Source organism: Methylophaga sp. F7 (assembly GCF_056863975.1).
Genome location: NZ_CM166511.1, coordinates 2,832,961 through 2,875,000, shown reverse-complemented (window position 1 = coordinate 2,875,000; position 42,040 = coordinate 2,832,961). Strand labels below are relative to the sequence as shown.

The window sequence follows — 42,040 nt, the reverse complement described above, 5'->3', positions numbered from 1 at the left end:
GGTCATCCCGACTTACCAACCCCATGCAAACTCCGAATACCGAGAAGTGCAATCATGGGAGACACACGGCGGGTGATAACGTCCGTCGTGGAAAGGGAAACAACCCAGACCATCAGCTAAGGTCCCAAAATTATGGCTCAGTGGAAAACGAGGTGGGAAGGCACAGACAGCTAGGAGGTTGGCTTAGAAGCAGCCACCCTTTAAAGAAAGCGTAATAGCTCACTAGTCGAGTCGGCCTGCGCGGAAGATGTACCGGGGCTTAAGCCATATACCGAAGCTATGGATGTCGTACTTTGTACGGCATGGTAGAGGAGCGTTGTGTAAGTCTGTGAAGGTGAGTTGAGAAGCTTGCTGGAGATATCACAAGTGCGAATGCTGACATGAGTAACGATAAAGGGGGTGAGAGGCCCCCTCGCCGAAAATCCAAGGTTTCCTGCTCAACGCTAATCGGAGCAGGGTGAGTCGGTCCCTAAGGCGAGGCAGAAATGCGTAGTCGATGGAAAACAGGTTAATATTCCTGTACCGGTTGTTACTGCGATGGGATGACGGAGAAGGTTAGGTTAGCCAACTGTTGGATATGTTGGTTTAAGTGTGTAGGCGTGCTTTATAGGAAAATCCGTAGAGCTAAGCTGAGGCATGATGACGAGTCTCAATGGAGACGAAGTAACTGATACCAGGCTTCCAGGAAAAGTCTCTAAGCTTCAGGTAACAAACGACCGTACCCCAAACCGACACAGGTGGATGGGATGAGAATTCTAAGGCGCTTGAGAGAACTCGGGTGAAGGAACTAGGCAAAATAGCACCGTAACTTCGGGAGAAGGTGTGCCCTTGTTAGGTGAAGCGACTTGCTCGTGGAGCTGAAGAGGGTTGCAGTGAACTGGTGGCTGCGACTGTTTATTAAAAACACAGCACTCTGCAAACACGAAAGTGGACGTATAGGGTGTGACGCCTGCCCGGTGCCGGAAGGTTAATTGATGGGGTTATTCTTCGGAAGAAGCTCTTGATCGAAGCCCCGGTAAACGGCGGCCGTAACTATAACGGTCCTAAGGTAGCGAAATTCCTTGTCGGGTAAGTTCCGACCTGCACGAATGGCGTAACGATGGCCACACTGTCTCCACCCGAGACTCAGTGAAATTGAAATTGCGGTTAAGATGCCGTATACCCGCGGCTAGACGGAAAGACCCCGTGAACCTTTACTACAGCTTTGCACTGAACTTTGAACCTACTTGTGTAGGATAGCTGGGAGACATTGAAGCGAGGACGCCAGTTCTTGTGGAGTCAACCTTGAAATACCAGCCTGGTATGTTTGGAGTTCTAACCTCGGTCCCTTATCGGGACTAGGGACAGTGTATGGTGGGTAGTTTGACTGGGGCGGTCTCCTCCCAAAGAGTAACGGAGGAGCACGAAGGTACACTAAGTATGGTCGGACATCATACGGTTAGTGCAATGGCAAAAGTGTGCTTGACTGCGAGACAGACACGTCGAGCAGGTACGAAAGTAGGTCATAGTGATCCGGTGGTTCTGAATGGAAGGGCCATCGCTCAACGGATAAAAGGTACTCCGGGGATAACAGGCTGATACCGCCCAAGAGTTCACATCGACGGCGGTGTTTGGCACCTCGATGTCGGCTCATCACATCCTGGGGCTGTAGCCGGTCCCAAGGGTATGGCTGTTCGCCATTTAAAGTGGTACGCGAGCTGGGTTTAGAACGTCGTGAGACAGTTCGGTCCCTATCTGCCGTGGGCGTTGGAAATTTGAGAGGAGCTGCTCCTAGTACGAGAGGACCGGAGTGGACGTACCCCTGGTGTTCGGGTTGTCATGCCAATGGCATTGCCCGGTAGCTATGTACGGACGGGATAACCGCTGAAAGCATCTAAGCGGGAAGCCCCCTCAAGATTAGATTTCCCCGAGCTTTAAGCTCCTGAAGGGCCGTAGAAGACCACTACGTTGATAGGTTGGGTGTGGAAGTGCAGTAATGTATGAAGCTAACCAATACTAATTGCCCGTGAGGCTTGACCATATAACCCCAAGTAAGTTGGGTGCGCATAAGCGACAAAACCTTTACTTCCCGAATTAGCTTGCTGATAAAGTAAGCACCAAGTTATGCCTGGCGGCCATAGCGAGTTGGCACCACCTGTTCCCATCCCGAACACAGAAGTGAAACAGCTCAGCGCCGATGATAGTGTGGGAGTTCCCATGTGAAAGTAGGTCACTGCCAGGCTTTAATACAAAAAAGAGCCCATCCAATCGGATGGGCTCTTTTTTTGGCTTGAAGGTTTGCATTATCCTGCCTGAGCATGTGACCCCCCATGTGACATTATCGCCGGGACAAGCCATGTTCCAGACATGGCTTTGCATACGATGTGCATGGATGTACAAGTGTCGCGGATGCAGGATGCACAGAAGCGACCACTCCATCCAGGGAGATAAGCGATAATGGACGCCGCCAGGCGCCCGAAGGGTGAGATGCAGGCATGCATCTCATCACAAAGTAGGTCAGCGATAACCACTTATGCGCTCTAGGTGTCATCGACAATGTAAAACTGCCCCACTAACGACAATCAAAAATTGACCCACCTGAGGCAAAATGGCCGTCATTTGTAACGACAGGATGGCGGTTGAAATGCGATGTTAAATCAGGAGTCATTAGTGGAAATACATGTATTACACCGGCAGGGTCACAGTATCCGCGCCATCAGTAGGCAACTCGGGATCGCCAGGAACACAGTCCGTAATTATCTGCGTGACCAAGCCCGTTCACCCAGTTATGGTCCACGCGAAGAAAGACCATCAAAACTGGACCCGTTTAAACCTTATTTACTTGAACGTATTGCGGCAGCAAAACCTTATTGGATCCCCGCCACGGTATTGTTCAGGGAAATCAAAGAGCAAGGCTTTACTGGTCAGGAAGGTATCGTCAAAAACTACATCCGGCAGTTCAAACCAACGTTACAAGAAGATGTGGTTCGGTTTGAAACCCTGCCGGGTCAACAGATGCAGGTCGACTTTACCACTATCCGACGGGGACGCAGCAAACTCAAAGCCTTTGTTGCCACACTCGGTTACAGTCGGGCGAGTTTTGTACGGTTCAGCAGTCATGAGCGTCAAGAGGACTGGCTCACGGGAATAGAAGCCGCCTTGCAGTACTTCGGCGGTGTGCCCAAAGAGATCCTGTTTGATAATGCCAAGTGCATCATGATTGAACGCGATGCATATGGTGATGGTCGCCACCGCTGGAACGACAAGTTGCTGCAGTTAGCAGCAGACTATAGTTTTCGCCTTCGTGCCTGTCGGCCCTACCGGGCGAAAACCAAGGGAAAGGTCGAGCGCTTTAACGGTTATCTGAAAAACAGCTTTATCACACCGCTGGCAGCTACTCTGAAACAAGCGGGACTGGTGCTGGATGTTGATACGGCTAATGGTCAAGTCGGTCCCTGGTTACGAGAGGTAGCACATCAGCGCTGCCATGGCACCACCGGACAGCAGCCGCAAACGCTGTTGATTAAAGAGCAGTTGGCATTGGCTGACTTACCGGCATGCGTGATTAAAGAAAAACACGTTGCTTTCCCATCTCGTCACGCTCTCCCGATTGAGAGTCTGCAGCATCCGCTAAGCACCTACGACCAGTTGCTGGAGATGAGCCGATGAACTTGCAGATGGCACGGATTGAGCGGGCCTGTGAAGAACTCAAACTCAATACGATGGCAGTGGAATGGTCAGCGGTGGCCGATACCGCAGCGGGTAAAGGCGCTACACTAGCCGACTTTTTGGAGCAGCTGCTTAACCTTGAAGTGGATGCCAGAACGCAGCGGACACGTGAGACCTTGCAGAAATTTGCCGGATTGCCAGCAATTAAATCGTTTGAGGACTACGACTTCAACTTTGCCACCGGTGCACCCAAAAAGCAATTGCAGGAACTCAATAGCCTGGCGTTTATCGAACGGGCCGAAAACATTGTTCTGCTCGGTCCGAGTGGTGTCGGCAAAAGCCATCTGGCCATTGCTTATGCTTGCAAAGCGATTCAAAAAGGTATCAAAGTACGCTTTATCACAGCAGCCGACCTGATGTTGCAACTGGCTACTGCGAAGAAGCAGGATCGACTGGAAGGTTATCTGAAACGCAGTGTGCTGGGGCCCAAACTGTTGGTCATTGACGAAATTGGTTATTTGCCCTTCGGGCATGAAGAGGCCACCTTGTTCTTCAATGTGATTGCTAAGCGCTATGAACAAGGCAGCGTGATAGTGACCAGTAATTTACCATTTTCACAATGGGCAACAGCTTTTGCCAATGATCAGGCACTCACAGCAGCATTACTCGACCGGCTTTTACACCACGCACATATTGTGCAGATCTCAGGAAACAGTTATCGATTGAAAGGAAAGAAAACTGCTGGGATAGCCCCAGTAACGTATAAACAAATTAACGAATAGTCGCCAAGGGTGGGTCAATTTTACTTTGTCGGAAAGTGGGTCAAAATTGGATTGTCGTTGACATCTAGGCACACATTACCTTCCTGTAAATAAACTGCCAGGCTTTAATACAACAGAAAAGGCCACCCCTATCGGAGTGGCCTTTTTTATTATTTAAGGTTTAACAAGTAACCTTCTTGAATGAAGTGATGAAGCAGCAAACTACTTGGTTAAATATCAACAAATTCTGTAGTGGAAACCACTACCTGATCCCGTCCATTATTTTTTGCTTCATAAAGAGCAATATCTGCTGCTTTAATAATGTCAGCTTTTTCGATAAGAGTGTTATGCAGATAAGCCACGCCAAATGATGCTGTGATAGGTGGAAGCGGTTTATTTTGATATAACAGTTCTAATGAGCTAATTTCATGGCATAGCAATTCAGCGCGCTTAATCAGATTGTCCTTGTCGATATCCGGCAGAATAATAATGAATTCTTCGCCACCATAGCGACAAATCACATCACTACTTCGAAAATGAGCTTTGAGAAGGTTGGCATATTCGACAAGTACAAGATCGCCAGCATCATGGCCGTATTCATCATTAAATTTCTTGAAATGATCAATATCAGACAGAATCAGACCGAGTCCATGCTGAGCTCTTGCACATCTATGAATCTCACGTTCAAGACTTTCTTCCATAAAACGACGGTTGAAAAGGTAGGTCAATGGATCACGGACCGATTGGGATTGTAGAGCTTCCTTAAGTTTTAAACTCACCAATGATAATGCAAGATTATCAGCAGTAATTTTTACCAGGCGTTTTCTGGATTCGACATAATAGGTTTTTTCTTCTCCGACTTTATGCTTTGCAGCATTAAATTCGATGTGCAGCATGCCCAACATTTCACCTTGCGCAATAATGGGTTCACAAATATAGGTGCTTATACCATCGCCGACATGTTTACATCGAAGACGGCCATCGTTATCCAGTGTTGTGTGTTCTTTACCTTGGCGAAGCGACCAACAGTCATCTGGCGCAATAACAGGAGCACTTTTAATTTCATCTGTGATTCCCCAGGTTGTCATCGATTCCACCAGGGTTTTCTTATCATTGAATAAATATAGAGCCCCAGTGCAATCGGGGAAAATCTGTTCAGCATAATAGGAAACAATAGGATATGTTTCATCAACTGAACGACAGACCTGAAGATAGGAATTCAGTTGATTGATCAGATTCATCTCATAGTTATATTGTGTTAACTCCTGATGAGATTTTTTAAGTTCGTCTTCGGATAGTTTTTGTTCTGTGATATCAGTTGAGGAGCCGACAAAACCAGAAAAGCGGCCGTGCCCATCAATATAGGGTTCGCCATGATCAATAAAATGTCTGTATTCACCATCTCGCCGGCGTAACCGATATTCCATAGTGAACGGCTTATATGTCTCAAATGCGTCTTTGAAAACCGTCAGGCAATAGTCACGATCATCTGGGTGTAAAGCATTGAACCATGCTTTACCTCCAAGTCTCTCTACCTTTTCCCGTCCAATAAAATTTTTATATTGGTTGTTGGTAAAAATTATATTGCCATGAATATCAGTTAGCCAGAGAGTAACCGGTGCATCTTCAGCCAGTGTTTGAAAGTTAATTTCTTCCAGCGTTATGGCTGGTATTTGGAGATTTTCTTCACTCATACCTGTATCCAACTCCATTGTTGAATTGTTTCCTTGTTTCATAATTCATATCCATTGAAGGTAATAATTAAAGCAAACAGACCCTATATATTCATATTTTGGTGAAAGTATTCACTAATTAATAATTAAGTCATACACCATGGCGAGCGAATTAAATTAAGTCAAGTCAGACTGATAATTCTCTTCTTCAAAACGAGGGGTACATAAGGCAAGAAAAATAAGATCTTTGGAGCAAATATTGGTAATTCGTTGACGGGTATTCGGCGGAATAATGACCACATCTCCGGGTTTTACTGTCTGAGGCACATGATCTCCAATTTCTACAGCGCCACTACCTTCCAGAATGACGTAGCGTTCGGTTGTTTCTCTTAACTGGTGCCACTGAGTGGTTACACCTGGTTCAACCCGGGCTTGAGCAATAGAGAGTTCTGGGTCTTCTGACTGGTTAGACAGCTCATTGATATAACATCCTTCAACAAAATAGTATTCATTGTTGGATTGAAAACGTTGGATATGTGGCTTCATAAGCGTATAGGTGTCCCTGTGAGTAACAAACTGATTTAGTTAATTAGAAACTTCATCACAATAATTGGCATCTTCTATGCAGAATTTTTCGTGTCACCCATTTTGGAGGTGTTCCATGAAAATGTTCATGTTGCTGTTTGTCATGTCATTTACCGTGCAGGCCAATGATATCTCATCCTGGAATCGTCTGATTCTGTCTGGTGGTTCACATATCATGATCGGCTTTGTTCCTCCTGATTTAAAGCAGGCCGAAGTGCTGAATATTTTTATTGAAGGGGATGGTGAACCTGGTGTCGCATTAAGACTAGCGCAGGAGACCGGAGGTAATAGTGTCTATATAGGGCGTCCCTGCCAATATCTCAAAGCTACCCGATTTAATTCCTGTAATCGTGAACTATGGACATCACACCGCTATTCTCAAGCCGTAGTGGATTCGATGGATAAGGCTATTTCTGCATTGAAACAGCAGTATCAATCAAGTCAAATTCGACTTGTAGGCTATTCTGGCGGTGGGGCTATCGCCTCAATTATTGCATCAAAAAGGAGCGATGTTGCACTATTATTGACCGTGGCAGGTAATCTGGATCATAAATGGTGGACTGAGTTTAATAATTCAGCACCACTGTCTGGCTCTTTAAACCCAATTGATTACAGCGCAGCATTAGAGGCTGTACCTCAAGTACATCTGATAGGTGATCATGATTTTGTGGTACCCGGCTCGGTATTAATGTCTTATCTGTCAAAATTTAAAACGCGTGACAAAGTAAAAAGCTATCTGGTGGGAGGAGCGGATCACACTTGCTGTTGGTCAATGGCTGTAGCTGCAGTACTGCCTGAATAAATTCAAATGGCTGATTAGCCTAAGCTGCTCAGCCATTCATCATCTGAACCTTCATTCATCCCTTCGAACAAATAAGTGGATAAGTAGCGTTCTCCAGTGTCAGGAAGCATAGCCAGAATCACCGAACCATCGGCTGCATTCTCAGCGACTTTCATTGCTGCTGCAACGGTGCCACCACAAGATAATCCGCAGAAAATGCCTTCTTCACTGGCTAATCGTAATGCCCAGCTTTTGGACTCTTCATCGGTGACGGGATATAGCTCATCGTAAACATCACGATTCAATACATCTGGAATAAAATCCGGAGTCCACCCCTGAATCTTGTGTGGATGCCAGTCATCCCCAGCCAGCATGGAAGCTGCAGCAGGTTCTGTTGCAACAATTTTGGTATCTGGTCTGGCAAGTTTAATCATTTCTCCTGCCCCGGTTAATGTACCGCCAGTGCCCCAACCCGAGACCCAATAATCGAGTTGTTTACCTGCGAAGTCACGTAGGATTTCAGGGCCGGTAGTATTTCGATGAAAAGCAGGATTGGCAGGATTTTCAAATTGTCGAGCTAGGAACCAGCCATGTTTCTCAGCGAGTTCCTCTGCTTTTTTAACCATGCCAGTGCCTTTTTCAGCTGCCGGAGTAAGGATTACCTTGGCTCCCATAGCTCGCATGATTTTACGACGTTCAACCGAGAAGGTTTCGACCATGGTGGCAACAAAAGGATATCCTTTCGCTGCACAGACCATTGCTAAAGCAATACCTGTATTACCCGAAGTAGCTTCAATAACTGTTTGACCGGGTTTTAATACTCCACGTTTTTCAGCATCATCGATAACTGCAAATGCCAGTCGATCTTTTACAGAAGCCATCGGATTGAAGGCTTCGACCTTAACGTACATTTCGACGTGATTGGGGGCTATGTTGTTTAGACGAACAATAGGGGTATTACCGATTGTGTCGAGTATGCTGTTATAAATCATAAAAACTCAGTCGATTTGATTGGAATAAACCAAGCTTACACTAAATTGCTTATGCAAAAAAATCCTGCAGCAAAATCAGTCGTGAATAGTTTAAAACTGTCGGATAGCGGTTGTTTAAAAGGAAAGTTATCTATCGGTCAGGAAACACTGTTACTGACATGAATATTTTGTTTTGTAGATTGCTTTGCTGGTTGCTTGCTATCAGGATTCGACGTCAGCTCAAGTGCTTTAAGAATATTCTGTCTGGTAATTGATCCGACTAAACGATTTTCTTTAATCACGGGCAAACACTTGTAGGCAGTTTTTAAAAACTTTTCAGCGACCTCAATGATTGATGCTTCAAAATCTATGGTCTCAACCTGATTATGCATATACTCTTCAACTTTTCCCGCTGATTCGCCCTGATAAGCAGCATTAAGCGCCACTTTCATACAGTCTTTTTCAGATAGAAAACCAATCAAATTACCATGTTGATCGATAACGGGAGCACCGGAGATTTTAAATTCAATCAGCTGATGAATTGCACGTAATACATCCATCTCAGGTGTAAATGTGATCTTGGTGCCATTCATATGATCTTTGACTTTGAGTGATGCAAGCATGGGCTACTCCCTGACGCTGTTTAGTTTTGTTGTTGTGCCCGCTTACGGGCTTCACACTCTTCTTTTTCCTGAATCGAGCAGGCCCCGCCACAACTTCCCGACAGCCCAACCTGATTCAATCCACCACAACTGCCTTTTATTGCTGAGCGACCAAATATTACCCCGATGGCCATGGCTGTAACAGCCAGTAGAATAATCACAAATGCGGCAAGAAAAGTATTCATCTTAGCCTCCAAAGTCATCAAGCATGATGTTTTCCGGTTCAACACCCAAATCTTCAAGCATTTTGATCACCGCTGCATTCATCATCGGTGGCCCACACATATAATATTCACAATCTTCCGGTGCAGGATGATCTTTCAGGTAATTTTCGTATATGACGTTGTGAATAAAGCCTGTGTAGCCCGTCCAGTTATCTTCTGGCAAAGCATCGGATAAAGCGACATGCCAGGTAAAGTTGTCATTTTCCGCGGCAAGTTCATCAAAATCTTCGGTATAAAACATTTCACGCAAACTGCGAGCACCATACCAGAAGGTCATTTTACGCTTGGATTTCAGGCGGCGTAACTGATCAAAAATATGCGAACGCATTGGTGCCATGCCGGCACCACCACCAATAAATACCATTTCTCTATCCGTATCTTTGGCAAAAAACTCACCAAATGGACCAGAAATAGTCACTTTGTCACCCGGTTTGAGATCAAAAATGTAGGAAGACATGATGCCCGGTGGAACATCATCGGCATTTGGCGGTGGTGAAGCTATCCGCACATTCAGCATTACAATGCCTTTTTCTTCCGGATAGTTAGCCATAGAGTAGGCTCTAACCACATTTTCTTTTACCACTGACTTGTAACGCCATAAATCAAATCGATCCCAATCCGGGCGGTATTCATCGGCAATGATGAAGTTTTTATATTCAACGGTATGCGGCGGACATTCAATCTGGATAAAGCCACCGGCTCGGAAATTAACGCTTTCACCCTCAGGTAATTCAAGAATCAGTTCTTTAATAAATGTGGCGACATTATCATTGGAACGAACGGTACATTCCCATTTCTTAACACCGAAAACTTCTTCCGGTACCTGAATCCGCATATTCTGCTTAACAGCAACCTGACAAGATAAGCGATCACCCTCTGCGGCTTCACGTTTAGTGATATGCGATTCTTCAGTGGGGAGAATTGAGCCACCACCTTCAAAAATCTTTACTTTGCACTGTGCACAGGTGCCACCGCCACCACAGGCAGAAGAAACAAAAAGATTCGCGTCAGCCAAAGCACCTAAAAGCTTACCGCCGGCCTTGGTTTTTATGGTTTTTTCATCATTAACGATAATTTCGATATCACCCGTTGCCACTAGCTTGGAGCGGGCGCTGAGGATTACGAATACCAGCACCATGATGATAAGTGTGAACAGAACAATGCCTAAGATGATTTCCATTAGAGTTGAATCCCCGAAAATGCCATGAACCCTAACGCCATCAATCCAGCTGTAATAAATGTAATGCCAAGACCTTGTAAACCATCGGGGACATCGGAATATTTAAGTTTTTCTCTGATGCCTGCAATTGCTGTAATCGCCAGAGCCCAACCAAAGCCACTACCTACACCATACACCGCACTTTCAGCCAGATTGTAATCACGTTCAACCATAAACAGCGTACCACCTAAAATGGCGCAGTTGACCGTAATTAATGGCAAGAAAATACCCAGTGCGTTGTAAAGGGCCGGCACGTATTTATCCATTGCCATTTCAATGATTTGCACCATCGCGGCAATAACACCGATATAGCTTATTAGACCCAAAAAGCTTAAATCCACATCCGGTAAGCCAGCCCAGGACAAGGCACCTTCTTTAAGCAGATATTGATAAATCAGATTGTTGGTCGGCACCGTGATGGCCTGAACCAGGACAACGGCGATACCCAGCCCCAAAGCAGTTTCGATTTTTTTAGAAACCGCGAGAAAGGTACACATGCCCAAAAAGAAAGCGAGCGCCAGATTTTCAACAAAAATTGAGCGAATAAACAGACTGAGGTAATGCTCCATTTACAAGACCTCCGTACGGTGTACTTGGTGAATCTGATAATCTGGTGCCTCAACTTGCTGTGGTTTCCAGCTTCGGATAGCCCAAATCATCAGACCGATAATAAAAAAAGCACTTGGCGGTAACAGCATCAACCCATTGGGGACATACCAGCCACCTTCATTCGCTACCGGAATAATGGTGTGGCCAAACAGTTTGCCAGCCCCAAATAATTCACGGAAGAACGCTACGACTAATAAGACCACGCTATAACCCAAGCCATTTCCGAGTCCATCCAGAAAGCTCATACCGGGAGAGTTTTTCATAGCATAAGCTTCGGCACGACCCAAAACGATACAGTTGGTGATAATCAGTCCGACGAACACAGATAACTGCTTGCTGGCTTCATACGCATAAGCTTTGAGAATCTGGTCAACAATAATTACCAATGAGGCAATGACCGTCATTTGAACAATGATACGGATACTTGAAGGGATGTGATGACGAATTGAACTGATGATGGCTCCGGAGAAAGCTGTAACCGACGTAAGCGCAATACACATGATCAGCGCTGCAGTCATATTGGTGGTTACTGCCAGAGCAGAGCAAATTCCTAAAACCTGTAACGTTATCGGATTATTATCAATAATTGGATCAATAACATTATTTTTTGCTTGGCTTGCCATCAGTTAATCCCCTGTTCGGAACGCATACTTTGCAAATAAGGGCCAAATCCATCTTCACCTAACCAGAATGAAATCATATTGGAAACGCCTTTACTGGTCAGTGTGGCACCAGATAATCCATCGACCTTGTATTCTGCCTGTGGTGAATTGTTATCCACATAACCACGGGCAACCCTGAATTCCACATTGCCGTTTTCGTCATATATTTTTTTGCCTTCCCATTTGGCTAACCAGCGCGGGTTTTCTATTTCACCACCTAAGCCGGGCGTTTCTGCATGTTCGTAAAAACGCAACCCTTGAATAGTATTGAAATCACTACCTAAAGAAAGAAATCCGTACATGGTTGACCATAATCCATAGCCATGAATAGGTATAACCAGTTGTTGGATTTTATCGCCATCCCGAAGAATATAAACTGGGGCATATTTAGCTCGTGAACCAATTCCGGCTACATCCTGCTGATTATCTAGACGTACTCCCAAATCTGGAGAACCAGATGCTTTACGCTGATCATAAGTGGCTGGATCAAGATCTGTTTCAGCGTATTGGCCAGTGGCCAAATCGACTAAACGAACCTCAAATTTTTCAAAAGCTGCTTCCATATCCATACCTGGCTCAAACTGATCGGTAACGGCCAGAATATTTTGTCTTATATCGTTTTTTTGATTCACAATCTGGCGGGACTTCAATGAAACCGCAGCTGTTGAAACCAGAACCGAACAAACCAGACAAAGCACAATGGCAATGAATATAGTCTTTTTAGGATCATCGTTTGGCAGCTGCATCAGCTGGCCTAAAAAACCTTTTTTCTGCGTAATTTCTGCCATGATTAGCTTCGCTGTAGTCTTCGTTTAATGTTGGACTGAACGACAAAATAGTCGATTAGTGGGGCAAATATATTGGCAAACAGAATGGCTAACATAATACCCTCTGGGAAGGCAGGATTGACGACACGTATTAGTACCGTCATAAAACCAATTAAAATACCGTAAATCCAGCGTCCTTTATTGGTCATGGCAGCAGACACCGGATCGGTCGCCATGAAAACCATACCAAATGCAAAGCCACCCAGAGACAAATGCCAGTACCAGGGAAGTCCAAACATTGGATTGGTATCGCTGCCAATCATATTGAAAAGCCAGCTAGTGGCCACCATGCCGAGGAATACCCCGAAAATGATACGGAAAGAGGCAATGCGCGTATAAAGCAGGAAAGCTGCACCCAGCAAAATAGCCAGGGTAGAGGTTTCACCTAATGAGCCGGGCATATGACCTATGAATGTCTGTGTCCAGGTGTAGCCTGCTTCGGTGACGGACTCCAAACCACCTAATGCTGCCAAAGCGAGGGGGTCGCTCCTGTATAGCCATCAATAGCTGTCCATACTGCATCCCCGGACATTTGTGCTGGATAGGCAAAATATAGAAATGCACGACCCGTTAATGCCGGATTCAGGAAGTTTTTACCAGTACCACCAAAAACTTCTTTTCCAATTACCACACCAAAAATAATACCCAGCGCAACCTGCCAGAGGGGGTAGAGGGCGGAAGCGTAAGGCTGTAGAGCATTGAAGTCACCAGGAAGCCTTCATTTACTTCATGGTTTCTCACTGCAGCAAAAATAACTTCAAATGTACCACCGGCGATTAGGGTGGTCAGATATATCGGTAAAAAGTAGAGCAGGCCATGGAACATGTTAGAGAACAGGCTATTAGGATCATAACCAATACCAAAGCTGGTCAGGATCCAGCCGCGCCAACCTTCAATTGTCGACATGCCCAGTTGCGCCATGGCACTGTTGGCCTGAAAACCGGTATTCCACAACATCAGCATTAAAACAGGAAAAGTCGCTAGTACGACATAACTCATAACCCGTTTAAGATCGATACCATCACGAACATGTGGCGAGCCCCGGGTAACATCGCCAGGGCTATAGATGAATGTATCGATCATTTCATATACGGCAAAGTACTTCTCGTAAGCTCCGCCTTTTTGGAATGACGGCTCTATCCGGTCTAGGAATCTTCTTAAACGCGCCATGGTTATCCTTCTTTTTCTATTTGTGTAAGGTTGGCTCTCAGCGCAGGACCATAGTCATATTTTCCAGAACAGACGTATGAACATAAGGCCAAGTCTTCTTCATCCAACTCAAGACACCCCAATGCCTGAGCAGAGTCAGTATCTCTGACCAATAAAGCTCTCAGCAGTTGCGTTGGTAAAATATCCATAGGAACAACGGTTTCAAAAACACCCACCGGAACCATGGCGCGTGGACTACCATTCTGTGAAGTGGTGAGCGGTAAATCTTTCTTGCCAAATATTTTGCTGAAAAAAACGTTCAGGGCAGAGTATTTATCGGTGCCACCTGGCCGGATCCATCCAAGTATCTCACGATGTGTCCCCTCTTCGAGAACAGATATCTGGGTATGAAAACGACCAAGAAATGCAGCCCAGTTATTGGCGGTATGACCATTGAATACTGATCCGGAAATCACACGGGAGCGAATATTCTGGACTTCTCCACGAACCAGTTCTTCAGTGTTGGCTCCAAGGCGGGTACGGATGAGCCGTGGCTTATTTACCATTGGTCCTGCCAGTGAAATAATCCGTTCTACCCAAAGGTGACCTGTGGTGAAAAGTTTGCCAATGGCGATGACATCCTGATAACCGATATGCCAAACTGTTTTTTTACTGCTGACAGGTTCAATAAAATGTATGTGAGTACCCACCAGTCCTGCAGGGTGTGGACCTGAGAATGTTGGAGTTTCAAGATTTTTCAGATCTGGAGTGGGTAGAGCTGCCTTCGGTGATTGACAGAGATAAAGTTTACCGCTGGTCAGATGACTCAATACTGTTAGACCGTTACGAAAATCGTCAGCATATTCGTTAATAATCAGGTTGGGATCAGCAGCAAGCGGATTAGTATCAATCGCATTTATAAAGATTGCCTTGGGCTCACTGTCCAGTTCAGGTGTTTTGCTGTAGGGACGAGTACGTAGAGCGGTCCATAATCCAGATTCAACCAGATTCTGTTGAACCTGCTCTCGGCTGAGCGTCGGTAATTCATCCAGTGAGTAGTATTTAAAAGTGACTTCCTCGTCACCTTCAAGCTCAATCACCACTGATTGCAAAGCCCGTTTGGCCCCACGATTAATCGCTTTGATTATGCCAGCGCCGGGAGCCGTATAGGTTACGCCGGGGGTTTTTTTATCGGTGAATATGGCTTCACCCAGTTTAACCCGCTGACCCTCTTCAACCAGCATCGTTGGTTTCATGCCGACGTATTCGAGCCCCAACACAGCAACTGAAGCGACCGGATTAGCCTGGCTAATTTTTTGTTCCGGCGCACCAGCAAGGGGCAATGTCAGCCCTTTCTTAATTGAGAAATGCATATCCCACCTAGTCAGAAGCAGTGCATGAGCACTGTTGGCTTTGAAATTATCAATGCAGGAGTATAGCGGCTTTGCGGTACTTAAGGGAAGCTTACCATGTCAATAATGTGGTTGTTTTTCCGCAGAGGATTTGCTGCTTTTAAGCCAGATAAAGCCGATTAAAAAAGCACCTATCGCAGTTACAGCTGCCAGCATAAAAGTCATTTCCGGTCCCGGAGTCAGCCATAGATAGCCACTCAATAAACTTCCTACTGCGCCACCAGCACCAAAACTCATACTGCTGTACAACGCCTGTCCGCGGCCTTGATTACGACCAGTGAAGTGCTGATGTACCCATGCAATAGAAGCAGCATGAAAAGCACCATAACTGGCAGCGTGTAATGATTGTGCGGCGATAAGCATAACAACCTGGTCAGCATAAAGCGCAATCAGCAACCAGCGAAAAGCTGCCAGTAGCAGACTACCGAGTAATACCTTGCGAATGCCAAAGCGGGGTAGCCAGCGATGCATTACCAGAAAAACCATTAATTCAGCGACTACCCCTAAGGCCCATAATTGACCAATCAAAGTACGGCTATAGCCATGCTGTTCCAGATAAATACTGTAAAACGTGTAGTAAGGCCCATGGCTGACCAGCATTAAAAAGCAGATAGCTAAAAAGGCGCGAACAGCAGGTTGTTTGAGCACCTGTCTGATAGGGATGTGATTGAGACTCAGGTGACGACTGGCAGATTCAGGAACCGTGAGGCTGATCAGCCAGATACCGCTGATGGACAATAACAACGCATAGGGAACGATGCCGGCATCATAACGATCCATTAGCCAACCCAGTAAGACCACAACACAGATAAAACCAATAGAACCCCAAACGCGGATTTTACTGTAATGATGACTATGTTCACCAAGGTGCTGCAGTGTAGTGACTTCAAATTGAGGAAGCGAAGCGTTCCAGAAAAAACTGAAGACCATTAATACAACGGCAATCCAGTAATAACTCTGTGAAATAAAAATGCCTGAGAACGCCACGATACTCAGTAAGCTGGCCAGCCGAACGATTCGCAGACGTTGTCCGCGGTGATCAGCAATCCAGCCCCAGACATTCGGAGCAATGATTCGGATTGCCAATAGAATGGCGGTTAATTCACCGATTTGTCGGGCGCTGAATCCTTCCCATTGCAGATAAAGCCCCCAATAGGGCACCAGAATGCCCAGAGTGGCAAAATAAAATAGATAAAACCCTGACAGCCGCCAGTAGGGTAGTCCGGAAAAAGGCACCAGCGATCAGGTTAGGCTTGTGCCGGGATAATCGGGGTGTCAGTGGTTACATCCATATTCTGGGCCCGATGACGTAACATATGATCCATCAATACCAGTGCCAGCATGGCTTCTGCAATTGGAGTGGCACGAATACCGACACAAGGATCATGACGTCCATGAGTGACGACTTCGATGGCTTCTCCACGTGTGTTGATACTTTTTCCGGGAATTCGCAGACTGGAAGTAGGTTTGAGCGCCATGCTTACCAGCAAATCCTGTCCACTGGAAATACCACCTAATGTTCCGCCAGCATTATTGGTCAGGAAACCTTCCGGTGTCAGTTCGTCCCGATGTTCAGTACCTTTCTGGGTAACCGATTCAAAACCGGCACCAATTTCCACGCCTTTTACCGCATTGATACTCATCATCGCATGGGCGATATCAGCATCCAGACGGTCAAAAATAGGCTCACCCAAACCCGGAGGTACATGGCGTGCAATGACATTAATGCGAGCACCAATGGAGTTGCCTTCCTTACGCAAGGCATCCATATAATCTTCCAGCTCGCTTTCAATATTGGGATCAGGATTGAAAAACAGACTATTTTCGATATGCGCCCAATCCAGCGTTTCAGCTTTAATCGGGCCAAGCTGGCTCAAATAACCCTGAATTTCGATACCATAACGTTGTTTAAGAAATTTTTTGGCAATACCACCAGCGGCAACGCGCATTGCGGTCTCACGTGCTGATGATCGGCCACCGCCACGGTAGTCACGGAAACCGTATTTGTGGTGATAGGCATAATCAGCATGGGCCGGGCGGAATTGCTCGGCAATATTGCCGTAATCCTTTGATCGCTGATCCACGTTTTCAATCAACAAACCAATCGGGGTTCCAGTAGTCTTGCCTTCAAAAATACCGGAAAGAATTTTGACCTGATCAGGTTCACGGCGCTGTGTTTCATGGCGACTTTTACCCGGTTTACGCCGATCCAGATCATTCTGAAGATCGGCTTCGGATAATTCCAGTCCTGGGGGGCAACCATCGACAATACACCCCAGGGCGGTGCCGTGGCTTTCACCAAACGTGGTGACTGTGAAAAGTTTTCCGAAACTGTTGCCTGACATAATCAAAAATCCGAGTTAAACGATAAATAGAGTAGCAAAACCGAGGAAAGCCATAAATCCGACTACATCGGTGACAGTGGTTAACAGAACGCTGCCGGACAATGCGGGATCAATGCCAATACGTTTTAATCCCAGGGGAATCATTACTCCGGCAACGGCAGCAGCCGTCATATTAACAATAATGGCTGCACCAATCATGATTCCCAGTAAAAAATTACCGAACCAGAGGTAGGTTACAAAAGCGATAGCAATTGCCCAAATCACCCCATTGGCCATGCCCACCAGAAATTCTTTGCGTAATAACCAGCGTTGATTTTTATCATTCAACTGGTCCAGAGCCATAGAACGGATGACCAGTGTTAATGTCTGGCTGCCGGCAATACCGCCCATGCTGGCAACTATTGGCATTAATACAGCCAAAGCCACCAGTTTTTCAATGGTGGTATCAAATAGCCCTATAACCCATGCCGCTAAAAATGCAGTCAACAGGTTGATACCAAGCCATACCGAGCGGCGATGAATACTTTTTTTGACCGGGGCAAACGTATCTTCGTCTTCACTTAAGCCGGCCATACTCAGTAAAGAGTGTTCTGCTTCATCCCGAATAACATCCACCACGTCATCGATGGTAATGCGGCCCAGCAGGTGATTATCTTTATCGACGACAGGTGCGGAGATCAGATCATGTTTTTCAAAACGGTGGGCGACATCATGGTCCGACATATTGGCGGGAATAGGATCGACCTGATGTGACATTGCTTCGCGTACAGTAAGTGAACGGCTGCGGCTGACAACCTGTGACAAGCGCAGCGTTCCAAGATATTTATCCTGATGATCAACGACATAAAGACTGTCAGTGTTTTCGGGTAACTCCCCATATTTACGTAAATAACGTAAGACCACTTCCAATGTGATATCCGAGCGCACGGTGACCACATCGGTGTTCATCAAACCACCGGCGGTATCTTCTTCATAAGCCAGAATGGCTTCAATCCGACGTCGACGTTGCGAGTTCATGGCGCGCAACACTTCCTGCATCACATGGCCAGGGAGATCCTGAAGAATATCGACAACATCATCGGTATCCAGATCTTCAGTAGCGCTCAACAGATCAGCAGTATCCATGCCGGTCATCAAACCGGTACGAACATCTTCCCCAATATAGGAAAGTACCTCACCTCGTAATTCGGGATTGATGATTGGCCAGCATACCAGCCGTTCATTGGGGGGAGGGATTCCAGTAAATGAGCGGTTTCAGCAGGGTGCAAGCTGGCTAATAAGCGACGCATTCTGACAAAGCGGCCGCTTTTCAGCGCCTCAGAAAAGGCATTCAGCGAGTGATTGAGACTGCGGTGTTGGTCCAGCTCAGACATATCCGGCTCCAGAGGGCGTCGGTACTTTTAGGGGGAGGTTACGCAGGCTATTTTAGCCTGCTTACCTGGTGCTGAATAGCTTTAAATGATTAGCCTTAGCGAAACAAATAGCAGCTAATGATGAATCGGTGCGTTGATTTGTTCCAATAACATATCGGCTTCAAGTGCATCTGACACTTGCATAATACTCAGCGTGTTATCCGGTAATAAACTCAAATCGGTTTCGTTAATGATTTGCTTTATTTCCAGCAACGCATTGGGATGCATACTGAAGTGTTCCAGTCCCATTGCCAGCAATAGCCGGGCATAGCGGGGATCACCAGCCATTTCACCACACATTGATACTGGAATATTAAATTTCCTACCCGCTTCCAGCGTCATATGAATCAGCCGTAAAACAGCAGGATGTAAAGGGTCGTAGAGATAGTTGACCGTGTCATCAATACGGTCGATAGCCAGAGTATATTGAATCAAATCGTTGGTGCCGATAGATAGAAAATCTACATGACGGGCAAACATTTCTGCGCAGACTGCACTGGCCGGGATTTCGATCATTGCGCCAATTTCTACCTGACGATCATATTCCAGACCTTCCCTATCCAGTTCGATCTTGCATTGTTCCAATAAATTACGTGCCTGTAACAATTCATGCATGGTGGATATCATTGGAAACATGATTTTGATTTTGCCATAGGCCGATGCTCTCAGGATGGCTCTTAACTGGGTGCGGAACATGGCGGGCTGAGTCAGGCAAAGTCGAATAGCACGCAACCCCAGTGCCGGATTAGTGACCACTGTCTGAGTCAGGTGCCGACCACCATCAACGGTCTTATCTGCCCCCAGATCGAAAGTCCGAATGGTGACTGGTTGATTATTCATACCTTCGACAACATCACGATAAGCGGCGAGCTGTTCTTCCTCTTCCGGTGGTGCCAACCGATTCATATAGAGAAATTCGGTCCGATACAGCCCGATGCCCTGCGCCCCGGCATTGGTGATAGTGGAAATATCTTCTGGCAATTCCGCATTGGCCAGCAGCGTAATGGTCTTGCCATCACGGGTACGCGTAGGCTGGGATTTATAGCGACTCAGAGATGAAATATGTTCATCAAACGCAATACGCCGTTGTTGATATTCCTTGAGCGTTCCTTCATCGGCACCGGCAATCATGATGCCAGCTTCACCATCGACGATCAGTGGTTCATTGTCCTGCACATAGCGACGAACAGATTCCACACCGACAATTGCCGGAATACCCAGGCTGCGTGCCAGGATTGTGGTATGCGAAGTGGCGCCACCATGTTCGGTAACAAATGCGGCAATACCCTGATGTTGCATTAAAACGGTATCTGCGGGCGTCAAATCCTCAGCAATGATGATATGACCTTTCAGGCGTCCATCAGCAATTTCGTGATCCGCTACTTCCTGATCGGCGAGAATCCGATGGATACGATTGACCACATGATCAACATCATCCCGTCGTGTCCGCAGATACGGATCATCCATTTCGTTGAATACGTTGATTAATGCATCACGTTGCAATTGCAACGCCCATTCAGCATTGCAGCGACGTTGACGGATCATATCGACCGGAACTTTGGTCAGTGATGAATCGTTGAGCATTAAGATATGCGTATCAATAAACGACGTCACATCAGCCGGCGCGTTGGCAGGGATATGGTTACGAATCGATTTAAGCTGTTGCTTGGCCTGTTCAATCGCATCAAGTAAACGTTCCACTTCCTGTTCAATGGAAAACGCCGGGATCAGATATTCACGAACATCCGGCTGGTTGTGAAACAGAATATGGGCACGACCGATCGCGATACCTCGAGAAACGCCAATGCCTTGTAGCTCAAGCGTCATTGGCCTTCTCCAAAGTAATTGGCAATCAATTCCCCGATAGCGTTTAACGCAGATTCGGCATCATCACCTTCTGCGGTGACCTGAATTTCAGTGCCTTTGGCAGCGGCTAACATCATCACTCCCATAATGCTTTTGCCATTAACCTGACGATTATCCTTTGATACTTGAATATCCGCATGGAACTCAGAAGCAGTGGTGACGAATTTTGCCGCAGCACGGGCATGTAAGCCCAGGCGGTTTATGATGGTAAATGTTTGTTCCTGTTTCATGGACGATACCCTGAGTGATGACAACGTACAATGCCTTCCTGGCCACCACTAACCGCTTTGTGTTCAAGTTCATCAAGGCTTAGGGTTGGATAGTTTAAAACACGGATTAGCATGGGGAGATTGAGCCCTGAAACAATTCGGATATCTTCACGATCGGAGACTGCGCAAGCAATATTGCTGGGAGTAGAGCCAAACATATCTGTCAAAATCAAAATTCCATTACCCTGATCCAGTCCAATCAATTCACCATCCAGCTGTTTGCGTATGGCGTCTGGATTATCTTTGACTTCGATAGAGATAACTTTAGTGGGCAACGGGCAGCAGGAAAGCATTTGTCTGGCCGTGTTTATCAACTCGGTGCCGATATGATTGTGCGATACGATTAAAATACCTACGGTCATCTTGGTTCTCTTGGTCACCAGCGAAAGTCAGACTGGAAGGGCAGTTTACCGCCAATGAATGTAATGTATATGAGCGTTTTAGGCAAATATTGCTGCTTAAAATGCCATTTTATCAAGCTGCCAAAGCTGCATTTTTTCATGGTTGCCTTTATGTGACGCCTGCATTGTCAGCCAGCTATCAATTCGGGTTTTAAATGAGGCTGGATTTTCAACAGATAATGTCAATACAACTAAAGCTTTACCAAGAATGTCTTTGTGTTGTGTCGGAGTGTTAACACTGGCTTTAGGGTGATGGACTCGTTTCAGTTCAATGCACAAATCTGCAATGGTGCTGGCATGCCAGCTAGCTTCACCACAGACTTTGCGGATATCCATCAGTCCTAATTCACGGGTATGCAGTAAACCGGAAAGCAGTTTGGGGCAATGTGCTATAAGATCTTCATTTTTCAGGGAAAAATCCACCACATCATCGGCAATTAGTATTGCGCCATGATGAATTAATTCGAGTGCCAGACTACTTTTTCCAGCACCAGCTTCACCAAAAATAAAGATGCCTTTATCCCGATAATGAATCATCACACCATGATGACTATCCATGGCTGCTGGCAAAGACATAACAGATTATTCTTCGTCGATGGAAAGCAATAATTCAAAAATGGCTTCAGCACTGGAAGCCTGTCGAATACGGCTACAGATTTCTTCATCTCTAAACAATGTCACCAGACGTGACAAATGTTGTAAATGATGTTCGGTATCATCCTCCGGCACCAATAAACCAAAGGCGATATCAATCGGTTTACCATCAGCCGCTTCAAATTCGACCGGCGTTTCCAGTGTCAGCATTGCGGCCACGGTGTGGGTAAGATCCGGGACACGGGCGTGGGGAATTGCCACGCCCTTGCCTAATCCGGTACTGCCCAAACGTTCACGTTCGAGTAGAACTTGAAAGATTTTTTCAGCAGTCGCTGCACTCGTATTGGCTGCCAGCATACGACTGAGATTTTCGATCACCCGTTTTTTGCTGGTAGCTTCATCGTGGAAACTGATGTTGTCCGCATTTACGAGCAGTGCAGCGATAAGCATGAAATTTCCCGCTCCTTAACTAGCGTTATGTTTTTGAATGACACCATCAGCTTGATGGTGGTTAGTAATTTTATCTTTGTGCTTGATGATTTGTCGATCCAGTTTTGCAACCAGATTTTCAATAGCGGAATACATATTTTCCTGCTCGTCAGAAGCAAATAAGTCGGCGCCACTGGCATGAACAGTTGCTTCAGCTTTTTGCCGAAGTTTCTCGACAGATAACACTACATGCACGTTAGTCATGTGATCAAAATGACGAGTCAGTTTCTCGAATTTTTTATTGACGTGGTCCCGAAGGCTGTCAGTGATATCTATATGTTGTCCGCTTAGATTTAATTGCATAATGCATCACTCCTGTTGGTGGACTAAAACTGGTATTACACCAGTCGCTTACGCTCATTTGAGGGCGCTATCGCTAATGTTTCGCGGTACTTTGCAATAGTACGACGAGCGACATTAATACCCTGTTCTCCCAGAATATCAGCAATTTTGCTGTCACTCAGGGGTTTTCTCGGATTTTCCGCGGCGACCAGTTTTTTGATGATCGCCCGAATGGCTGTTGCAGAACATTCTCCACCACTTTCAGTACCGACATGGCTGGAGAAAAAGAATTTAAGTTCAAAAATTCCCCGTGGCGTGTGCAGATATTTGCGAGTCGTTACGCGGGAGATGGTGGATTCATGCATTTCCACGGTTTCGGCGATATCTGCCAATACTAAAGGTTTCATGGCCTCTTCGCCGTGATCAAGAAAGTCACGTTGACGTTCCACAATTGCTTGGGTGACTTTAAGTAATGTCTCATTACGGCTTTGTAAACTTTTCAGAAACCAACGTGCTTCCTGCAAATTATTTTTCAGATAAGTGTTCTCTTCACTACTATCGGCCCGGTTAATTAACGAGGCGTAATGTTCGGCAATCTGCAGTTTAGGTGCGTTGTCAGGATTGAGCGACAATTGCCATTTGCCGTGAACTTTTATCGCATAAACATCCGGTACGATATATTCAGTTTTGTCAGTTTGGATACTACTGCCGGGGCGCGGGTTAAGCAACTGAATTGAGCGAACCAGATCGGTTAATTCATCATCGCTGACTTTCAAAGCACGTTTGATCAGGGCGTAATCACGTTTAGCCAATGTATCCAGATGTTTGTCTATCAGTTCTGTAAGCAACTCAACATGCTTTAAAGCGACAGTCGATTCGTATAATCGTAATTGGATCAGTAAACACTCACGCAAGTCCCGAGCACCAACACCGACGGGATCAAAATGATGAATCCGGTGCAATACCGTTTCAATTTCATCAAGTTCTACTTCAGCAAATTCTTCGCCAAGGCTTTGCTGAATTTCTTCCAATGTGGTTTTCAGGTAGCCATCGTCTTCAATGGAGTCAATGATAGTGGTGGCAATTGCCTGTTCAGTTTCACTAAATGGAGTGAGGCGCATTTGCCAGAGTAGATGCTGTTGCAGGCTGTCACTGCTTTCGTCCTGATTATCCCGCTCAAAATCACTGTCTCCGGATGGGCCGGAACTCGTCATGCTCTGGGAATTATCGTAGGTATCTTCCCATTTGCTATCGACTGGCAGATCTTCGGGAATATCAGTATTTTCCAGTTCGCTGATTTCGCGGCTACCGGTATCTTCATCACGACGGACAGAGCTTGGTTCGTCGTAGTCGTATTCTTCCTCAACCTCCAGAAGGGGATTGGTTTCCAGTGCTTCCTGAATTTCTGTCTGCAACTCCAAGGATGATAATTGCAACAAACGGATCGCTTGCTGCAACTGTGGAGTCATCGACAGGCTTTGACCAATGCGTAGCTGTAATGAGGGTTTCACTTAATGTTTTGATTTAATGTTGTGACCATGAGTTTATGTTACCGCAATCGTCGCGCCGTTGCCTATACGTCTTTCTAAAATAAAAATCACAACAGGGTAACTGCAGTGGCTTTAAAACTAATCCATAGTGAATCGCCCAGAGAAAGCCCTAGTGAAGATAAAGCCTGGTGACTGATAATCACTTCAAATTTGTCACCACAATCAACTGTCAGGCGCACCGCTTTGCCCGCTTCGCTGATGCTGGTAAGTCGTCCGGGTAACTGGTTACGGGCGCTGCTATCCGAATGAGCATGGGTACTAATCGTTATCGCCAGCGGATCGATTGCAATATGTCGGGCAGAAAGAGAGCCTTCCGCGGCAAAGATTTTCAGTGTTTTGGTATGAAAGATTTCGCCATCATAATGACCATGGAACAGGTTCAGCAGGGGAGCCGAAACCGGTTTGCCCTTAAGCAGTTGTATTGTATGAGGTGTGATAGCGGAAGCCTGCAGACGGTCATGGGTTGAAAACAGTACTGTGCGCTTAGCATCGTTAGTCAACATGGTGATCACATCTTCCAGCTGGCGCTGGTGAAAGCTGTCCAGATTGGCAAATGGTTCGTCTAGCAACAGGATATCCGGTTTAAATGCCAGCACCCTGGCAATCGCAACACGCCGTTGTTCTCCACCCGACAGAGTGCTGGCGGTCTGATCAGCCAACTGGATCAAGTTGACGGTTTCCAATGCCTGTTGCAGTTGAGATGTATGTCGGGCTTTATCAACTTTTTGTAACTTCAGCGCCAGGCGAATATTGTCTTTTACCGTGCCGGGTAGCATATAGGGATGTTGGGGGACCAGCCCGATTTTCTGACGTTGTTTGGCTTGTGAATCAGTGATTTTATCGCCCAATACGCTGATATCACCTGAATCGGGCTTTTGTAATAAAGCCAATAAGTGAAACAAGGTGGATTTCCCCGCGCCATTTTCACCTAGTACAGCCATGCATTCATTGGCGGGGATATTGAGTTGCTCAATATCCAGGGCCAGCTCACCGTTATAACGAACTTTAATGTTGTCTAGTTGAAAGGCGTAGTTCATGTCAGTCGCCGGTTAATCCAGGACAAAGCGAAATTCAGGATAAAAGCGATCATTAGCAACACTATGCCGAGCGCCAATGCCAGTTCAAATTCGCCTTTACTGGTTTCCAGTGCGATGGCGGTAGTCATCGTACGAGTATAGCCTTCAATATTCCCCCCAGCATCATTGCAGCACCAACTTCACCAATGGCGCGTCCAAAGCCTGTAAGAATAGCTACCAGCACCGCCAGTCTAACGGCTTTTAATACCTGAAAGCATTGTTGCCATTTATCTGCACCGAGACTTTTCAAGGTCAAAATAAGTCGGGGATCAGCGGTGTTGACGGTCACCAGAGTCAGATTCATCATGATGGGAAATATCAGGATGCTCTGCGCAATAATCATGGCGGATTGGGTATAAAGCAATCCCAATTCCCCTAATGGTCCCATTCGACTGAATAGCCCATAGAGTAATAACCCAATCACCACGGTAGGCATGGCCATTAAAGTATTGAGGATATGTTGCAGTGTCGTTTTACCGGAAAACTCCGTTAATGCCGTAAACACTCCCGCAGGGATCGCCAGTAAAGCGGCAATGAAAGCAGCAGCAACGGAAATACTGACCGATGTCTGAATAATCTCCCAGACAGTAGCATCAAAAGCTATCAGCAGTTTAAGCGCTGCGGTAAAAGATGTACCAAAAAAGTCCATGGCTAATGAAGCCTAATAATCAGCGAACCAATCCCAGTCGTTCGCAAACGGTTAATACAGGCTGTGTTTTATTCATTGAATAAAAGTGTAAGCCGGGTACGTCCAGTTTAATCAGTTTTTCAGTAAATTCAGTCAGGTAATCGGTAGTAAATGCCTGCATCGAGACACTGTCATCATAAAACTCTTCCAGACGTTTTTTTAGCCAACGAGGAATTTCTGCACCACAGGCTGCAGAGAACCGCGCGAGTTGAGTGTAATTATTGATGGGCATAATGCCGGGAATTATCGGAATATCAATGCCTTTTTTCTGGCAGCGTTCTACAAAATACAGATAAGAATCAATGTTGAAAAAATACTGTGTAATGGCGCTGTCAGCACCGGCATCAACTTTACGTTTGAAATTTTCCAGATCGACACCAGCATCCTGTGCCTGAGGATGTACTTCGGGGTAAGCTGCAACTTCAATAGTGAAATGATCGCCGGTTTCTTTGCGAATAAATTGCACCAGTTCATTGGCATAACGAAAATCACCCGGATCACGCATGCCAGAGGGTAAATCACCTCTTAATGCCACCACGCGGGAAATTCCATTATCGATATAGGTTTGCAGGATAGTACGGATGCGTTCTTTTGATGATCCCACACAGGATAAATGCGGAGCTGCATCAATTCCGGTCTCTGCTGCGCGTTGTTGTATAGCGATAACCGCTTCAAGCGTATTATCCTGAGTCGATCCCCCTGCACCAAAAGTCACGGAGTAAAATTCAGGTTTTAATACAGCTAATCGCTCTTGCACCAATAAAAGATTTTGTGCACCTTTTTCCGTTTTTGGCGGAAAAAATTCACAGCTGATAACAGGTTGTTTGGACATGATGCTTACTTTAGGTAAAAGAAAAAGGGCTAACACTTAGGTTAGCCCTGCTTAACTTAGTAACGGTAGTGTTCAGGTTTATAGGGGCCTTGTTGCTCAAGCCCTAAATATTTGGCCTGTTCAGCATTTAATTCGGTCAGATTAGCACCGATTCGGCCTAAATGCAGCCGGGCCACTTTCTCGTCCAGACGTTTTGGCAAGACATACACTTTATTCTCGTAGTTGGCACTGTTATGCCATAACTCGATTTGCGCCATGACCTGATTAGTGAAAGACGCTGACATTACAAAGCTTGGATGACCGGTTGCACAGCCCAGATTGACCAGACGACCTTCAGCCAACAGGATAATACGCTTACCGTCAGGGAAAATAACGTGGTCAACCTGAGGCTTAATGTTTTCCCACTCGTAGTTACGTAGTGAAGCCACATCAATTTCGTTATCAAAGTGACCGATGTTACAAACGATAGCTTCGTTACGCATCGCTGCCATATGATCATGATTAATGACATTGATATTACCGGTAGCCGTCACAAAGATATCGGCCTTATCAGCGACTTCATCCATGGTGACAATACGGTAACCTTCCATTGCTGCCTGTAGGGCACAAATTGGATCGATTTCAGTAATCATCACGGTAGCGCCCATGCCACGGAAAGCTTGTGCACAACCTTTACCGACATCGCCGTAACCTAACACCACGCAGATTTTGCCAGCAACCATCACATCGGTTGCACGCTTGATACCGTCAAGCAGTGATTCACGGCAACCATACAGATTGTCGAATTTTGATTTGGTGACTGAGTCGTTAACGTTGATCGCCGGGACTTTTAAGGCACCTGCTTTCATCATTTCATACAAACGATGTACGCCGGTGGTGGTTTCTTCCGACAAACCTTTAACATCGTCGAGTAATTCCGGATAGTCTTCATGCATCATCGTGGTCAAATCACCACCATCATCCAGAATCATATTCGGGCGCCAGCCATCAGTGCCAATGATGGTTTGACGAATACACCAGATAGCTTCTTCTTCGGTTTCACCTTTCCAGGCAAAGACCGGGATGCCCTGATCGGCAATCGCCGCTGCAGCGTGATCCTGTGTTGAAAAGATATTGCAAGAAGACCAGCGCACTTCAGCACCTAATTCAACCAGTGTTTCAATCAACACGGCAGTTTGTATCGTCATATGCAGACAACCTGCAATACGCGCACCTTTCAGCGGATGCTGGCCAGCATATTCTTCACGTAAGGCCATCAATCCAGGCATTTCGCTTTCAGCGATTTTGATTTCCTGATGGCCCCATTTCGCCAGACTGATGTCGGCAACTTTGTAATCTGGTTTTAAGTTTTCTACTGCTGATTGCATGATAATTTCCTGTGTTAGTTGATTTTTGCTGCTTCACGTAAGACGGGAGCGAGGTCAGTTCGTTCCCAACTGAAGTCAGCGTCTTCACGTCCAAAATGACCATATGCGGCAGTTTGCTGATAAATGGGACGTACTAAATCCAACATTTTGATAAGGCCAACCGGGCGCAAATCAAAATGTTCACGAACTAATTCGACAAGTTTATCTTCAGCAATTTTGCCTGTACCAAATGTATCCACGCTAATGGAGGTAGGTTCTGCAACGCCGATGGCATACGAAACCTGAATTTCGCAACGATCAGCAAGTCCGGCGGCAACAATGTTTTTCGCTACATAGCGACCCGCATATGCTGCACTACGATCGACTTTTGAAGGATCCTTGCCGGAGAATGCACCACCACCATGGCGGGCCATGCCACCGTATGTGTCGACGATAATTTTGCGACCGGTCAGGCCGCAATCACCCACAGGACCACCAATAATAAATTGGCCGGTGGGATTAATATGGTAACGAGTATTTTTTGTTAGCCATTCAGCTGGAAGCGTTTGTTTGATAATGAGTTCCATCACCGCTTCTTTCAGATCAGCTTGGCTGATTTCAGGGTTATGCTGGGTTGATAGGACCACTGCATCAATACCCACCGGTACGCCATTTTCATAGGCAAATGTCACCTGACTTTTGGCATCAGGGCGTAACCACGGTAATTCACCGCTTTTACGTACTTGGGCCTGACGTTTGACCAGACGATGTGCATAAGTGATAGGAGCTGGCATAAGCACTTCAGTTTCATTGCTGGCATAGCCAAACATCAAGCCTTGATCACCGGCACCTTGATCTTCTTCTGTTTCACGATCCACACCCATGGCGATGTCACCGGATTGTTTACCGATAACTGACATGACCCCGCAGGTCTGTCCATCAAAACCGACCTCGGAGCTGTTGTAACCAATATCCGTGATGGTTTTACGAACAATGTCTTCCAAGTCTACCCAGGCGCTGGTTGAGATTTCGCCAGCCACAATCGCTACACCGGTTTTAATCAGAGTTTCGCAGGCAACACGAGCGTGGGGATCTTTGGACAGGATTGCATCTAAAACAGCGTCGGAAATTTGGTCTGCTACTTTATCTGGATGACCTTCTGAAACAGATTCAGAGGTAAAAAGATAAGCATTACTCATAGACAACTTCCTCATTAAAATTCAAATAAGGTAATGATAGTTTAACTATGGGTAAAGTTCGGATGAAACGCCCATTACTACCAGTGACCCGTAATAATGAACGCCGTTTGGAATGTAAAATTGAATAAGCCTAGCAGAGGGTTCTCTGTCGCAGCGTTCCTTATCCAATGTGGCATATATTAATTCATAATGAAAAAATTACCAAGTTAAGCCTTTCTTAAAGGCTTTGTTGATATTTCATAGCCCCAAGCCGTAGTGGCTATGAAATATCAAGGACCCTAGATAACGAGCTGATGTCCATGCTGTTTCAACCAACGGCGATGTTCACGGAAATTGGGGTCAAATTGTTCAACCAAATCCCAAAAGGCCTTTGAATGGTTATGCTGACGTAGATGACATAATTCATGAATGATGACGTAATCATTTATCGACTGTGTGGCCTGAACTAATTGCCAGTTAAGCTGGATATCTCCTCTCATAGTACAACTGCCCCAGCGAGCTTTATAGCTTTTAATCTGAACCTGATTGGGTCGCAGGCTAGTTTGCTCAGCAAGCTGTTTTACTCGTTCAGGCAGTAACGATTCTGCTTGACGTCTGTACCATCTTGTTAACGCCTGTCTTATTTGCAAGGCTGTGACATTGGGCGGTGCCATAATCACCATTTTCTGTTGATCAAGCAGGACATGCAGTCGCTGGCGTTGTGGCTCCTGAATAATATGTAATGGATATTGCTCGCCCATAAAAGGTTGTAACTCACCTTCAATAAATTGTCGTTTGGGTGGACGCTGCTGGAAATTTTTTAATTTATCCTCGATCCATTGCTGTTTGCGCATCACAAATTGTTTTGCCAACCATAACGGCATTAATTTGGGTAAGTGCACCGTTACGTTGCCATCCTGAATTTTGATCGCAATGGTCTTTCTGCGTGCGCTTCGGACAACGGCAACGGAGTGATCGTTAATCTTGATGGTGCTCATCGACTGACTTAAATAACGTATTAAATGGGCATTTTAACGGCTGATTTGCGAAAATGTCGGATTAAACAGGTTTTATTATGACTTTGACAGCCAATATTAAATTCGCCCATCGCTTATCACTGGCACCGATGCTGGATTGGACCGATCGGGATTTCCGTTATTTGTGCCGAATCATTTCCAAGCATACTTTGCTATATACCGAAATGATCACCACAGGCGCATTGCTCCACGGCGATCATCAACGCTTTCTGGCCCATGATGAAAATGAATATCCAATGGCATTGCAGTTGGGTGGCAGTGACCCTGCAGAATTAGCAAAATGTGCCACCTTAGGTGCCCAGGCTGGTTATCAGGAAATTAACCTGAATGTCGGTTGCCCCAGTGATCGTGTACAGAATGGTCGTTTCGGTGCCTGTTTAATGGCCGAACCCCGGTTAGTGGCTGAATGTGTGGTTGCGATGAAGCAGGCAACTGATATTCCCATCACGGTCAAAACCCGATTAGGGATTGATGAGCATGACGGTTATGAATTTGTCAGAGAATTTGTCGGCGCAATTTATCAGGTTGAAGTCGATGCAGTGATTCTTCATGCCCGTAAAGCATGGTTAAAAGGTTTAAGCCCGAAGGAAAATCGGGATATCCCTCCACTTGAGTATTCAAAGGTGTATCAAATCAAGCAGGAGTTTCCTGATTTGCATCTGGATATCAATGGCGGCATACACACGCTGGACGAGGCTGAAAACCATCTGCAAAGAGTAGATGGAGTAATGATGGGGCGGGCACTTTATCACCAGCCATATCTATTGGCTGAAGCGGATAAACGAATTTTTAATGATGATCGGTCAATCCCTAGTCAGCATGAAATAGTCGAATTGATGCTGCCTTATATTGAAATGCGTATGAAAGAGGGGAGACCCTTGAAGTCCATTACCCGCCATATGTTGGGTTTGTTTCAAGGCTTGCCAGGGGCTCGTCGCTGGCGGCGGCACTTAAGTGAAAATGCGCATTTACCCGGCGCCGGGATTGAAGTGGTCCGCGATGCGATTAAATTAGTAGGCTGAGACTAAAAGTAACCACAGAGACACAGAGGCTTTTGGTTGTTATATCCGCAGATTACGCAGATTTTCGCAGATGTTTTATGAATGCTTTAACAAGTCGGTTTGAAAGAAGCTAGCCCTCAGAGTTCTTTTGTGATGCATTACTGCATCAACCTGAAAACCATTTATTTAATCTGCGTGCATCTGCGTAATCTGCGGATTATTTTTTAAATGCCTTAAAACACCACTTAAACGTCAGTCACCATAAGCCACAAGCTATTTATAAAACTCTGTGCCCTCTGTGTCTCTGTGGTTAATGCTCTTCAATTCCTTAAGCCAGTACCTTTATGCAGCAGATAAAGCGCATAGCTTGTCAGTGCAGCGATAAAGGCCAGGATGATGGCAAAAGCAGCGGCTACCGGAATATCCGAAACACCTAAAATGCCATAACGGAATGCATTGACCATGTATAAAACCGGATTCAGCATGGAAACGTTTTGCCAGAACTCGGGCAGTAGTGATATCGAATAAAATACGCCACCCAGATAAGTCAGCGGGGTGAGGATAAAGGTTGGAATGATTGAGACTTCATCAAAGCTGCGGGCGTATAAGGCGTTAATAAATCCGCCTAATGCAAACATGACGGCACTGAGAAAGACCATGCTAATGGTAATACCGATATGTTGAACGGTAAGTTTGGTAAATATCAGTGAAACCAATGTCACAATGAGTCCAACAAACAGGCCGCGGGCTGCTCCACCGACAACATATCCTGCGAGGATAATATAGTTGGGAACGGGAGAAACCATCAGCTCTTCAATATGATTTTGAAACTTGGCACTGAAAAAAGACGAAGCGACATTGGAATAGGCATTGTTGATAATCGCCATCATGATGATGCCGGGGGCGATATATTCCATATAACTGAAACCCTCCATCTCACCAATTCGGCTACCAATCAGATTACCGAAAATAATGAAATATAACGTCATGGTTATCGCTGGTGGTAACAGCGTTTGAGCCCAAATCCGCAGGAATCGCCTGATTTCCCGGGTGACGATGGTTGAAAAGGCAATCCAGTGATGCTGGCGGCGGTTATTCATTCAACAGACTCCGGACGTTCAACCAGGGTTAAAAATAATTCTTCGAGACGATTCACCTTGTTTTTCATACTGCCTACTTTTATGCCGCGTTCGGTTAACACCGTGAATAAATCATTCAGGCCCTCCTGGCGCTGAAGTTCGACCTCTATAGTTGTTGGATCTACCTGATGATATTCAATCCCCTGTAGCAAACTGCTGTCAGTCAGAGGTTCCAGCAGATCCAGTACAAAAGTTTCTTTATCCAGGCGATTTAATAACGATTTCATATCAGTATTTTCAACGATACGGCCCTTGTCGATGATGGCAATATTGCGACACAGATTTTCCGCTTCTTCAAGATAGTGCGTCGTCAGGATGATAGTGGTGCCACGTTGATTGATTTCACGTAAAAACACCCACATTGAGCGCCGCAGCTCAATATCCACACCCGCTGTCGGCTCATCCAATATAAGCAGGCGTGGATTGTGTACCAGCGCCCGGGCAATCATCAATCGGCGCTTCATACCTCCAGATAATGATCTTGAAGGCGTATGACGTTTTTCCCAAAGTCCTAATTGTTTCAGCAAGACATCGGCTCGCGGTTCGGCCTCTTTTGCCGGAACGCCATAATAACCGGCCTGCGTCACAAGAATGTGTTTAACCTGCTCAAAACCATTAAAATTAAATTCCTGCGGCACCAACCCGATATAACTTTTAGCCAACTCGGTTTGACTGTCCAGATCGGCATCAAAGATGGTTACCGAGCCACTGGTTTTTGTGACTAACGACGTTAGAATGCTGATGGTAGTGGATTTGCCAGCGCCATTTGGCCCTAACAGTGCAAAAAAATCACCTTCTTCAACCGTCAGATTGATATCTTTGAGTGCTTCCAAGCCATTGCGATAGGTTTTATTCAGATGTTCAATAGTAAGCGCTTTCACCGGAATCGCCTTAAGCAGATTTAAACGTACTAGATTATCATGTCACTCATGTCTGATCATATTTACCCGGAACCGGTTCCAGTTTCTCCCCCTGCCTCTGAAGCTGAACTGATGCATCGTTGCCAACAAATAGCTGGCAAAACGGTGGGTCAGCTTGCACAGCAATCCGGCCTGACGGTTCCTGTAGATTTGCGCCGTCATAAAGGTTGGTTAGGGAATCTACTGGAGCGCATTCTGGGCGCCGATGCCGGTAATCAAGCGGAACCGGATTTTGTTGCTTTGGGTATTGAATTAAAAACCATTCCATTGAATACCCGCGGTGAGCCAAAAGAATCGACATATGTCTGCACGGTGACTCCCAAAGCTCTGTCTGAAACGCATTGGCAGACATCATGGTTACGTCGTAAACTGAGCAAGGTTTTGTGGTTGCCGGTTGAAGCCGATAACGCTATAGCATTAGCGGATCGATTTATTGGACAGGCGATTTTATGGCAGCCTTCAGAACAGCAGGAAACAGTGCTGCAGCAGGACTGGGAAGAGTTGATGGAAATAATGATAGCTGAAGGTGCCGTGACAGCGAAACTGGGACGTTTTTTACAGATAAGGCCCAAAGCAGCCAATAGTCGGGTAATTACCCGGCAGATAGGGCATGACGGCGAGGAAGAATGGTATCATCCTTGTGGTTTTTACCTTCGGACAAGTTTTACGCAACAAATTCTGTCAGGGAAAGCTTGCTGTTAATGTTCAGCAACAGGCAGAATGCACATTAGAATAAAGGATTGGCATAGTGCAAAAACTCAATGCATTAGTAGTAGACGCATCTACTGAATTTCGTAATAAGGCTCGTGCACTATTATCGGCTGCCGGGTTTGAAGTGGACCACGCAGAGACTGGGAATCAAGGTCTTGAACATGCTCAGCAGACACGATATCGATTAGTTTGTTGCAGTGATGATCTGTCGGATATCGCTGGAAGCGAGTTCTGCGGTCAATTACGAGCAATCAACGGCTATGATTATGCTGCTGTGCTGGTGATGACAGAAACGGATAACGCCCGAACCCTCAAGCAGGCATTGCTGGCCGGTGCCACCGACATTTTCAGCAAGCATGACGAATCCGAATTAGGTATTTATGTGCAACGCCTGGCTCAGCGCGAAACCCGCCAGTTATCCGGCCGAGTACTGTTTATCGAAGATTCCCGGGTTTTACAGACCATCATTATCGATTTATTAACCGATATGGGGCTGGATGTTGATGCTTATACCTTTGCAGAAGAAGCATGGGAGGCCTTCAGTGGCGGCGATTATGATCTGGTGATTACCGATATCATGCTGGAAGGCAGTATGAGCGGAATTACGCTGGTGAGAAAGATCCGTCGTTTGCGTGAAGACTATGGCAATGTACCCATCATCGCGACTTCCGGCTTTGATAATGTGTCACGCAAAATTGAGTTATTTCATCTCGGCGTAAATGATTTTGTTTCTAAACCGATTGTCCGTGAAGAACTGCGTCAACGGGTGTTTAATCACATTACCAGCTATCAGAATTTCCGAGAACTGCGGGCACAGCAAAACTCACTATGCAGTCTGGCAATGCTGGATGAGCTGACGCAATTATTTAACCGTCATGCACTACGTGAATTTGCCGGTAAATATTTAAGTGAGGCCTATCGATTCAAACGTGACCTGGCGATGGCGGTTATCGATTTAGATCATTTTCGATCCATCAACGAACAATATGGTTTTGTCCGTGGCGACAATCTGCTGGCGGAATTGGGTAACTGGCTCAAACGCCACGTTCGTGATGTTGATATGATTGCCCGCTGGTCCGGTGAAGAGTTTGTACTGCTTTTACCAGGCTGTGACAATCAGACTGCGGCACTGTTGATGCAACGTATGCAGAAACGGCTGACGCGATTTAAGCCGGCTGGAATCGGTATTACAATCAGTGTTGGTGTGGCAACGCTTCGACAGGATAAACAGGACACGCTTAACAGCCTGTTTGAAATGGCTGATCGGGCAATGTATCAGGCTAAAATGGCGGGCCGTAATTGTGTAAGGATTTTTGAGTCAGAGTCTGAAAGTCCGGTTAGCGAAACTCAGGAATAAGCGGCTGCAAACTCAGCACATTGTGCTTGGGTCAGCATAAAGATCCCATGTCCACCTTGCTCCAGATCCAGCCATAAAAAATGTGTTTCAGGCCATCTTTCATCCACTGCGAGATCGCTATTGCCTACTTCAACAAACAATAATCCCTGTGGCGTAAGAAACGTCGCTGCGCCAGTAATGATCTGTTCTACCAGAGCAAGACCATTATCATCAGCCTGCAGCGCATGGACCGGTTCATGATGATATTCCGCTGGTAAGCTGGACATCTCAAGATCCCCCACGTACGGGGGATTACTGATAATCAAATCATATTGGCGAGATTGATTTAATTCCGTCCATAGATCTGATTTTATAAGCGACAGCTCATCTCCGAGCAAATGTTTGTTTTTATTAATCTGGGCGACGCTCAACGCTTCATCACTGATATCAACAGCATCAACTTCAGCACCTTCAAACGTCATGGCCAGTGCAATTGCGATGCAGGCACTGCCAGTACACATATCCAGAATACGTTCGACCGAATCTGCATCCTGTAACCAGGGAGCAAATTGGCTATCAATTAATTCGGCAAAAGGAGAACGTGGAATGAGTACACGTTCATCGACATAAAAAGGCAGGCCAGCAAACCAGGCTTCATGCGTCAGATAGGGAACAGGTACCCGTTCTTCAATTCGCCGTTTGACCAAATGCAATAAAGCCTGTTTTTCAGCACTACACAGCCTTGCATCGAGAAACAATTCCGGTAATTCAGTTACCGGAAGTTTCAGGCTATGCAGAATCAGTTGTGTGGCTTCATTAAACGCGTCGTTATTGCCATGACCAAAAAATAATCTGGCTTCTTCAAATCGTGAGGTGGTCCATCGCAGAAAATCGCGCAAGGTACTGAGTTCAGCCTCAGCGGCTTGATAATTGGTCGCCATTAATGCGTAGTAATATCTACAAAGTGGCCTGCAATCGCTGCGGCTGCCGCCATTGCCGGACTCACCAGGTGTGTACGACCACCTTGCCCCTGACGTCCCTCAAAGTTGCGATTGGATGTAGAGGCACAATGTTCACCTGCTTCCAGACGATCTGCATTCATTGCCAGACACATCGAGCAACCTGGATCACGCCATTCAAAGCCTGCTTCTACAAAGATTTTATCCAGACCTTCCTGTTCAGCCTGTTGTTTCACTAATCCCGATCCCGGAACAACCATCGCTTGCTTTACAGTAGCGGAGACTTTTCCGCCTTTAATTGCAGCAGCAGCTTCGCGTAAATCTTCAATACGTGAGTTGGTGCAGGAACCGATAAATACTCTGTCCAGACGAATTTCCTGAACTGGCTGATTCGCATTCAAGCCCATGTATTTCAGTGCTTTCAGCATGCCATTGCGTTTCACAGCATCACTTTCTGCAGCGGGATCTGGAATATTGGCATCAACGGGAACCACCATTTCTGGGGAGGTGCCCCAGGTAACCTGAGGTTTGATTTGGTTGGCATCCAGTACCACGACCTTATCAAAATGCGCATCAGCATCACTGTGTAAGTCACGCCAGGCTGCCATGGCTTTATCCCAGTTTTCCCCCTTAGGCGCAAAAGGGCGATCTTTCAGATAATTAATTGTTGTGTCATCCACAGCGATCATTCCAGCACGGGCACCTGCTTCAATCGTCATGTTGCAAACAGTCATTCGTCCTTCCATGGATAAATCCTGAATGGCTTCACCGGCAAATTCAATGGCGTAGCCGGTACCACCAGCGGTACCAATTTTACCGATAATGGCCAGAACGATATCTTTGGCCGTAATACCTGGGTTTACATGTCCTTCGACTTTTACCAGCATGTTCTTGGATTTGCGTTGAATCAGGCATTGCGTTGCCATTACGTGCTCAACTTCCGATGTACCAATACCAAAAGCTAATGCACCAAAAGCACCATGCGTAGAGGTATGCGAGTCACCACAAACTACCGTCATACCGGGCAGGGTAGCGCCCTGTTCCGGACCGACAACATGCACAATGCCCTGACGTAAATCATTCAGGCCAAACTCAGTAATACCAAATTGTGCGCAATTTTGATCCAGCGTTTCAACCTGTAACCGTGAAATTGGATCGGCAATACCTTGTTCACGATGGCTGGTTGGTACATTGTGATCCGGCGTTGCCAAAATTGAATTCAAACGATATGGAATACGGCCAGCCAGGCGCAAGCCTTCAAAAGCCTGCGGAGAGGTGACTTCGTGAACCAGATGACGATCAATATAAATCAGTGCAGTACCATCCTGTTCGCTGCGGATAACATGTTGATCCCATAATTTGTCATAAAGTGTTTTGGCGGACATAACTCTCAGAACCGATTTAATTTAAATAGCCAGATATTATACCGTTTTGAGGGACGAGAACGACAGACATAAAAAAACGGGCAACCCGAAGATTGCCCGTTTTTTATTTTTTGCTAAGGAAAGTGGTTATTCCATATTAGCGTGTCTATATTTCATTTCTTCTTCTGGAATACCTTTCTCATGAATTAAATGAGAAACGATGGCTTCCAGGAAAATCAAAGTAGACAATTCAAACATGGTTCCCATTGGCATGCCCTTTGTTGGGGCAAAGCTATTATCAGTACCAATCTGAATTGTTTTATCTGCGATATCACCAATCGTTGAACTGGATTTTGAACAAATCAAAACCACTTTAGCATTCTCAGATTTAGCTTTATTAGCAAATGAAACCAGCTGTGTTGTTTCACCAGAACCCGAAATAACGATTAACAAATCGCCTTCACGGATACTTGGTGTACTGATTTCACCTTGAACATAGACGGTATAACCACTATGCATCAATCTCATACCCAGAAAGTTGCCTACCAGTCTTGAACGACCTGCGCCTGTGATGAAGATGCGCTTGGCATCATCACACATAGCAACAAATTCGGCTTCAAGTGAACTGTCAGTTGCCTTCAGAATATCAGTGATTTTGTTTACAACTAGATCACGATGCATTGTCATTTTACTAATCCTTATGCTGCGTCAACCAATGCACGCAGTTCTTTAGCAGATTCTGCTGGAGAAGGTGCGCCATAGATTGCAGCACCAACAACAACGATATCAGCACCAGCACGAACTGTGCTTTGGATGGTGTCTTTGTTGATACCACCAGCAACAGAAACTTTAACATTCAGACCCAGACCAGCGATGGTTTTCAGATCTTCGAATGGAGTTTGACCAGCAGCTTGAGCGTCCAGACCAGTGTGAACACCGATGATGTGCGCGCCGTTAGCAGCAGCTTGTTTTGCAACAGCAGATTTGTCTTCAACACCGATCAAATCGATTTGAGCTTCTGCATTGTTAGCGTTTGCAGCTTTGATAACACCTTTCATGGTCGCTTCATCAGAAGCACCCAATACAGTAGTGATATCACCACCAGCTTCAAAGAAAGGAGTTGCTTCGTATTCACCAGCATCCATAGTTTTCAGGTCAACCAGAATTTTCTTGTCTGGATGAGCAGCTTTCAGAGCTTTAACTAATTTCAGACCGTTGTACTTGATGCAAGGTGTACCGATTTCCAGAATATCGACGTAAGGTGCGACTTGTTCAGCCAGCGCCATAGTTGCGTCAAAATCCAATGAATCCAGAGCCATTTGAATTTCAGCCATGTGTATTTACTCCTAAAAATTTTAATAAAAATTATTGCCACGTTTCGCAGTGCGAGCGGGACTATAGTTCAGAATTTGGCGATAAGTCAATTGAGCCAAAATCTGTTGAATCAGGTTGCGGATAATCCGCAACCTGATTGCAGATTGCTAATCAATAATTAGCTTTCCAGATTTGCCAGACGTGTAGCCAGCAGTTCTTCCAGTGATTCCAGTGCTTTGGCAAAACCATCAATACCTTCTGACAGTTTTTCTGCCGCCATGCGGTTTTCAGCATGCATGGCATCGAAAGTGGCTTTGTCCAAATTCAGTTTTGCAACATCAGATTTAGCTGCGACTTCTGGAGACAGTTTACGCTCCAGAGTGCCTTCTGTGTTTTGTAATTCATCCAGCAGAGCTGGTGAAATGGTCAGCAAGTCAACACCCGCCAATTCAGTGATTTCACCAACGTTACGGAAACTTGCACCCATAACTTCAGTGTTATAACCAAATTTTTTGTAGTAGCTGTAAATTTCTGTGACTGACAGTACACCTGGATCTTCGTTTGAAGGATATGAATCACGACCAGTATCTTTTTTATACCAGTCAAGGATACGTCCAACAAATGGAGAAATCAGCGTAATACCATTTTCAGCACAGGCTACGGCTTGGTGCAGACCAAACAGCAGAGTCAGGTTACAGTGAATACCTTCTTTTTCCAAAACGGCTGCAGCCTGAATGCCTTCCCATGTTGAAGCAATTTTGATCAGAATGCGATCACGTGAAACACCTGCCGCTTCGTATTGTGCAATCAGATCACGACCCTTAGCGATAGTGGCTTCAGTGTCATAAGAAAGACGGGCATCTACTTCAGTAGAAACACGACCTGGGATGATTTCCAGAATTTTCAGACCAAAAGATACGGCCAGACGGTCAAAAGCCAAAGAGACAACTTCAGATGCAGGTGCATCAGCGCCAAGTGATTGACGTGCTGCTTTTAATGTATCGTCAACGATGCCTTGGTACTGAGGCATTTGCGCTGCAGCTGTAATCAGTGATGGGTTGGTTGTTGCATCGCGTGGAGTGTATTTTTCAATTGCTTGAATATCACCCGTATCAGCAACAACGACGGTCATTTGCTTTAATTGATCAAGTAAATTCGCCATTTTCTTACCTTCTTGAGTTAGTTTGTAGAGCTGTTGAGCTTAAAATTTTTTAATATCACGACGACCATAGCCGGTTTAATACCGATTATTTTCCCACCATCAATTAGGTGGCGGGTAAGTTATTCGTAATAAAGGCTAATTAAGCTTTGCTGCGAATATAACGCTCAACACCGGTTAATGGAGCGGCATTAGCTTTGCTGCGAATGTATCTTTCAACACCTGTCATCGGTTTATTTGCTGACAGTTTGTTGCGAATATATTTTTCAACGCCAGTTAATTTTGAACCGCTTTGTGATTGGTTGCGGATGTAGCGTTCTACACCTGTTAAACCATCATTTGTATTTTTCGGTGCTGCTGCAGTTTTTGATTCCGGTTTACAACAACTGTCATTGTCAGACGAAAACAAGCCTTTAAAAAAGCTGCAGATTGAAGCAAAAAATCCTTTATCACTCATGAGTATACCCCTGTTACATTTTTAACCCCATCTGCCCAACATGATGAGGTTGGTGCAACGGGTAAATTACTATTTTAGATTCTGTGTGGCAAGCCAGCAGGATTGCAGACTACGGATTATAATCACGCTCTGCTGTTTTTGACCAATTTATCTGCATGGTCAATAAGTTATACCGGCAGAACTTGCAACATTAAATCCGGATGAGTCAGCTAAGCGTAAAAAAACGAGTGGCACAGGGCCACTCGTTTTTATTTATGCTACTGTTAGTTCTGCTTACGCAGCATCAACCAATGCGCGCAGTTCTTTAGCAGAATCTGCTGGAGAAGGTGCGCCGTAGATAGCAGCACCAACGACAACGATAGTTGCGCCAGCTTGGATTGTTTTCTGGATGGTGTCTTTGTTCAGACCACCAGCAACAGAAATACGTACACCCAGATTCAATGAAGCGATTGCTTGCAGATCAGCAAATGGTGTTTGACCAGCTGCTTGCGCATCCAAACCAGTGTGAACACCGATGATTTGCGCACCGTTTTTAGCGGCTTCAGTTGCAACAGCTTTTTTGTCTTTAACGCTGATCAAGTCAATTTGGGCTTCTGCATTGTTAGCATTGGCTGCTTTGATTACGCCGCCCATAGTTGCTTTATCAGATACACCAAGAACAGTACAGATATCTGCGCCTGCTTCGTAGAATGGAGTTGATTCATATTCACCAGCATCCATTGTTTTCAGGTCAACCAGAATCAGGTTGTTAGGGAATTTGGTTTTCAGGGCAGTGACGATTTCCAAGCCATTGTATTTAATGCAAGGTGTACCGACTTCAAGAATGTCGACATAAGGTGCAACTTGTTCTGCCAATGCGAGAGTTTGATCGAAGTCCAGAGAATCCAGAGCCATTTGGATAAGTGCTTTTGCCATGCTGACATGCTCCTAATAATTGATTTAATTTGTAGTTTTACGTTGAAAATACGCTCGCAGACTATAAAGCACAAGGTTCATTTATGTCAATTTTTCCGGGTTTTTAACGATTTTCGCGTTCGTTTATAACTGGACAGCCTATTTTGTTCTGTGCGACGCTTTTTCAAGTTTCATTTCAATTACATTATTTGATAAGCAGGTAATCATGCAAACAATC

44 protein-coding genes, 2 rRNA genes, 1 pseudogene and 1 riboswitch (2 of these 48 running past the window's edge) are annotated in these 42,040 nt (G+C 45.6%); of the genes and pseudogenes, 9 read left to right on the top strand and 38 right to left on the bottom strand.

Annotation, left to right across the window (positions count from 1 at the left end; translation table 11 throughout):
* The 4 genes from AC08OG_RS14470 to istB all read left to right on the top strand — a co-directional run.
* Window positions 1-2,020, top strand: a 23S ribosomal RNA gene (locus tag AC08OG_RS14470); it begins 881 nt to the left of the window's first position.
* 86 nt (window positions 2,021-2,106) lie between these two features.
* A 5S ribosomal RNA gene (rrf, locus tag AC08OG_RS14465) occupies window positions 2,107-2,221 on the top strand.
* A gap of 407 nt (window positions 2,222-2,628) precedes the next feature.
* Window positions 2,629-3,648: an IS21 family transposase gene (gene istA, locus AC08OG_RS14460; protein ID WP_482929750.1), complete on the top strand. Its 1,020-nt coding sequence runs from the start codon at window positions 2,629-2,631 to the stop codon at window positions 3,646-3,648.
* Window positions 3,645-4,430, top strand: a complete 786-nt coding sequence (istB, locus tag AC08OG_RS14455; protein WP_482929749.1) for an IS21-like element helper ATPase IstB — start codon at window positions 3,645-3,647, stop codon at window positions 4,428-4,430. Before istA ends, istB begins: the two co-directional genes overlap by 4 nt.
* Window positions 4,431-4,639: 209 nt before the next feature.
* Here istB and AC08OG_RS14450 read toward each other — a convergent pair whose 3' ends face one another.
* Window positions 4,640-6,145 carry a sensor domain-containing diguanylate cyclase gene (locus AC08OG_RS14450; protein WP_439503981.1) on the bottom strand — a complete coding sequence of 502 codons (1,506 nt, stop codon included), beginning with the start codon at window positions 6,143-6,145 and terminating at the stop codon, window positions 4,640-4,642.
* A 114-nt stretch (window positions 6,146-6,259) separates the two neighbouring features.
* Window positions 6,260-6,628 (bottom strand): cupin domain-containing protein, encoded by a 369-nt coding sequence (locus tag AC08OG_RS14445; protein ID WP_482929796.1) that lies wholly within the window; start codon window positions 6,626-6,628, stop codon window positions 6,260-6,262.
* Between the two features lie 115 nt (window positions 6,629-6,743).
* On the opposite strand from AC08OG_RS14445, the gene AC08OG_RS14440 reads away from it, so the two are divergent.
* Complete coding sequence (locus tag AC08OG_RS14440) at window positions 6,744-7,469, top strand: lipase family protein (RefSeq protein ID WP_292401417.1); 726 nt, start codon at window positions 6,744-6,746, stop codon at window positions 7,467-7,469.
* Between the two features lie 14 nt (window positions 7,470-7,483).
* On the opposite strand, the gene cysK is transcribed toward AC08OG_RS14440, so the two are convergent.
* From cysK to AC08OG_RS14305, 27 genes and pseudogenes are all read right to left on the bottom strand, one after another.
* Window positions 7,484-8,440 (bottom strand): cysteine synthase A, encoded by a 957-nt coding sequence (gene cysK, locus AC08OG_RS14435; RefSeq protein WP_439503983.1) that lies wholly within the window; start codon window positions 8,438-8,440, stop codon window positions 7,484-7,486.
* 137 nt (window positions 8,441-8,577) lie between these two features.
* The gene (locus AC08OG_RS14430) at window positions 8,578-9,042 is read right to left on the bottom strand and encodes a CBS domain-containing protein (RefSeq protein WP_439503984.1); all 465 of its coding nucleotides are present in this window, start codon (window positions 9,040-9,042) and stop codon (window positions 8,578-8,580) included.
* A 20-nt stretch (window positions 9,043-9,062) separates the two neighbouring features.
* Window positions 9,063-9,266: a (Na+)-NQR maturation NqrM gene (gene nqrM, locus AC08OG_RS14425; protein ID WP_292356700.1), complete on the bottom strand. Its 204-nt coding sequence runs from the start codon at window positions 9,264-9,266 to the stop codon at window positions 9,063-9,065.
* 1 nt (window position 9,267) lies between these two features.
* Complete coding sequence (gene nqrF / locus AC08OG_RS14420) at window positions 9,268-10,485, bottom strand: NADH:ubiquinone reductase (Na(+)-transporting) subunit F (RefSeq protein WP_292356698.1); 1,218 nt, start codon at window positions 10,483-10,485, stop codon at window positions 9,268-9,270.
* The gene (gene nqrE, locus AC08OG_RS14415) at window positions 10,485-11,093 is read right to left on the bottom strand and encodes an NADH:ubiquinone reductase (Na(+)-transporting) subunit E (RefSeq protein ID WP_292356696.1); all 609 of its coding nucleotides are present in this window, start codon (window positions 11,091-11,093) and stop codon (window positions 10,485-10,487) included. The genes nqrF and nqrE overlap by 1 nt, the downstream gene beginning before the upstream one ends.
* The gene (locus AC08OG_RS14410; protein ID WP_104935147.1) at window positions 11,094-11,756 is read right to left on the bottom strand and encodes an NADH:ubiquinone reductase (Na(+)-transporting) subunit D; all 663 of its coding nucleotides are present in this window, start codon (window positions 11,754-11,756) and stop codon (window positions 11,094-11,096) included.
* Entirely contained in the window at window positions 11,756-12,583 is an 828-nt protein-coding gene (locus AC08OG_RS14405) for a Na(+)-translocating NADH-quinone reductase subunit C (protein ID WP_292356691.1), read from the bottom strand. The genes AC08OG_RS14410 and AC08OG_RS14405 overlap by 1 nt, the downstream gene beginning before the upstream one ends.
* Before the next feature lie 2 nt (window positions 12,584-12,585).
* Window positions 12,586-13,792: pseudogene (locus AC08OG_RS14400) on the bottom strand (NADH:ubiquinone reductase (Na(+)-transporting) subunit B).
* 2 nt (window positions 13,793-13,794) lie between these two features.
* On the bottom strand, window positions 13,795-15,144 hold the full coding sequence (locus AC08OG_RS14395) for a Na(+)-translocating NADH-quinone reductase subunit A (protein ID WP_482929795.1): 1,350 nt from the start codon (window positions 15,142-15,144) through the stop codon (window positions 13,795-13,797).
* Between the two features lie 99 nt (window positions 15,145-15,243).
* Window positions 15,244-16,419 carry an MFS transporter gene (locus AC08OG_RS14390; RefSeq protein WP_482929794.1) on the bottom strand — a complete coding sequence of 392 codons (1,176 nt, stop codon included), beginning with the start codon at window positions 16,417-16,419 and terminating at the stop codon, window positions 15,244-15,246.
* 11 nt (window positions 16,420-16,430) lie between these two features.
* Window positions 16,431-17,528: a chorismate synthase gene (aroC, locus tag AC08OG_RS14385; RefSeq protein WP_482929793.1), complete on the bottom strand. Its 1,098-nt coding sequence runs from the start codon at window positions 17,526-17,528 to the stop codon at window positions 16,431-16,433.
* A gap of 15 nt (window positions 17,529-17,543) precedes the next feature.
* Window positions 17,544-18,725: a magnesium transporter gene (mgtE, locus tag AC08OG_RS14380; RefSeq protein WP_482930558.1), complete on the bottom strand. Its 1,182-nt coding sequence runs from the start codon at window positions 18,723-18,725 to the stop codon at window positions 17,544-17,546.
* Entirely contained in the window at window positions 18,662-18,901 is a 240-nt protein-coding gene (locus tag AC08OG_RS14375; RefSeq protein WP_482929792.1) for a hypothetical protein, read from the bottom strand. Before AC08OG_RS14375 ends, mgtE begins: the two co-directional genes overlap by 64 nt.
* A 114-nt stretch (window positions 18,902-19,015) precedes the next feature.
* Window positions 19,016-20,767: a phosphoenolpyruvate--protein phosphotransferase gene (gene ptsP, locus AC08OG_RS14370; protein WP_482929791.1), complete on the bottom strand. Its 1,752-nt coding sequence runs from the start codon at window positions 20,765-20,767 to the stop codon at window positions 19,016-19,018.
* Window positions 20,764-21,036 (bottom strand): HPr family phosphocarrier protein, encoded by a 273-nt coding sequence (locus AC08OG_RS14365; RefSeq protein WP_292356679.1) that lies wholly within the window; start codon window positions 21,034-21,036, stop codon window positions 20,764-20,766. Before AC08OG_RS14365 ends, ptsP begins: the two co-directional genes overlap by 4 nt.
* Window positions 21,033-21,437, bottom strand: a complete 405-nt coding sequence (locus tag AC08OG_RS14360) for a PTS sugar transporter subunit IIA (protein ID WP_292356677.1) — start codon at window positions 21,435-21,437, stop codon at window positions 21,033-21,035. The genes AC08OG_RS14365 and AC08OG_RS14360 overlap by 4 nt, the downstream gene beginning before the upstream one ends.
* 96 nt (window positions 21,438-21,533) lie before the next feature.
* Window positions 21,534-22,052: an HPr kinase/phosphorylase gene (locus tag AC08OG_RS14355; protein WP_292401397.1), complete on the bottom strand. Its 519-nt coding sequence runs from the start codon at window positions 22,050-22,052 to the stop codon at window positions 21,534-21,536.
* 6 nt (window positions 22,053-22,058) lie between these two features.
* The gene (locus AC08OG_RS14350) at window positions 22,059-22,520 is read right to left on the bottom strand and encodes a PTS sugar transporter subunit IIA (protein ID WP_292356673.1); all 462 of its coding nucleotides are present in this window, start codon (window positions 22,518-22,520) and stop codon (window positions 22,059-22,061) included.
* Between the two features lie 15 nt (window positions 22,521-22,535).
* On the bottom strand, window positions 22,536-22,862 hold the full coding sequence (gene hpf / locus AC08OG_RS14345; protein WP_292356671.1) for a ribosome hibernation-promoting factor, HPF/YfiA family: 327 nt from the start codon (window positions 22,860-22,862) through the stop codon (window positions 22,536-22,538).
* 35 nt (window positions 22,863-22,897) lie between these two features.
* The gene (locus AC08OG_RS14340) at window positions 22,898-24,352 is read right to left on the bottom strand and encodes an RNA polymerase factor sigma-54 (RefSeq protein ID WP_292356670.1); all 1,455 of its coding nucleotides are present in this window, start codon (window positions 24,350-24,352) and stop codon (window positions 22,898-22,900) included.
* Between the two features lie 86 nt (window positions 24,353-24,438).
* Window positions 24,439-25,428, bottom strand: coding sequence for an ABC transporter ATP-binding protein (locus AC08OG_RS14335; protein WP_292401394.1), 990 nt, complete (start codon window positions 25,426-25,428; stop codon window positions 24,439-24,441).
* Window positions 25,425-25,556: a hypothetical protein gene (locus tag AC08OG_RS14330; protein ID WP_482929790.1), complete on the bottom strand. Its 132-nt coding sequence runs from the start codon at window positions 25,554-25,556 to the stop codon at window positions 25,425-25,427. The genes AC08OG_RS14335 and AC08OG_RS14330 overlap by 4 nt, the downstream gene beginning before the upstream one ends.
* Window positions 25,553-26,116 (bottom strand): ABC transporter permease, encoded by a 564-nt coding sequence (locus AC08OG_RS14325; RefSeq protein WP_482929789.1) that lies wholly within the window; start codon window positions 26,114-26,116, stop codon window positions 25,553-25,555. The genes AC08OG_RS14330 and AC08OG_RS14325 overlap by 4 nt, the downstream gene beginning before the upstream one ends.
* Window positions 26,117-26,135: 19 nt before the next feature.
* Complete coding sequence (gene metF, locus AC08OG_RS14320) at window positions 26,136-26,987, bottom strand: methylenetetrahydrofolate reductase [NAD(P)H] (RefSeq protein WP_292356665.1); 852 nt, start codon at window positions 26,985-26,987, stop codon at window positions 26,136-26,138.
* 56 nt (window positions 26,988-27,043) lie between these two features.
* Window positions 27,044-28,354 carry an adenosylhomocysteinase gene (ahcY, locus tag AC08OG_RS14315; protein ID WP_292356663.1) on the bottom strand — a complete coding sequence of 437 codons (1,311 nt, stop codon included), beginning with the start codon at window positions 28,352-28,354 and terminating at the stop codon, window positions 27,044-27,046.
* Window positions 28,355-28,368: 14 nt separating this feature from the next.
* Complete coding sequence (metK, locus tag AC08OG_RS14310; RefSeq protein ID WP_292356660.1) at window positions 28,369-29,532, bottom strand: methionine adenosyltransferase; 1,164 nt, start codon at window positions 29,530-29,532, stop codon at window positions 28,369-28,371.
* A 91-nt stretch (window positions 29,533-29,623) separates the two neighbouring features.
* Window positions 29,624-29,700, bottom strand: a riboswitch (S-adenosyl-L-homocysteine riboswitch).
* A gap of 110 nt (window positions 29,701-29,810) precedes the next feature.
* Entirely contained in the window at window positions 29,811-30,509 is a 699-nt protein-coding gene (locus tag AC08OG_RS14305) for a M48 family metallopeptidase (RefSeq protein ID WP_482929788.1), read from the bottom strand.
* A 77-nt stretch (window positions 30,510-30,586) separates the two neighbouring features.
* Here AC08OG_RS14305 and dusA point away from each other — a divergent pair, with 77 nt between their 5' ends.
* A complete protein-coding gene (gene dusA, locus AC08OG_RS14300) occupies window positions 30,587-31,570 on the top strand; it encodes a tRNA dihydrouridine(20/20a) synthase DusA (protein WP_482929787.1) in 984 nt (327 codons plus the stop codon).
* A gap of 299 nt (window positions 31,571-31,869) precedes the next feature.
* Here dusA and AC08OG_RS14295 read toward each other — a convergent pair whose 3' ends face one another.
* Together AC08OG_RS14295 and AC08OG_RS14290 are read right to left on the bottom strand one after the other, a co-directional pair.
* Window positions 31,870-32,649, bottom strand: a complete 780-nt coding sequence (locus AC08OG_RS14295; RefSeq protein ID WP_292401383.1) for an ABC transporter permease — start codon at window positions 32,647-32,649, stop codon at window positions 31,870-31,872.
* Window positions 32,646-33,569, bottom strand: coding sequence for an ABC transporter ATP-binding protein (locus tag AC08OG_RS14290; RefSeq protein WP_292356651.1), 924 nt, complete (start codon window positions 33,567-33,569; stop codon window positions 32,646-32,648). Before AC08OG_RS14290 ends, AC08OG_RS14295 begins: the two co-directional genes overlap by 4 nt.
* Window positions 33,570-33,617: 48 nt before the next feature.
* Between AC08OG_RS14290 and mutH the strand changes: the two genes are divergently transcribed.
* Both mutH and AC08OG_RS14280 read left to right on the top strand, forming a co-directional pair.
* Window positions 33,618-34,310, top strand: a complete 693-nt coding sequence (gene mutH, locus AC08OG_RS14285) for a DNA mismatch repair endonuclease MutH (protein WP_292401380.1) — start codon at window positions 33,618-33,620, stop codon at window positions 34,308-34,310.
* Window positions 34,311-34,356: 46 nt separating this feature from the next.
* Window positions 34,357-35,676, top strand: coding sequence for a diguanylate cyclase (locus AC08OG_RS14280; RefSeq protein WP_292356647.1), 1,320 nt, complete (start codon window positions 34,357-34,359; stop codon window positions 35,674-35,676).
* Here the strand turns inward: AC08OG_RS14280 and prmB are convergent.
* From prmB to hxlA (AC08OG_RS14245), 7 genes are all read right to left on the bottom strand, one after another.
* Complete coding sequence (gene prmB, locus AC08OG_RS14275; protein WP_482929786.1) at window positions 35,667-36,596, bottom strand: 50S ribosomal protein L3 N(5)-glutamine methyltransferase; 930 nt, start codon at window positions 36,594-36,596, stop codon at window positions 35,667-35,669. The two genes, AC08OG_RS14280 and prmB, sit on opposite strands and share 10 nt — an antisense overlap.
* On the bottom strand, window positions 36,596-37,999 hold the full coding sequence (gene leuC, locus AC08OG_RS14270) for a 3-isopropylmalate dehydratase large subunit (RefSeq protein ID WP_292401373.1): 1,404 nt from the start codon (window positions 37,997-37,999) through the stop codon (window positions 36,596-36,598). The genes prmB and leuC overlap by 1 nt, the downstream gene beginning before the upstream one ends.
* A 126-nt stretch (window positions 38,000-38,125) precedes the next feature.
* Window positions 38,126-38,665 (bottom strand): 6-phospho-3-hexuloisomerase, encoded by a 540-nt coding sequence (gene hxlB, locus AC08OG_RS14265; RefSeq protein WP_014707665.1) that lies wholly within the window; start codon window positions 38,663-38,665, stop codon window positions 38,126-38,128.
* A gap of 11 nt (window positions 38,666-38,676) precedes the next feature.
* On the bottom strand, window positions 38,677-39,312 hold the full coding sequence (gene hxlA, locus AC08OG_RS14260; protein WP_014707664.1) for a 3-hexulose-6-phosphate synthase: 636 nt from the start codon (window positions 39,310-39,312) through the stop codon (window positions 38,677-38,679).
* 158 nt (window positions 39,313-39,470) lie between these two features.
* Window positions 39,471-40,454: a transaldolase gene (locus tag AC08OG_RS14255; protein ID WP_292356641.1), complete on the bottom strand. Its 984-nt coding sequence runs from the start codon at window positions 40,452-40,454 to the stop codon at window positions 39,471-39,473.
* Between the two features lie 139 nt (window positions 40,455-40,593).
* Entirely contained in the window at window positions 40,594-40,908 is a 315-nt protein-coding gene (locus AC08OG_RS14250; RefSeq protein WP_292356639.1) for a hypothetical protein, read from the bottom strand.
* A 273-nt stretch (window positions 40,909-41,181) separates the two neighbouring features.
* Window positions 41,182-41,823 (bottom strand): 3-hexulose-6-phosphate synthase, encoded by a 642-nt coding sequence (gene hxlA / locus AC08OG_RS14245; protein WP_292356637.1) that lies wholly within the window; start codon window positions 41,821-41,823, stop codon window positions 41,182-41,184.
* A gap of 205 nt (window positions 41,824-42,028) precedes the next feature.
* Here hxlA (AC08OG_RS14245) and AC08OG_RS14240 point away from each other — a divergent pair, with 205 nt between their 5' ends.
* Window positions 42,029-42,040: the 5' end (the start) of an HAD-IIA family hydrolase gene (locus tag AC08OG_RS14240; RefSeq protein WP_300495760.1), read on the top strand. The gene runs 822 nt beyond the window's last position; the window shows 12 of its 834 coding nt (coding positions 1-12); it begins with the start codon at window positions 42,029-42,031; its stop codon lies off the right edge, out of view.

Coding starts and splice junctions, on each gene's coding strand:
- istA (WP_482929750.1), top strand. CDS start 2,629: ATGTTAAATCAGGAGTCATTAGTGGAAATACATGTATTACACCGGCAG.
- istB (WP_482929749.1), top strand. CDS start 3,645: ATGAACTTGCAGATGGCACGGATTGAGCGGGCCTGTGAAGAACTCAAA.
- AC08OG_RS14450 (WP_439503981.1), bottom strand. CDS start 6,145: ATGAAACAAGGAAACAATTCAACAATGGAGTTGGATACAGGTATGAGT.
- AC08OG_RS14445 (WP_482929796.1), bottom strand. CDS start 6,628: ATGAAGCCACATATCCAACGTTTTCAATCCAACAATGAATACTATTTT.
- AC08OG_RS14440 (WP_292401417.1), top strand. CDS start 6,744: ATGAAAATGTTCATGTTGCTGTTTGTCATGTCATTTACCGTGCAGGCC.
- cysK (WP_439503983.1), bottom strand. CDS start 8,440: ATGATTTATAACAGCATACTCGACACAATCGGTAATACCCCTATTGTT.
- AC08OG_RS14430 (WP_439503984.1), bottom strand. CDS start 9,042: ATGCTTGCATCACTCAAAGTCAAAGATCATATGAATGGCACCAAGATC.
- nqrM (WP_292356700.1), bottom strand. CDS start 9,266: ATGAATACTTTTCTTGCCGCATTTGTGATTATTCTACTGGCTGTTACA.
- nqrF (WP_292356698.1), bottom strand. CDS start 10,485: ATGGAAATCATCTTAGGCATTGTTCTGTTCACACTTATCATCATGGTG.
- nqrE (WP_292356696.1), bottom strand. CDS start 11,093: ATGGAGCATTACCTCAGTCTGTTTATTCGCTCAATTTTTGTTGAAAAT.
- AC08OG_RS14410 (WP_104935147.1), bottom strand. CDS start 11,756: ATGGCAAGCCAAGCAAAAAATAATGTTATTGATCCAATTATTGATAAT.
- AC08OG_RS14405 (WP_292356691.1), bottom strand. CDS start 12,583: ATGGCAGAAATTACGCAGAAAAAAGGTTTTTTAGGCCAGCTGATGCAG.
- AC08OG_RS14395 (WP_482929795.1), bottom strand. CDS start 15,144: ATGCATTTCTCAATTAAGAAAGGGCTGACATTGCCCCTTGCTGGTGCG.
- aroC (WP_482929793.1), bottom strand. CDS start 17,528: ATGTCAGGCAACAGTTTCGGAAAACTTTTCACAGTCACCACGTTTGGT.
- AC08OG_RS14375 (WP_482929792.1), bottom strand. CDS start 18,901: ATGTCTGAGCTGGACCAACACCGCAGTCTCAATCACTCGCTGAATGCC.
- ptsP (WP_482929791.1), bottom strand. CDS start 20,767: ATGACGCTTGAGCTACAAGGCATTGGCGTTTCTCGAGGTATCGCGATC.
- AC08OG_RS14365 (WP_292356679.1), bottom strand. CDS start 21,036: ATGAAACAGGAACAAACATTTACCATCATAAACCGCCTGGGCTTACAT.
- AC08OG_RS14360 (WP_292356677.1), bottom strand. CDS start 21,437: ATGACCGTAGGTATTTTAATCGTATCGCACAATCATATCGGCACCGAG.
- AC08OG_RS14355 (WP_292401397.1), bottom strand. CDS start 22,052: ATGTCTTTGCCAGCAGCCATGGATAGTCATCATGGTGTGATGATTCAT.
- AC08OG_RS14350 (WP_292356673.1), bottom strand. CDS start 22,520: ATGCTTATCGCTGCACTGCTCGTAAATGCGGACAACATCAGTTTCCAC.
- hpf (WP_292356671.1), bottom strand. CDS start 22,862: ATGCAATTAAATCTAAGCGGACAACATATAGATATCACTGACAGCCTT.
- AC08OG_RS14335 (WP_292401394.1), bottom strand. CDS start 25,428: ATGAACTACGCCTTTCAACTAGACAACATTAAAGTTCGTTATAACGGT.
- AC08OG_RS14330 (WP_482929790.1), bottom strand. CDS start 25,556: ATGACTACCGCCATCGCACTGGAAACCAGTAAAGGCGAATTTGAACTG.
- AC08OG_RS14325 (WP_482929789.1), bottom strand. CDS start 26,116: ATGGACTTTTTTGGTACATCTTTTACCGCAGCGCTTAAACTGCTGATA.
- metF (WP_292356665.1), bottom strand. CDS start 26,987: ATGTCCAAACAACCTGTTATCAGCTGTGAATTTTTTCCGCCAAAAACG.
- ahcY (WP_292356663.1), bottom strand. CDS start 28,354: ATGCAATCAGCAGTAGAAAACTTAAAACCAGATTACAAAGTTGCCGAC.
- metK (WP_292356660.1), bottom strand. CDS start 29,532: ATGAGTAATGCTTATCTTTTTACCTCTGAATCTGTTTCAGAAGGTCAT.
- AC08OG_RS14305 (WP_482929788.1), bottom strand. CDS start 30,509: ATGAGCACCATCAAGATTAACGATCACTCCGTTGCCGTTGTCCGAAGC.
- dusA (WP_482929787.1), top strand. CDS start 30,587: ATGACTTTGACAGCCAATATTAAATTCGCCCATCGCTTATCACTGGCA.
- AC08OG_RS14295 (WP_292401383.1), bottom strand. CDS start 32,649: ATGAATAACCGCCGCCAGCATCACTGGATTGCCTTTTCAACCATCGTC.
- mutH (WP_292401380.1), top strand. CDS start 33,618: ATGTCTGATCATATTTACCCGGAACCGGTTCCAGTTTCTCCCCCTGCC.
- prmB (WP_482929786.1), bottom strand. CDS start 36,596: ATGGCGACCAATTATCAAGCCGCTGAGGCTGAACTCAGTACCTTGCGC.
- leuC (WP_292401373.1), bottom strand. CDS start 37,999: ATGTCCGCCAAAACACTTTATGACAAATTATGGGATCAACATGTTATC.
- hxlB (WP_014707665.1), bottom strand. CDS start 38,665: ATGACAATGCATCGTGATCTAGTTGTAAACAAAATCACTGATATTCTG.
- hxlA (WP_014707664.1), bottom strand. CDS start 39,312: ATGGCTGAAATTCAAATGGCTCTGGATTCATTGGATTTTGACGCAACT.
- AC08OG_RS14255 (WP_292356641.1), bottom strand. CDS start 40,454: ATGGCGAATTTACTTGATCAATTAAAGCAAATGACCGTCGTTGTTGCT.
- AC08OG_RS14250 (WP_292356639.1), bottom strand. CDS start 40,908: ATGAGTGATAAAGGATTTTTTGCTTCAATCTGCAGCTTTTTTAAAGGC.
- hxlA (WP_292356637.1), bottom strand. CDS start 41,823: ATGGCAAAAGCACTTATCCAAATGGCTCTGGATTCTCTGGACTTCGAT.